Annotated in this window: 49 protein-coding genes and 1 pseudogene (2 of these 50 running past the window's edge); 29 read left to right on the forward strand and 21 right to left on the reverse strand. The window is 72.6% G+C overall.

The window, feature by feature from the left end; all coding sequences use genetic code 11:
- From ACY8FT_RS01090 to ACY8FT_RS01110, 5 genes are all read right to left on the reverse strand, one after another.
- Positions 1-800 carry the 5' portion of an ABC transporter ATP-binding protein gene (locus ACY8FT_RS01090; RefSeq protein WP_462417103.1) on the reverse strand. 331 nt of this gene lie to the left of the window's left edge, so the window shows 800 of its 1131 coding nt (coding positions 1-800); it begins with the start codon at positions 798-800; the stop codon falls past the left edge of the window.
- Positions 797-1840 carry an ABC transporter ATP-binding protein gene (locus ACY8FT_RS01095; protein ID WP_462417104.1) on the reverse strand — a complete coding sequence of 348 codons (1044 nt, stop codon included), beginning with the start codon at positions 1838-1840 and terminating at the stop codon, positions 797-799. The genes ACY8FT_RS01090 and ACY8FT_RS01095 overlap by 4 nt, the downstream gene beginning before the upstream one ends.
- A 5-nt stretch (positions 1841-1845) precedes the next feature.
- Positions 1846-2787: an ABC transporter permease gene (locus tag ACY8FT_RS01100; protein ID WP_462417105.1), complete on the reverse strand. Its 942-nt coding sequence runs from the start codon at positions 2785-2787 to the stop codon at positions 1846-1848.
- A 5-nt stretch (positions 2788-2792) separates the two neighbouring features.
- A complete protein-coding gene (locus tag ACY8FT_RS01105) occupies positions 2793-3803 on the reverse strand; it encodes an ABC transporter permease (RefSeq protein WP_462417106.1) in 1011 nt (336 codons plus the stop codon).
- Positions 3804-3920: 117 nt separating this feature from the next.
- Entirely contained in the window at positions 3921-5603 is a 1683-nt protein-coding gene (locus ACY8FT_RS01110; RefSeq protein WP_462417107.1) for an ABC transporter substrate-binding protein, read from the reverse strand.
- Between the two features lie 178 nt (positions 5604-5781).
- Between ACY8FT_RS01110 and typA the strand changes: the two genes are divergently transcribed.
- Positions 5782-7671, forward strand: coding sequence for a translational GTPase TypA (gene typA / locus ACY8FT_RS01115; protein ID WP_462417108.1), 1890 nt, complete (start codon positions 5782-5784; stop codon positions 7669-7671).
- Positions 7672-7748: 77 nt separating this feature from the next.
- On the opposite strand, the gene ACY8FT_RS01120 is transcribed toward typA, so the two are convergent.
- From ACY8FT_RS01120 to ppk2, 3 genes are all read right to left on the reverse strand, one after another.
- Positions 7749-8969, reverse strand: a complete 1221-nt coding sequence (locus ACY8FT_RS01120) for a dicarboxylate/amino acid:cation symporter (RefSeq protein WP_462417109.1) — start codon at positions 8967-8969, stop codon at positions 7749-7751.
- A gap of 38 nt (positions 8970-9007) precedes the next feature.
- Complete coding sequence (locus tag ACY8FT_RS01125; protein ID WP_462417110.1) at positions 9008-10294, reverse strand: amino acid permease; 1287 nt, start codon at positions 10292-10294, stop codon at positions 9008-9010.
- A 91-nt stretch (positions 10295-10385) separates the two neighbouring features.
- Positions 10386-11276: a polyphosphate kinase 2 gene (ppk2, locus tag ACY8FT_RS01130; protein WP_462417111.1), complete on the reverse strand. Its 891-nt coding sequence runs from the start codon at positions 11274-11276 to the stop codon at positions 10386-10388.
- Positions 11277-11362: 86 nt separating this feature from the next.
- Between ppk2 and ACY8FT_RS01135 the strand changes: the two genes are divergently transcribed.
- The 7 genes from ACY8FT_RS01135 to ACY8FT_RS01165 all read left to right on the forward strand — a co-directional run bounded on the left by ACY8FT_RS01135 (position 11363) and on the right by ACY8FT_RS01165 (position 18212).
- On the forward strand, positions 11363-12826 hold the full coding sequence (locus tag ACY8FT_RS01135; protein ID WP_462417112.1) for a flavin reductase: 1464 nt from the start codon (positions 11363-11365) through the stop codon (positions 12824-12826).
- Positions 12823-14754 (forward strand): VanW family protein, encoded by a 1932-nt coding sequence (locus ACY8FT_RS01140; protein WP_462417113.1) that lies wholly within the window; start codon positions 12823-12825, stop codon positions 14752-14754. Before ACY8FT_RS01135 ends, ACY8FT_RS01140 begins: the two co-directional genes overlap by 4 nt.
- Before the next feature lie 84 nt (positions 14755-14838).
- On the forward strand, positions 14839-15162 hold the full coding sequence (gene fdxA, locus ACY8FT_RS01145; protein ID WP_462417114.1) for a ferredoxin: 324 nt from the start codon (positions 14839-14841) through the stop codon (positions 15160-15162).
- Between the two features lie 80 nt (positions 15163-15242).
- The gene (locus tag ACY8FT_RS01150) at positions 15243-16529 is read left to right on the forward strand and encodes a citrate synthase (RefSeq protein ID WP_462417115.1); all 1287 of its coding nucleotides are present in this window, start codon (positions 15243-15245) and stop codon (positions 16527-16529) included.
- A gap of 74 nt (positions 16530-16603) precedes the next feature.
- On the forward strand, positions 16604-17359 hold the full coding sequence (locus tag ACY8FT_RS01155) for an LOG family protein (protein WP_462417116.1): 756 nt from the start codon (positions 16604-16606) through the stop codon (positions 17357-17359).
- A 34-nt stretch (positions 17360-17393) separates the two neighbouring features.
- Positions 17394-17690 carry a DivIVA domain-containing protein gene (locus ACY8FT_RS01160; RefSeq protein WP_462417117.1) on the forward strand — a complete coding sequence of 99 codons (297 nt, stop codon included), beginning with the start codon at positions 17394-17396 and terminating at the stop codon, positions 17688-17690.
- 87 nt (positions 17691-17777) lie between these two features.
- Entirely contained in the window at positions 17778-18212 is a 435-nt protein-coding gene (locus tag ACY8FT_RS01165) for an SRPBCC family protein (protein WP_462417118.1), read from the forward strand.
- Positions 18213-18286: 74 nt separating this feature from the next.
- Here ACY8FT_RS01165 and ACY8FT_RS01170 read toward each other — a convergent pair whose 3' ends face one another.
- The gene (locus ACY8FT_RS01170) at positions 18287-19084 is read right to left on the reverse strand and encodes an enoyl-CoA hydratase/isomerase family protein (RefSeq protein WP_462417119.1); all 798 of its coding nucleotides are present in this window, start codon (positions 19082-19084) and stop codon (positions 18287-18289) included.
- 225 nt (positions 19085-19309) lie between these two features.
- On the opposite strand from ACY8FT_RS01170, the gene ACY8FT_RS01175 reads away from it, so the two are divergent.
- From ACY8FT_RS01175 to ACY8FT_RS01185, 3 genes are all read left to right on the forward strand, one after another.
- Positions 19310-19480: a DUF3117 domain-containing protein gene (locus ACY8FT_RS01175; protein WP_462417120.1), complete on the forward strand. Its 171-nt coding sequence runs from the start codon at positions 19310-19312 to the stop codon at positions 19478-19480.
- 85 nt (positions 19481-19565) lie between these two features.
- Entirely contained in the window at positions 19566-20192 is a 627-nt protein-coding gene (locus ACY8FT_RS01180; RefSeq protein WP_462417121.1) for an O-methyltransferase, read from the forward strand.
- A gap of 100 nt (positions 20193-20292) precedes the next feature.
- Positions 20293-20760, forward strand: coding sequence for a twin-arginine translocase TatA/TatE family subunit (locus ACY8FT_RS01185; protein WP_462417122.1), 468 nt, complete (start codon positions 20293-20295; stop codon positions 20758-20760).
- 71 nt (positions 20761-20831) lie between these two features.
- On the opposite strand, the gene ACY8FT_RS01190 is transcribed toward ACY8FT_RS01185, so the two are convergent.
- Genes ACY8FT_RS01190 through ACY8FT_RS01200 form a run of 3 tightly spaced genes read right to left on the reverse strand, consistent with a single transcriptional unit; the run spans position 20832 to position 24043 of the window.
- Positions 20832-21965, reverse strand: a complete 1134-nt coding sequence (locus ACY8FT_RS01190; RefSeq protein ID WP_462417123.1) for an Mrp/NBP35 family ATP-binding protein — start codon at positions 21963-21965, stop codon at positions 20832-20834.
- Positions 21952-22731, reverse strand: coding sequence for a DUF1003 domain-containing protein (locus tag ACY8FT_RS01195; protein ID WP_462417124.1), 780 nt, complete (start codon positions 22729-22731; stop codon positions 21952-21954). Before ACY8FT_RS01195 ends, ACY8FT_RS01190 begins: the two co-directional genes overlap by 14 nt.
- Positions 22721-24043 (reverse strand): magnesium transporter MgtE N-terminal domain-containing protein, encoded by a 1323-nt coding sequence (locus ACY8FT_RS01200; RefSeq protein WP_462417125.1) that lies wholly within the window; start codon positions 24041-24043, stop codon positions 22721-22723. The genes ACY8FT_RS01195 and ACY8FT_RS01200 overlap by 11 nt, the downstream gene beginning before the upstream one ends.
- Before the next feature lie 96 nt (positions 24044-24139).
- On the opposite strand from ACY8FT_RS01200, the gene ACY8FT_RS01205 reads away from it, so the two are divergent.
- Positions 24140-24730, forward strand: a complete 591-nt coding sequence (locus ACY8FT_RS01205) for a YflT domain-containing protein (protein ID WP_462417126.1) — start codon at positions 24140-24142, stop codon at positions 24728-24730.
- Between the two features lie 42 nt (positions 24731-24772).
- Here the strand turns inward: ACY8FT_RS01205 and ACY8FT_RS01210 are convergent, their stop codons facing one another.
- Positions 24773-26170, reverse strand: a complete 1398-nt coding sequence (locus ACY8FT_RS01210; RefSeq protein ID WP_462417127.1) for an MFS transporter — start codon at positions 26168-26170, stop codon at positions 24773-24775.
- 291 nt (positions 26171-26461) lie between these two features.
- Between ACY8FT_RS01210 and ACY8FT_RS01215 the strand changes: the two genes are divergently transcribed.
- The 12 genes and pseudogenes from ACY8FT_RS01215 (at position 26462) to ACY8FT_RS01270 (ending at position 39149) form a co-directional block, all read left to right on the forward strand.
- Complete coding sequence (locus tag ACY8FT_RS01215; RefSeq protein WP_462417128.1) at positions 26462-27262, forward strand: helix-turn-helix transcriptional regulator; 801 nt, start codon at positions 26462-26464, stop codon at positions 27260-27262.
- A pseudogene (locus ACY8FT_RS01220) lies at positions 27259-30980 on the forward strand (nitrate reductase subunit alpha). The gene ACY8FT_RS01215 and the pseudogene ACY8FT_RS01220 overlap by 4 nt, the downstream one beginning before the upstream one ends.
- Before the next feature lie 28 nt (positions 30981-31008).
- Positions 31009-32673, forward strand: a complete 1665-nt coding sequence (gene narH / locus ACY8FT_RS01225; RefSeq protein WP_462417129.1) for a nitrate reductase subunit beta — start codon at positions 31009-31011, stop codon at positions 32671-32673.
- On the forward strand, positions 32673-33407 hold the full coding sequence (narJ, locus tag ACY8FT_RS01230) for a nitrate reductase molybdenum cofactor assembly chaperone (RefSeq protein ID WP_462417130.1): 735 nt from the start codon (positions 32673-32675) through the stop codon (positions 33405-33407). The genes narH and narJ overlap by 1 nt, the downstream gene beginning before the upstream one ends.
- Positions 33404-34135 carry a respiratory nitrate reductase subunit gamma gene (narI, locus tag ACY8FT_RS01235; protein WP_462417131.1) on the forward strand — a complete coding sequence of 244 codons (732 nt, stop codon included), beginning with the start codon at positions 33404-33406 and terminating at the stop codon, positions 34133-34135. The genes narJ and narI overlap by 4 nt, the downstream gene beginning before the upstream one ends.
- A complete protein-coding gene (locus ACY8FT_RS01240; protein ID WP_462417132.1) occupies positions 34132-35394 on the forward strand; it encodes a ThiF family adenylyltransferase in 1263 nt (420 codons plus the stop codon). Before narI ends, ACY8FT_RS01240 begins: the two co-directional genes overlap by 4 nt.
- A gap of 40 nt (positions 35395-35434) precedes the next feature.
- On the forward strand, positions 35435-36724 hold the full coding sequence (locus ACY8FT_RS01245; protein WP_462417133.1) for a molybdopterin molybdotransferase MoeA: 1290 nt from the start codon (positions 35435-35437) through the stop codon (positions 36722-36724).
- Positions 36721-37212, forward strand: coding sequence for a cyclic pyranopterin monophosphate synthase MoaC (moaC, locus tag ACY8FT_RS01250; RefSeq protein ID WP_462417134.1), 492 nt, complete (start codon positions 36721-36723; stop codon positions 37210-37212). The genes ACY8FT_RS01245 and moaC overlap by 4 nt, the downstream gene beginning before the upstream one ends.
- Complete coding sequence (gene mobA / locus ACY8FT_RS01255; protein ID WP_462417135.1) at positions 37209-37856, forward strand: molybdenum cofactor guanylyltransferase; 648 nt, start codon at positions 37209-37211, stop codon at positions 37854-37856. Before moaC ends, mobA begins: the two co-directional genes overlap by 4 nt.
- A complete protein-coding gene (locus ACY8FT_RS01260) occupies positions 37853-38197 on the forward strand; it encodes a DUF6457 domain-containing protein (protein ID WP_462417136.1) in 345 nt (114 codons plus the stop codon). Before mobA ends, ACY8FT_RS01260 begins: the two co-directional genes overlap by 4 nt.
- Complete coding sequence (locus ACY8FT_RS01265) at positions 38194-38436, forward strand: MoaD/ThiS family protein (protein WP_462417137.1); 243 nt, start codon at positions 38194-38196, stop codon at positions 38434-38436. The genes ACY8FT_RS01260 and ACY8FT_RS01265 overlap by 4 nt, the downstream gene beginning before the upstream one ends.
- Positions 38437-38495: 59 nt before the next feature.
- The gene (locus tag ACY8FT_RS01270) at positions 38496-39149 is read left to right on the forward strand and encodes a DUF421 domain-containing protein (protein WP_462417138.1); all 654 of its coding nucleotides are present in this window, start codon (positions 38496-38498) and stop codon (positions 39147-39149) included.
- An 18-nt stretch (positions 39150-39167) separates the two neighbouring features.
- On the opposite strand, the gene moaA is transcribed toward ACY8FT_RS01270, so the two are convergent.
- From moaA to ACY8FT_RS01290, 4 genes are read right to left on the reverse strand one after another with little or no spacing between them, the layout of a single operon-like run.
- A complete protein-coding gene (moaA, locus tag ACY8FT_RS01275) occupies positions 39168-40163 on the reverse strand; it encodes a GTP 3',8-cyclase MoaA (RefSeq protein ID WP_462417139.1) in 996 nt (331 codons plus the stop codon).
- Positions 40160-40645: a molybdenum cofactor biosynthesis protein MoaE gene (locus ACY8FT_RS01280; protein ID WP_462417140.1), complete on the reverse strand. Its 486-nt coding sequence runs from the start codon at positions 40643-40645 to the stop codon at positions 40160-40162. Before ACY8FT_RS01280 ends, moaA begins: the two co-directional genes overlap by 4 nt.
- On the reverse strand, positions 40645-41145 hold the full coding sequence (locus ACY8FT_RS01285) for a MogA/MoaB family molybdenum cofactor biosynthesis protein (RefSeq protein ID WP_462417141.1): 501 nt from the start codon (positions 41143-41145) through the stop codon (positions 40645-40647). Before ACY8FT_RS01285 ends, ACY8FT_RS01280 begins: the two co-directional genes overlap by 1 nt.
- 48 nt (positions 41146-41193) lie before the next feature.
- Positions 41194-42675, reverse strand: coding sequence for an aminopeptidase P family protein (locus ACY8FT_RS01290; RefSeq protein ID WP_462417142.1), 1482 nt, complete (start codon positions 42673-42675; stop codon positions 41194-41196).
- Positions 42676-42768: 93 nt separating this feature from the next.
- Between ACY8FT_RS01290 and ACY8FT_RS01295 the strand changes: the two genes are divergently transcribed.
- Positions 42769-44433, forward strand: a complete 1665-nt coding sequence (locus ACY8FT_RS01295; RefSeq protein WP_462417143.1) for a threonine/serine exporter family protein — start codon at positions 42769-42771, stop codon at positions 44431-44433.
- Positions 44430-45284, forward strand: a complete 855-nt coding sequence (locus tag ACY8FT_RS01300; protein ID WP_462417144.1) for a PHP domain-containing protein — start codon at positions 44430-44432, stop codon at positions 45282-45284. Before ACY8FT_RS01295 ends, ACY8FT_RS01300 begins: the two co-directional genes overlap by 4 nt.
- A gap of 21 nt (positions 45285-45305) precedes the next feature.
- Here ACY8FT_RS01300 and ACY8FT_RS01305 read toward each other — a convergent pair whose 3' ends face one another.
- Positions 45306-46724 carry a DEAD/DEAH box helicase gene (locus ACY8FT_RS01305; protein WP_462417145.1) on the reverse strand — a complete coding sequence of 473 codons (1419 nt, stop codon included), beginning with the start codon at positions 46722-46724 and terminating at the stop codon, positions 45306-45308.
- Between the two features lie 189 nt (positions 46725-46913).
- Entirely contained in the window at positions 46914-47141 is a 228-nt protein-coding gene (locus ACY8FT_RS01310; RefSeq protein WP_462417146.1) for a DUF3107 domain-containing protein, read from the reverse strand.
- 87 nt (positions 47142-47228) lie between these two features.
- On the opposite strand from ACY8FT_RS01310, the gene ACY8FT_RS01315 reads away from it, so the two are divergent.
- Genes ACY8FT_RS01315 through ACY8FT_RS01325 form a run of 3 tightly spaced genes read left to right on the forward strand, consistent with a single transcriptional unit; the run spans position 47229 to position 54999 of the window.
- A complete protein-coding gene (locus ACY8FT_RS01315) occupies positions 47229-48476 on the forward strand; it encodes a ThiF family adenylyltransferase (RefSeq protein WP_462417147.1) in 1248 nt (415 codons plus the stop codon).
- Positions 48477-48532: 56 nt separating this feature from the next.
- Entirely contained in the window at positions 48533-51706 is a 3174-nt protein-coding gene (locus tag ACY8FT_RS01320; protein ID WP_462417148.1) for a PD-(D/E)XK nuclease family protein, read from the forward strand.
- Positions 51703-54999 (forward strand): UvrD-helicase domain-containing protein, encoded by a 3297-nt coding sequence (locus ACY8FT_RS01325; RefSeq protein ID WP_462417149.1) that lies wholly within the window; start codon positions 51703-51705, stop codon positions 54997-54999. Before ACY8FT_RS01320 ends, ACY8FT_RS01325 begins: the two co-directional genes overlap by 4 nt.
- Before the next feature lie 9 nt (positions 55000-55008).
- Here ACY8FT_RS01325 and ACY8FT_RS01330 read toward each other — a convergent pair whose 3' ends face one another.
- Both ACY8FT_RS01330 and ACY8FT_RS01335 read right to left on the reverse strand, forming a co-directional pair.
- Positions 55009-55896, reverse strand: coding sequence for a phosphotransferase (locus ACY8FT_RS01330; protein WP_462417150.1), 888 nt, complete (start codon positions 55894-55896; stop codon positions 55009-55011).
- An 80-nt stretch (positions 55897-55976) separates the two neighbouring features.
- Positions 55977-57671: the 3' portion of a cation:proton antiporter gene (locus tag ACY8FT_RS01335; protein ID WP_462417151.1), read on the reverse strand. 219 nt of this gene lie beyond the right edge of the window; only the last 1695 of its 1914 coding nucleotides appear in the window; its start codon lies beyond the right edge, outside the window; its stop codon occupies positions 55977-55979.

Below are 57671 nucleotides of genomic sequence, written 5' to 3' on the forward strand. Positions count from 1 at the left end.
CCGAGGTACATCACCCCGACGGTGTCCGAGATGTGCCGCACCACCGCCAGGTCGTGGGCGATCACCAGGTAGGTCAGGCTGCGCTCGCGCTGCACCGAGCGCAGCAGGTTGACCACCTGCGCCTGCACGGACACGTCCAGGGCGGAGACCGGCTCGTCGGCGACGATCAGCTCCGGGTCCAGCGACAGGGCGCGCGCGATGCCGATGCGCTGCCGCTGCCCGCCGGAGAACTCGTGCGGGTACTTGTTCAGCGCACTGGCCGGCAGTCCCACCTCGTGCAGCAGGTCCTTCAGCCGCTGCCGGGCGGCCTCCTTGTCACGGGTCATGCCGTGGGCCGACATGCCCTCCCACAGCAGGGACTCCACCGTCTGCCGGGGGTCCAGCGAGCCCATCGGGTCCTGGAACACCATCTGCATGTGGCGGCGCTGCTTGCGCAGGGACTCCCCGCGGTACTCGGTGAGGTCCTTGCCGGCGAAGCGCACCGAGCCGTCGGTGACCGGTTCCAGCTGCAGCAGCGCCCGGCCGAAGGTGGACTTGCCGCAGCCGGACTCGCCGACCAGGCCGTAGGTCTCCCCGCGGCGGATGGTCAGGCTTATGCCGTCCACGGCCTTCACGTGGCCGACGGTGCGGTCGAACACGATGCCCCGCTTGATGGGGAAGTGGACCTTCAGGTCGTCGACCTCGACCAGGACGTCCCCGCGCTCGCGGCGTGGCCCGTCCACGGAGCCGGACCCGGTCGGCACCGGGGTGTCCTCGCCGGCGACCGCGCGGCCGTCGAACTCGTCGATGCTGGTGCTCATCGTGCCTCCTGGACGGGGTTGTGGCAGCGCAGTCGACGGTCGTCGGCGACCGCCGCGTCGGCCTCGAGCTCGGGGGCCTGCTGCGTGCACAGCCCGATCGGCTGGCTGCAGCGGGGCGCGAAGGCGCAGGCCGAGGACCACGGCAGGTTGTCGACCACCGAGCCGGGGATCGGGTCGAGCTCGGCGCCGCGGTCGCCGCGGAGGCTCGGGATCGAGCCCAGCAGCCCCGTCGTGTACGGGTGCCGGGGGTGGGCGAACAGCGGGTGCCGCTCACCGCGCTCCACGATGCGCCCGCCGTAGAGGACGTTCACCTCGTCGCACAGCCCGGCCACCACGCCGAGGTCGTGCGTGATCATGATCAGCGCGGTGCCGGAGTCGCGGACCAGGTCCTTCAGCAGCTGGAGGATCTGCGCCTGGATGGTCACGTCCAGGGCGGTGGTCGGCTCGTCGGCGATGAGCAGGCGGGGCTCGCAGGCCAGCGCCATGGCGATCAGCGCGCGCTGGCGCATGCCGCCGGAGAGCTGGTGCGGGTACTCCTTGAGGCGCCGGTCGGGGTCGGGGATGCCGACCTTGTCGAGCATCTCCCGGGCCCGGGCCATCGCGTCCCTGCGCTTCAGCCCGCGGTGCCGCTCGATGACCTCGCTGACCTGCAGGCCGATCGGGACCACCGGGTTCAGCGAGCTCAGCGGGTCCTGGAAGATCATGCCGAGGTCGCGTCCCCGGCGGTCGCGCATGGCGCGGTCGGACTCGGTGAGCAGGTCGGTGCCCTCGAAGAGCACCTGCCCGGAGACCTCCGAGCCGCGGCGGTCCAGCAGGCCCATGATGGCCAGCGAGGTGACCGACTTGCCGCAGCCGGACTCGCCGACCAGGCCGACGGTCTGCCCCGGGCGGACGTCGAAGGAGACGCCGTCGACCGCGGTGAAGGGGGTGCTCCCGCGGCTGCGGAACTCGATGGACAGGTCGCGGACCGAGAGCAGCGGCTCGGCCGATCCGGGACGGGACGGGTGCGTGTCGGACGCGAACGTGGCGGCGGTGGCCATGCGCGTCACCTCCGGGTCTTCGGGTCGAGGGCCTCCCGGAGCGCCTCACCCATCAGCGTGAACCCGAGGGCGACCACGATGATGCAGAGGGCCGGGTAGATGGCCAGGTGCGGGAAGGAGTCGATGTATTCCTGGGCCTCGCCCAGCATCTGGCCCCACTCGGGCTTGCGGGTGTCGGCGCTGCCGACGCCCAGGAAGCTCAGGGCCGCGGCGTCGACGATGGCGGTGGCCATGACCAGCGTGGACTGGACGATGACCGGGCCCAGGGCGTTCGGCAGCATGTGTCGGAACACGATGGGGCCGAACCTCACGCCGGCTGCCCGGGCGGCCAGGATGTGGTCGCCCTCGCGCTGGGCGAGCATCGAGCCGCGCAGCAGGCGGGCGAAGATCGGTACCTGCACGATCGCGATCGCGAGGATCACCGTCTGCAGGGTGGGCTCCTTGAAGAGGGCCGCGATCGAGAAGGCCATCAGCAGCGACGGGATGGAGAGCATCACGTCGACGATGCGCATGACCACCGCGTCCACCCAGCCGCCGAGGGCGCCGGCCAGGGTGCCGAGCACCAGGCCGCCGGCCAGACCGCCCAGGGTGGCCAGCACGCCGACCATGAGGGTCTGTTGGCTGCCGACGATCAGGCGGCTCAGGAGGTCGCGCCCGCTCTTGGCGTCACCGCCGAGCGGGTGACCGGGGCGCGGCTCGGGCACGGTGTTCGTGGCCGTCACGTACTTCTCGAGGACGCCTGCCGTGGGGTCGTGGGGCGCGATCCACGGGGCGAACAGCGCCAGCAGCACGAAGAGCACCACGATCGTCAGGCCGACGAGGAAGGCCGCGTTCGTGCGGAGGCGGCGCCAGGCGCCCATCCACAGCGACTCGCCCTTCGCGTCGTCGAGGGTTCCCGCCTCGGAGACGGACTGGTCGATCAGGACACTGGGGTTCGGTTGGGTCATGCCGGTCACCTCGTCCGGACGCGCGGGTCGACGACCGCGTAGAGGATGTCGACGATCAGGTTGACGACGACGTAGACGCCGGCGGCCACCATGATCAGCAGCTGCAGCATCGGGTAGTCGCGCTGCGTGAAGGACTGGGCCAGGGCGTCGCCGAGGCCCGGGATGGAGAACACCTTCTCGGTGAGGATGGCCCCGCCCAGCAGGGCGCCCACCTGGAGGCCGATGATGGTGATCACCGGGATCATCGCGTTGCGCAGCACGTGGCGGCCGCGGATGGTCCGCGCGGCCAGGCCCTTCGACTGCGCCGTGCGGACGTAGTCCTCGTCCACCACGTCGAGCACGGCTGCGCGCGTGATGCGGAAGATGACGGCGAAGGGGATCGAGGCCAGGGCCATGGCCGGCAGGATCAGGTGCTTGAGGGCGTCCCACGCGGCGTCCCACTCGCGGGTCATGAGGCCGTCGAGGATGAAGAAGTTCGTGATGTGCGTGGCGTCGATGCCGGCCTGCTGACGGCCCGAGACGGGCAACCAGCCGAGCTCGACGGCGAACAGCCAGCGGAGCATGTAGGCCAGGAAGAAGACGGGGACGGCGACGCCCACCAGCGAGCTGGCCACCGACAGGTTGTCGAAGATCCCGCCCCGGCGGCGTGCGGCGAGGTAACCCAGCGGGATGCCGGCCGCCGTCGCCAGCAGGATGGCCATCACCGCGAGCTCGATGGTGGCGGGTGCCCGCTCCACGAGGATCTGCGTGACGTCGGTGCCGGGCAGCAGCGCCGTGGAGACGCCGAAGTCGCCCTGCAGGCAGCGCTTCACGAAGGCGAGGTACTGCATGGGCAGGGGCTGGTCGAGTCCGAGCTGCTTCTCGAGCTCCGCGCGAGCCTCGGGCGTGCCGCGGTCGCCCAGCAGGGCGCCGACGGCGCCGCCGGGCAGTGAGCGGAGCCAGAAGAAGAGCAGCACGCTCAGCACGAGCAGGACGAGCACCATCTGGAGCAGACGGCGCACTATGAAGCGGATCACAGGGGCGCTCCTGTCAGGGGAGGTCCGGGTATGGGAATGCCCGGTGCATCGGGACGACGCACCGGGCGTCGGGGGCGGTCTGGAGGGGTGGGTGCACCGGTGGCGCACCCACCGGGGTCACTCGGAGATGGAGACCGTGTCGAACTGCTCCGCGGTCAGGGGTGAGGCGACCAGGCCCTGCACCTTCGGGCTGACGACGATGGCCGGTGGCGAGTGGGTCAGGGGGACGGCCGGCAGGTACTCCTCGGCCAGCTGCGCGTTGAGCTCCTCGTAGCGCTGCTCGCGCTTCTTGTCGTCCTGGATGGCGTCGGCCTGCTTGAGCTCCTTCGACAGCTTCTCGCCCCACGGGTACTCGCCGGTGGCGAAGCGGTTGTCGGTGGCGCCGAACAGGGTGCCGATGAAGTTGTCCGAGGAGTTGTAGTCGCCGGTCCAGCCGAGCAGGAAGGCCTGCGCCTGACCGGTGTCCACACCGTCCAGGTAGCCGCCGTTCCACGGCTTGGAGTTCGCCTTCACCTTGATGCCGGCGGCCTCCAGGTCGCTCTGCAGCGTCTCGAAGATCTTCTGCGGGTCCGGCATGTAGGGTCGGGTGACCTCGGCCGGCCACCAGACCTCCAGGGTCATGCCCTCGGCCCCGGCTTCCTTGAGCAGCTTCTTGGCCTGCTCGGGGTCGTGCGGGGTCGGCTCGACGCCGTCGTCGTACCCGGCGACGCTCTCGGGGACGAACTGCGTGGCCACGTCGGCCCCCTCGGGCATCTGGGTCCGCACCAGCTGCTCCTTGTCGATCGCCATGTTGATCGCCTGACGGACGCGCGGATCCTTGAGCTTCTCGTTCTGGGAGGGGTTCAGTCCCAGGTACAGGATGTTGAAGGGGTCGCGGATCATGACCTGGTTGCCCTCGTCCTCCAGCGACTTCCAGTCGATGGGATTGGGCAGGTCGTAGCCGTCGATCGAGCCGGCCTTCAGCTCCTGCTTGCGGGTCGCCTCGTCGGGGATCACCTTGAAGATCAGCTCCTCGAGCTTGGCCTTCTCCCCGTGGTAGTCCTCGTTGCGCTTGAGGGTGATGGTCTTGTTCGCGGTGTCGTAGTCCTCGAACGTGAACGGGCCGGTGCCGGTGGGGTGCTCGGTCGCGTACTCGGGGTACTCGAAGCCCTCACCCTGGGCCTTGACGTCGTTGGCCCTGTACTTCTCCATGGCGGTCGGCGACTGCATGGACAGCGCCGACAGGGTGAGCAGGGTGGGGAACTTGGAGGTCGCCTCGGTGATGGTGACGACGGCCTTGTTCTCCGCAGGGGCCTTGCAGTCCTTGTAGAGGGAGTCGACCTTGCCGTCGGCGAAGCCGCCCATCGTGTCCTGCCAGTAGGCGGAGACCGAGGGGCTGGCACCGGCACCGGTCTGGTTGTACATGCGCTCGAAGTTCTTGCACACGGCCTCGGCGTTGAACGGGGTGCCGTCGTGGAACTTCACCCCCTCCTTGAGGGTGAAGGTCCACTCGGTGCCCGCGTCGTTCGACTCCCACTTGGTGGCCAGACCGGGGGCGACGTCCGCGGTGCCCGGCTTGATCTCGAGCAGCCCCTCGAAGACCTGGCGGGTGATGCGGAAGGTCTCGCCGTCGGTGGCGTAGAAGGGGTCGAAGACCTTCGGCTCACCGGCGGCGCCGAAGGTCATGGTGTCGCCGGCTGCCTTCTCCTCGCCGCCCGAGCCGCCGTCGTCCTTGCCGCGCTGCGACTCGGCGCAGCCCGAGAGGGTGAGCGCTGCGGCGCAGATCCCGGCGACGACCGCTGCGGTGCGATGTGTGCTCACGAGTTCTCCTCACGTGTCCCGCGATTCGGCGGGGCCGGACCGCTTCCTGGGCCGCCGGGCGGCCGGTGTGCGGTAGACGCTAGGGGGAGGGGGGAGAGCGTTCCAGCCCCGCCGCGTGTGACGGAGGCGATTGACACCAATTCGTGACCTGCCGCCCGGCTGCGTGATACTGGACGTCATGACGCAGACCTCCCGCGCAGATCGGCGCAATGTCGCCATCGTTGCCCACGTCGACCACGGCAAGACGACGCTGGTCGACGCCATGCTCCACCAGTCGGGGGTGTTCGGCGAACACTCGCACGTCGACGAACGCGCCATGGACTCCGGCGACCTGGAGCGGGAGAAGGGCATCACCATCCTCGCCAAGAACACCGCGGTGCACTACCGCGGTCCGGCCGCCCGGGAGCTCGACGGCGTCGGTGACGACGGCGTCGTCATCAACATCATCGACACCCCCGGCCACGCCGACTTCGGTGGCGAGGTGGAGCGCGGCCTGTCGATGGTCGACGGCGTGGTGCTGCTGGTCGACGCCTCGGAGGGGCCGCTGCCGCAGACGCGCTTCGTGCTCCGCAAGGCCCTCGACGCGAAGATGCCGGTCATCCTGGTGATCAACAAGGTCGACCGGCCCGACGCCCGGTGCGCCGAGGTGATCGACGAGGTCTACGAGCTGTTCATGGACCTCGGTGCCGAGGAGGACCAGATCGACTTCCCGATCGTCTACGCCTCCGGCAAGGCGGGGCGGGCGGACCTCGAGGCCCCCGGCGACGGCGAGCTGCCGGAGAGCCCGAACCTGGAGCCGCTCTTCCGCACCATCCTGGACACCGTCCCGGCCCCGGTCTACGACGACGAGGCCCCGCTGCAGGCGCACGTCACCAACCTGGACTCCTCGAACTTCCTGGGCCGTCTGGCGCTGCTGCGCATCAAGAACGGCACCCTGCGCAAGGGGCAGACCGTCGCCTGGATGCAGCGCGACGGCAGCGTGCAGAACGTCCGCCTGTCCGAGCTGCTGGTCACCGAGGGCCTCGAGCGCCAGCCGGCCGAGTCCGCCGGCCCGGGCGACATCGTCGCCGTCGCCGGCATCGCCGAGGTGATGATCGGCGAGACCCTGGCCGACCCGGAGAACCCGGTGGCCCTGCCGCTGATCCACGTGGACGAGCCCGCCATCTCGATGACGATCGGCACCAACACCTCGCCGCTGGCCGGCCGGGTGAAGGGCAGCAAGGTCACCGCCCGCCTGGTGAAGGACCGGCTGGAGTCCGAGCTGATCGGCAACGTCTCCCTGCGCGTCCTGCCCACCGAGCGCCCCGACGCCTGGGAGGTGCAGGGCCGCGGTGAGCTCGCGCTGGCCATCCTGGTGGAGCAGATGCGCCGCGAGGGCTACGAGCTGACCGTCGGCAAGCCGCAGGTGGTCACCAAGGAGGTCGACGGCAAGGTCCACGAGCCCGTCGAGGCCCTCACGGTGGACGCGCCGGAGGAGTTCCTCGGCGCGATCACCCAGGTGATGGCAAATCGCAAGGGCCGCATGCTGGAGATGTCGAACCACGGCACCGGTTGGGTGCGCATGGAGTTCCGCGTGCCGAGCCGTGGCCTCATCGGCTTCCGCACCGAGTTCCTCACCGAGACCCGCGGCACCGGCATCGCCCACCACGTCTTCGACGGCTACGAGCCGTGGTTCGGCGACATCCGCACCCGCATCGCGGGCTCGCTCGTGGCCGACCGCGCGGGCGCGGCGACCTCCTACGCGATGTTCAACCTGCAGGAGCGCGGCACGCTCTTCATCGAGCCGACGACCGAGGTGTACGAGGGCATGATCGTCGGGGAGAACTCCCGCGCCGACGACATGGACGTGAACATCACCAAGGAGAAGAAGCTCACCAACGTGCGCTCCGCCGGCGCCGAGGTGCTCGAGCGCCTGGCCCCGCCGCGCGCGATGAGCCTGGAGCAGTCGCTGGAGTTCTGCCGCGAGGACGAGTGCGTGGAGGTGACCCCGGAGGCCATCCGCATCCGCAAGGTGGTGCTCGACCAGGTGACCCGCGGGCGGGAGGCCCGCCGGGCGAAGAACGCCTGACCGACCGACGCGCAGGAGCCCGGCACCCCGTGGGGTGCCGGGCTCCTGCGCGTCGGCGGGGTCGGTGGAGGCTGTGGTCAGGCCGTCACGGCGTCCTGCTCCTCGTGGCGCCGGAGCCCGCGGCGGCCGACCAGGCGGTCGACGATCTGCGCGATGGCGCCGTCGCCGGTCACGTTGGTGGCCGTGCCGAAGGAGTCGATGGCGATGTAGGTGGCGATCATGAGCCCCACCTGTCCCTCGTCGAAGCCGAGGTTGCTCTGCATGAGGGCGGTCGCCGCCATCACCGCGCCACCGGGCACTCCCGGGGCGGCGATCATCATGATGCCGAGCATCAGGATGAAGCCCAGCATCGTGCCGAACTGGACGTCCTGCCCGTCCAGCAGCATGACGGCGATGGAGAAGCAGGTGAGCTTCACCGTGGAGCCGCCCAGGTGGATGGTCGCGCACAGCGGCACCACGAACGACGCCACCGGCTCGGAGACGCCGTTGCGGATCGTCTGCCGCAGGGTGACCGGGATGGTCGCCGCCGAGGAGGAGGTGCCCAGCGCGGTGGCGTAGGCGGGCAGCATGGTGCGGAGCAGCACCAGCGGGTTGCGGCCGGACAGGGCGCCGGCCACCGAGAACTGCAGCAGCAGGAGCACGACCGTCAGCGCGAAGACCATGACGATGACGCCGGCGAAGGTCGTCAGGACCTTCATCGCCTCGCCCGCCGCGGCCATGTTCAGGAACACGCCGAAGACGTAGAGGGGCAGCAGCGGGATGATCACGCCGGTGATCACGGCGTTGACGATCTCGCGGAACTCCTCGAAGCCCCGCTGCAGGACGTCACCCTTGACGAGGGTGAGCCCCACGCCGACGGTGAAGGCCAGCAGCAGGGCCGTCATGACGCCGAAGGCCGGCTCCATCTCGATCTCGAACCAGGGCTTCAGCAGGGCGTCCTCGGGGTTGGCCACGTCGGGCGTCGACCGGCCCTCGAGCAGGCCGGGCAGCAGCGCCATGCTCACGCCGTAGCCGAGCAGTCCGGCGACCACCGTGGAGGCGTAGGCGATGAGGGCGGTCAGCGCGAGCCACTTGCCCGCGCCGCGTCCCAGCTCGCCGATGGCCGGGACGATGAGCCCCAGGATGATCAGCGGGATGGCGAACGCCAGGAAGTTGCCGAACAGGCCGTTGAAGGTGGCGACGGTCCGGGTCAGCCAGTCGGGGGAGACGAGCCCGACGAGGACACCCAGTACGAGGGCCAGGAGGACGCGGGGCAGCAGGCCGAAGGACCTGCGCCGGGCGGGAGGGTGCTCGCTCATGGGTCCGGAGGGTACCCCGGGGCGCCCTCAGGAGGAGTTCAGCCGACCAGTCCGTAGACCATGCCGGCGACCGCGAGCAGACCGATGACCAGCAGGAAGGCGTTCTGCCAGGACCCGCGGTAGCGCGCCAGGGACGGCACCGAGTACACGGCGGCCAGCGGCAGCAGGAAGATGATCATCGCCATCACGGGCCCGGAGAGCGTCTCGATGGTCTTCAGGATGCTCGGGTTGACCACGGCCGCACCCCAGGTGAGCAGGAACAGGACGATACCGGCGACGATCCGCGCGGGGCGGTCCCCGACGCGCTGCTCCCGGTCGACCAGAGCGCGGGTCAGGCCGATGAGGCCCTCGGAGGCGCCCAGGTAGTGGCCGAAGTACGAGGACACGATCGCGGCGATGGTCACCAGCGGGCCGAGGACGCTGAAGAACCAGTCGTCCCGCTCGTTGGCCAGGTAGGAGAGCACCGGCAGGTTGGCCTCGCGCGCCGCCGAGACGCCCTCGGGGCCGAGGGCCAGGACGCAGGACCACACGAAGCCCATCGTGAACAGCACCAACAGCGCCGCGGACTGGAAGAGCACGCGGGAGGCGCGGCGGGCGGCGTCGGCTCCGTGGGCCTTCTCCATGGCCATCGAGAAGGTGGAGACCGCGGCGGAGTGGTTGAACGCGAACACCAGCACCGGGACCATCAGCCAGATGTCCATGAGCAGGTCCTGCCAGGCCGGCCACTGCCCGGCGCCGCGGAGGGACCAGTCGGGCACGAGCACGACGGTGGCGACGGCCAACATCGCGATGAGGGGGTAGACCACCACCTGGGCGACCCACAGCATGACCCGCTGGCTGGCCATCACGACCGACATCAGCAGGCTCACCAGCACCAGGGAGAGGAGCCAGCGTGGGATGCCCTCCCAGCCGAGCTGGTTGGCCAGCAGGCTGTCCACCGCGTTCGTGACCGCCACCCCGTAGATCGGGAGGATCGGCACGAAGCACAGGGCGTAGAGGGCGGTGACCGCCACTCCCCAACCCTCGCCGAAGTGCTCCCGGGAGAGCTCGGTGATGTCCTTCTCCGGGTCCGGGTCGGCGGTGACGAAGCGGGAGAGCGCGCGGTGCCCCAGGAAGGTCATGGGGAAGACCAGCAGCGTGCCGATCAGGAGCGGCCAGATGCCACCGGCCCCGGCGTTGAGCGGGAGGAAGAGGATGCCCGCCCCCACCGCGGTGCCGAAGAGGGTGACGACCCACGCGAGGTCGCTGCCGGCGGGTTCACCGGCCTCGTCGGGGCGCAGCAGGGTCGAACCACGGGCTGCCGTCGGACGGGCCGGCACGGACATGTGAACCTCTCGCTGGGGGACGGAAAGCCCGTGCACCCTACGGGACCCACCTGCGCGCGCACCTCGGCCAGGGGGCGCCCCGGCGTGTGCGTCAGTCGCCGATGGTGTCCTTGGCCCGGCGCACGATCTGCGGGTCCGGCTCGCCGACGATGTCGTGGTCCTTGCCCTCGTAGTCGAACTGGCTGAGGAAGTAGCGCATCGCATTGATGCGGCCACGCTTCTTGTCGTTGGACTTGATGGTGATCCACGGGGCCCAGTCGGTGTCCGTCCGGGCGAACATGTCCTCCTTGGCCGCGGTGTAGGAGTCCCACTTGTCCAGTGAGGCGAGGTCCATGGGGGAGAGCTTCCAGCGGCGCACGGGGTCGATCTGGCGGATCGCGAAGCGGGTGCGCTGCTCGTGGGCCGTGACGGAGAACCAGAACTTGGTGAGCGTGGTGCCGGCGTCCGTGATCATCTTCTCGAGCTGCGGCGCCTGTTCCATGAACTGCTCGTAGTCCGGCTTGGTGGTGAAGTCCATGACCCGCTCCACGCCGGCGCGGTTGTACCAGGAGCGGTCGAAGAACACGATCTCCCCGGCGGTCGGGAAGTGGTTGATGTAGCGCTGGAAGTACCACTGGCCGCGCTCGCGGTCGCTGGGCTTGTTCAGCGCCACCACCCGGGCGAAGCGCGGGTTCAGGTGCTCCATGAAGCGCTTGATGGTGCCGCCCTTGCCTGCGGCGTCGCGGCCCTCGAAGACGAGGATGTGGCGGGAGCCGACCTTCTGCGTCCAGTTCTGGAACTTGATGAGCTCGACCTGCAGCAGGTACTTCTCGACGTCGTAGTCCTCGCGCGTCATGCGCTCGTCGTACGGGTAGTTCTCGCGCCAGGTCTCGACCGCCTTGCCACCGGGATCGATGAGGTCCGGGTCCGATCCCTGGTCGTCCCGCACCGTGTACCCCTCCGCGGAGAGGCGGTCGATGTACTCACGGAGCTCCATCTGCATGAACGCAAGATAACGACAGGACGTGACCGGCAGGTGAACGGCCGGGCCGTCGCGGCGCCGTGGGAGCCGCCCCCTACCGTTGGCCCATGCTGCAGGAGATCCCCGAGGACGTGCCGGTGCTGGCGGTGCACGCGCACCCGGACGACGAGACGCTTGCGACCGGTGTGGCGTTGGCGACCCTGGCCGAGCGCGGTCACCCGGTGCACGTGCTCACCTGCACGCTGGGGGACCACGGGGAGGTGCTGTCGGCCGCGCTGCAGCACCTGGAGGGGACGCCGGCGCTCGCCCCGCACCGTCGCGCGGAGCTGTCCGCGGCCTGCGCCGCCCTGGGCGTGCAGCACCGCGTCCTGGGCGAGGAGCCCGGTGTGCCGGACCCGACTGCCGTGGAGCTCCGCGACTCGGGCATGGCCGGGAGTCCGGAGGCCGAGCACCCGCGGGCGCTGGTGAACGCCCCGCGCGACGTGCTCGCCGACCAGGTGCGGCAGGAGATCCGCCGGGTGGGGGCGCGGATCGTGCTGACCTACGACGAGACCGGGGGCTACGGCCACCCGGACCACGTGGCCGTCCACCGTGCGGTGGTCGCTGCAGTGCGCGGGCTGCCGCCCGAGGAGCGTCCCGACCTGTTCGCGGCCGTCACCCCCCGGTCCTGGGAGGTCGAGGGCCGGCGGTGGGTGGCCGAGCACGTCGAGGCGCGCGAGCCCTCCGGGGAGTTCCGGGGGCGGCCCACCGAGGGCGTGGTGGTCCCCCGGCCGACCGGCCCTGTTGCCGGGGAGGAGCCGCGGGAGGCCGACCGCTTCGCCAGCGGCGTGCGGGCCGACGAGGACGTCACCCACGAGGTGCACGGCACCCCCACCAGCCTGGCCGCCGTCGCGGCCGCCCGTCGTGCGCACGCGACCCAGCTCGTCGACCACGGTGAGTGGTGGGCCATGACCAACCTGGTGGCCCACCGGGCCGCGGCGGCCGAGGGCTACTCGCGCATGGATCCCTCCTCGGGGCGCATCGTGACCGGTGACTCCGCGCTGCGGGCACCCCTGGCCGGGCCGATGGCCTCCCGCGACGACTTCCGCTCGGCGATGGGGCACCTCGCCACCGGTGTGACGGTCCTGACCACCCGGTTCGGCCAGGGCGTCCACGCCATGACCGCCAACGCGGTGCTCTCGGTCTCCCTGCACCCGGTCCTGCTGGCGATCAGCATCGACAACGCGGCCCGCTTCTGCGAGGCCGTGGAGGCCAGCGGGGTGTTCACGGTCAACGTCCTGCCGGCCTCCGCGCGTCGCCACGGCGACTGGCTCTCTACCCCCGGGCGGCCGCTGGCCGGTCAGCTCGACCGGGTGCCGACCACGCCGGGCCGGTGGACCGGTCTGCCGCTGCTGCAGGAGGCCCTGGCGACCGCGGAGTGCCGCGTCGTGCAGCGCACCGTCCTGGGGGACCACACCCTGTTCGTCGGACTCGTGGAGGGGGTCACCGAGGCGCCACCGGGCGACCTCGGGGACGGGACGGGCCCCACGCCGCTGGTCTTCCACCGGGGCAGCCTCCGGAGCGGCCTGTGAGCGGCACCGCCCGGCGGGGCGAGGGCTGGCAGGGGGTCGCGGCCACCCTCATCCTGCTGCTGGGGATCCTGGCGGTGGCCTACCTCGTGCTCGTGGTCGTCGTGGGCCGCACCACGCCCCAGCGCCTGAGCGTCGCGGGTCACGACCTCGGCAACCTCTCGCGCTCGGAGGCCGAGCGCACGCTCGGCCAGCACGCGGACCGCCGGATGGCCGAGCCGGTCGTGGTCGTCGTCGACGGGCGGTCCGTCGAGCTGCCGCCGGCGGAGCTGGGGCTCGGCCTGGACGTCGAGGAGAGCCTGGCGGGGACGACCGGCCGCACCTGGGATCCCCGTGCGCTGTGGGAGCGCAGCTCCCGCGAGGTCCAGCGGGACTGGGCCGTCACCGTCGACCGGGACCGCCTGCACGCGCGGCTCGAGGAGCTCGCGCAGGAGACCGACCGTCCCGCGACCTCCGCCCGGGTCCGCCTGGACGGCACCGACGTGGAGCTCACCGAGGGCAGCACCGGGAAGGCGATGGAGGTCCGCCCGACCGCCCGCCAGGTGGCCCGGGAGTGGCCCGGGGACGGTCGCGTGGAGGCGACCACCGAGCAGGTGCGGCCCGAGGTCGGCATCGACGACCTGCGCCCGTTCACCGAGCGCGTCCTGCGCCCCGCGCTCGCCGGGCCGATCACCCTGGTGGCGGCGCCCGACCGCGAGCCCGGGGGCGGCAGCTCGCCGTCCGCCTCGGGCGGTGGGGAGTCCTCCGGGGCGGCCTCGCCCTCCGCTGGGGAGGAGTCCCCGGCGCGTCGGGAGGTGAGGCTCACGGCGCAGGAGGTGGCGGCGATGCTCTCGGTCGGTGGCGACCGGGGCCGTCCGCGGCTGGAGGTCGACGCCTCCCGCTGGCGGGAGGACCTGCCGCAGGGCCACGCGCTGGCCGACCGCTCCCCGCGGGAGCCGCGGCTGCGTCTCGAGGGTGACGGGGCGGCGGTGACCCCGGGGGAGGACGGGCAGCAGGTGTCCATCGGCGACGTCGAACGGGCCGTCCGTGATGCCGTGCGCGCGCAGGACCGTCGGGCGGAGGTGCCCGTGCACGTGACCGCGCCCGAGGCGGACGGGGAGACCTGGCCCACCACCAGGTTGGCGCGCTTCACCACCGAGCTGCCCGACGGCGAGGACAACGCCGCGCGGACCCACAACATCCGCACCCTGGCGCGGGAGGTGAACGGCACCGTCGTCGAGCCCGGCGAGCAGTTCAGCCTGCTGGAGGTGATGGGCGAGCCGACCGAGGAGGCCGGCTACCGCGAGGCCCACGTGATCAGCGGGGGCACGCTCTCGAACGCCCTGGGCGGCGGCCTGTCGCAGGTGTCGACGGCGGTGTACAACGTCGCCTTCCTGGCCGGCGTGCAGCTGGACGAGCACAAGCCGCACAGCTACTACATCGCGCGCTATCCCGAGGGGAGGGAGGCCACCCTGTGGTACCCGGCCATCGACAACGTCTGGACGAACGACACCCCCACCCCGATGATCGTGCGGGCCACCCTGAGTGATCACGAGCTGACCCTCAGCCTCTACGGCACCAAGCAGTACGACGTGACCTCCGAGACGAGTCCTCGCCGCGAGGAGGTCGAGCACCGGCGCTATCGCAGCGGCGGCGAGGACTGCGTCAGCCAGGGCGGCGTCGACGGCTTCGAGGTGACGGTCGAGCGTCGGCTGCGCCCGGTGGAGGGGTTCGACGGCGAGGGGCGCACGCAGCGGATCACGACGCACTACGACCCTAGCGACGAGGTGTTCTGCACCAACCCCGACTCCCCGGAGTACTCGGGGGCGACCACCCCGCCGTCGGACGACTACCGGCCGCTGTCCGAGCGGGAGGAGGACCAGCGGCAGGACGAACGGTCCTCGGAGGAATCCGCGCCCGGTGGGGACGGGGCCCCGACGGCCACCCGGTAACAGGGGGCCGCCCGGATCTCGCCTAGGATGAACAGCCGGTGGTGGCTTCGTCCTCCGCCGAGCCGAGCTGCCAGGAGGAGAAGCGTGACCTACGTCATCGCCTTGCCGTGCGTGGACGTCAAGGACAAGGCCTGCATCGACGAGTGCCCTGTCGACTGCATCTACGAGGGTGAGCGTTCGCTGTACATCCACCCGGACGAGTGCGTGGACTGCGGCGCCTGCGAGCCGGTGTGCCCCGTCGAGGCGATCTACTACGAGGACGACGTGCCGGACGAGTGGTCCGACTACTACAAGGCGAACGTCGAGTTCTTCGACGACCTCGGGGCACCCGGTGGTGCTGCCAAGATGGGCATGATCCCGAAGGACCACCCGTTGATCTCGGCCCTGCCGCCCCAGGGTGACAGCTGAGTTCTCGTCGTCGGGCGTCGACGTGACGGCGCCACCTGTTCTGACCGCTGGCTCCGGGCCGGCCCGCTGAGAGGATGACCATGACCGCCGACAAGGCACCTGCCACCTTCACCCACGAGGGAACCACGCTGGAGTTCCCCTTCATCGAGTCCGTCGAGGGTGACAACGGCTACGACATCTCCACCCTCCGCAAGGAGACGGGCAACGTCACCCTGGACGTGGGCTTCGTGAACACGGCCTCCTGCTCCTCGGCCATCACCTTCATCAACGGCGACGAGGGCATCCTGCGCTACCGCGGGTACCCGATCGAGCAGCTGGCCGACAACTCCAACTTCATGGAGGTCAGCAAGCTGCTGATGGACGGTGAGCTGCCGTCCGGCGACGAGCTCGACGCGTTCCGCAAGGACGTGCGTGCCAAGGCCGAGATGCCCGAGGGCATGAAGGACTTCTTCAAGTCCTTCCCGACCGACGCCCACCCGATGCCGGTGCTCTCCTCGGCCATCTCGGCGCTGTGCACCTACGACACCGAGAACCTGGACCCGTTCGACCCCGAGCAGCTGGCGAACGCCTCCAACCGCCTCATGGGCCAGGTGCCCGTGCTGGCCGCCAACGCCTATCGCAACCGCCAGGGTCTGCCGCCGATGCAGGCGGACACCGACCTGACGGTCGTCGAGAACTTCCTGCGCATGACCTTCGCCGACGCCGAGGGCAACTACGAGCTCGACGAGCGCATGGTCCGCGCGCTGGACATGCTGTTCATCCTGCACGCCGACCACGAGCAGAATTGCTCCACCTCGACCGTGCGCCTGGTGGGATCGGCCAACACCAACCTCTACGGCTCGGTGTCCGCCGGCGTGCAGGCCCTCTGGGGTCCGCTGCACGGTGGCGCCAACCAGGCCGTGCTGGAGATGCTCGAGGGCATCCAGAAGTCCGACGGCGGCGTGGACGAGTTCGTCCAGAAGGTCAAGGACAAGGCCGACGGCGTCAAGCTCATGGGCTTCGGGCACCGGGTGTACAAGAACTACGACCCGCGCGCCGCGATCGTGAAGAAGACCGCCGACGAGATCCTCGAGCACCTCGGGGCCGGCGACGAGCAGCTCGAGATCGCGATGCAGCTGGAGAAGGTCGCCCTCGAGGACGACTACTTCGTGCAGCGCAAGCTCTACCCGAACGTCGACTTCTACACCGGCCTGATCTACCAGGCGATGGGCTTCCCGACCGACATGTTCACGGTCCTGTTCGCCATCGGCCGCCTGCCGGGCTGGATCGCCCAGTACCGCGAGATGATCAACGACAAGGCCACCAAGATCGGCCGCCCGCGCCAGATCTACGTCGGCTCCCCGCAGCGCGACTACCCGAGCGCCTGACGCGCCCGACGAGGACGCCCCCCGGTCACCGACCGGGGGGCGTCCTTGTACACCCGGACGGTTACCGTGACCCGGTGACGACAACGCGCGACTACTACAAGGGGCCCCTGCGCCTGCGAGGACGGCGAGTGCCCTCGGAGACCACCGACGAACGGCTGCTGCGCAACGACGGGCTGGGCGCCTTCGTCCACACCGACCCGTGGCGGGTGATGCGCATCCAGGCCGAGTTCGTCGAGGGCTTCGGTGCGTTGGCGGAGCTCGGCCCCGCCGTGAGCGTCTTCGGCTCGGCCCGGGCGGACGTCGACTCGCCCGCCTACGCCTACGGGTTGGAGGTGGGCCGGCTGCTCGTGGAGGAGGGCTACGCCGTGATCACCGGCGGTGGTCCGGGCACCATGGAGGCCGCCAACCGGGGGGCCAGCGAGGCCGGCGGCGACAGCGTCGGGCTGGGCATCGAGCTCCCCTTCGAGGCGGGTCTCAACGAGTACGTGGACCTGGGCGTCAACTTCCGCTACTTCTTCGTGCGCAAGACCATGTTCGTCAAGTACGCTCACGGCTTCGTGGTGCTCCCGGGCGGCTTCGGCACCCTCGACGAGCTGTTCGAGGCGCTCACCCTGGTGCAGACGGGCAAGGTCACGCACTTCCCGATCGCGCTCATCGGCAGCGACTACTGGGGTCCGCTGCTGGACTGGATCCGGGACGTGCTGGTGGAGCGCCGGATGGTCTCCCCGAAGGACGTCGACCTGCTGTACCTGACCGATGACCCCGCGGACGCGGTGCGACACATCGTGGAGAACCCCGGGGCCGCCCGACGGGGCCGTCCCGCCGAGTGACGACTAGCGCGCGGGCCGTGTCATGATCCCCGTCATGGTCGTCGTCGTCATCGCCCTGCTCCTCTGCGTCGTCGCGTGGGTGGCGGCCGTCGTCATCGGCCGGCTGCCGGCGGGGGAGGGCGCGCTCCCGCAGGAGCTGCCCGCGGACGCGGCCGTGCACCTGCCCGACGGCCCGCTGCGCGGCGAGGACCTGCGCGGCCTGCGGCTGCCGATCACCATCCGCGGCTACCGGATGGCCGAGGTCGACGACGCGCTGCGTCGCATGGCCGAGGAGCTGGAGGCCCGGGACCGTGCCCTCGAGGCGGCACGCCGAGGGGACCCCGTCGCGTGAGGTGCGCCGCCGGGATGACAAAGTGACATCCCACACACATGCGTGCGGAGGTGGTGGAGCCGTGCGCGCGACCAGAGAGGAACTCCCGTGAAGTCTTTCGAGATGGAGCGCTTCGCCAGTGCCCCCGTGGAGGCCGTCTGGCCGCTGCTCACCGCGTTCACGCCGCGCAGCGAGTACTGCCCCTACAAGGTGGTCTCCACCCCCGCCGGCCCGATCGAGGTCGGGTGGAGTTTCGAGACCCGCACACCGGTGGGCCTGGGGTCGGTGAAGGACGTCCTGAAGGTCACCCGGTGGACGCCGCCCTCGGGCGGGCCCGCAGCGTTCTCGCTCCGCCGTGTCGGCCCGAAGGTGTCGGGTTGGTGCGACGTGACGATGACCCCCCACCCCCGCGGCTGCCGCATCTCCTGGCGCGAGTCCGTGCGCCCCTCGGGCATGGGTGGCGACGGTGCCACCGAGCGGGCGGTGAACCGCGTGGTCCGGCGTGCGATCGACGCCGCCGAGGACGGTTCCCGCCGCCGCTGAGCCACTCCCGGCCGGCTCCGCCGAGCACGAGGACCCCGGCACCCCACGGGGTGCCGGGGTCCTCGTGCTCGGCGTCAGCGGCCCTCGAACACCGGCTGCTCCTTGGCCAGGAAGGCCTCGACGGCCGCGCGGTGGTCACGGCTGGAGCCGGTGCGCTGCATCTGCGTCGCCTCGAACTCCAGCGCCCCGGCGAGGTCCGTGGACTGGGCGTTGCGCAGCGAGGCCTTCATGGCGGCGTAGGCCACGGTCGGCCCCGCGGCCAGTCGCCCGGCCAGCTCGGCGACCGTGGCGTCGAGCTCCGCGGCCGGCACGACGGTGCCCACCAGCCCGGCCTCCTGCGCCTCGGCGGCGGACAGCTTGGCGCCCAGCATGAGCAGCTCCGTGGCCCGGGCCGGCCCCGCCAGGCGCGGCAGGTGCCAGCTGGTGCCCGAGTCGCAGGACAGGCCGATGCCGGAGAACGCGAAGGTCAGCTTGGCCTCCGCGGCCATGACCCGGAGGTCGCAGGCCATGGCGAACGCGGCACCGGCCCCTGCGCACGCGCCGTTGATGCGCGCCACCACGGGCTTGTCCATACCCGCCAGGAGCGAGACGACCGGGTTGTAGTGGTCGGTGACCGTCCGCCACGGCTCGTCGGTGTCCAGCAGGCCGATGTGCTCCTTGAGGTCCTGCCCGACGCAGAAGGCGCGGTTCCCGGCGCCGGTCAGCACCACCACCCGCACCTCGGGGTCGTCGGCCACCTGCTGCAGGGAGGCCAGCAGGGCCTCCTTGGTGGGCACGTCCAGGGCGTTCATGGCGTCGGGCCGGTTGAGGGTCACCGTCGCGATGCCGTCGGTGGTCTCGAGCAGGACGGGCTGGTTGTCGTGGTCGGTCACGGGAGGCTCCTGTCGGGTCGTTTCCTCCTCGCAGCCTGCCACCTCGACGGGGCCTGACGGGGCGGCGCACCGGCCTGCAGGCGTGTCCGGGCAGGGGGTCGTGGGGGTCTTCGCAGGGAGCATCGCCCCCGATGGGAGATAATGGGGGTGCGAGAAGCGGTTCTGCGGGTGCAGAACCACCCTGTGCCGGTTTGAGCGCTCGGCACGACGACGAAAGGTAGAGGCATGGCAGCCATGAAGCCCCGCACCGGCGACGGTCCCCTGGAGATGACCAAGGAGGGCCGCGGCATCGTCCTGCGCATGCCCCTGGAGGGTGGCGGCCGTCTGGTCGTCGAGATGACCCCTGACGAGGCCAAGGACCTGGGTGCGGTCATCAACGACTGCATGGGCGGCTGAACCCCGCCGGGAGCCCGACGGGCCCTCTCCCCACGCCGGGGGAGGGCCCGTCCGCATGCCGGTCGCGCGACATATTGTGGACCCCATGAACCGTGAGCAGGCCGCCCTGGCCGGATACGCCGACCGCTGGCCCACGCCGCCGGTCGGGGCGCAGGATGCCGCGGACCTCGCGCGCACCCAGGTCTCCGGGCGCGACGTGGCGCCCGAGGGTGCCGTGCTGCGCCTCCTGGCCCGCACCTCGCGCGCCCGGGCGGCGGTGACCGCGACGACCCTCGGGGGTGCCATGCCGCTCTGGATCCTGCAGGGGATGCCCACCGACGGTGCCCTGACCTGCGTCGACGACGAGGCGCGCGCCGCGCTCACGCGGCGGGCGACGACCTCGGCCGGCGTGCCGCAGCACCGCTGGCGGATCATGCCGGGCCGCCCCGGTGAGGTGATGAACCGGCTGCGCGACGCGGCCTACGACCTCGTCGTCGTGGACGCGACCGCTCCCGACCTGGCCGAGCAGGTGTCGCAGGCACAGCGCATCGTGCGCCCCGGCGGGCTGCTGGTCATGGTGGGGGTGGGGCTCGACGGTCGGTTGGCGGACCCCGCTGACCGCTCGGACGACACCGTCCTGGTGCGCACCGTGCTGGAGGAGTGGCGCGCGATGGACTCCGACGCGATGATCCTGCCGATGGGAGCCGGCGTGGCGGCAGCGGTGGTCCCGTGAGGGGCGGCTGGCACACTGTCCCGGGGTCCGTGGCAGGCTGCCCGGACGCCGGCGCACGCGACCGGGTCGAGCGACCCACCACGACGACAGGAGTTGGTACGTGAACATCTTCGGGATGTCGCAGTGGGAGCTGCTCGTCATCGGGGCCGTCGTGCTGCTGCTCATCGGGCCCGACCGCCTGCCCGGTGCCCTGGAGAACCTGCGCCGGTGGATCCGGCAGGTGCGCGACATGGCCAACCAGGCCAAGGGGGACCTGCGCGAGCAGGTGGGCGACGACGTCGACCTCGACTGGCGCAAGTGGGACCCGCGGCAGTACAACCCGCGCCGCATCGTGCGCGAGGCGCTCATGGAGGAGGTCACCCCCCTCAAGGAGGAGCTGGATCCGCTGCGCAAGGAGCTGAACCCGCTGGCCTCCGACGACGACTCGCCGGCCACGGCGCGCGCGGGTGTGGCGGAGTCCTCCGGTGGCTCGGCCGCCCCGGCTGCGGGGCGCCCCGCACGCCGACGCGCCGGTCCCCGCGAGTACGACCCGCTGGCGCCCACGCCCTTCGACGCCGACGCGACCTGAGGTCGAGGGCCGGGGCGCGCCGGGTGCGGTGCGTCGGGGCCTTCCTGCGTCTTCTCGTCGGTGGTCGCCCGTCAGACCGGGCTGATGCCGAGCTTGCGGCCCGACAGACCGCGCGAACGCTGGGCCAGCCCCGCGGCGATCTCGTTGAGCGCCGCACCGGCGGCGCTGTCGGGCTCGGCGAGCACGACCGGGGTGCCCGCGTCACCGCCCTCGCGAAGGCGGGTGTCCAGCGGCACCTGACCCAGCAGCGGCACCTCGCCGCCGATCGTGCGGCCCAGGGAGTCGGCCACGGTCTGGCCACCGCCTGAGCCGAAGATCTCCTGGCGCGTGCCGTCGGGCAGCTCCAACCAGGACATGTTCTCGATGACGCCGGCCACGCGCTGCTTGGTCTGCAGGGCGATGGCACCGGCGCGCTCCGCGACCTCCGCGGCGGCCTGCTGGGGAGTGGTCACCACCAGCAGCTCGGAGCCCGGCAGCATCTGGGCCACCGAGATCGCGATGTCACCGGTGCCCGGCGGGAGGTCCAGCAGGAGCACGTCCAGGTCGCCCCAGAAGACGTCGGAGAGGAACTGCTGCAGGGCGCGGTGCAGCATCGGGCCGCGCCAGACGACCGGTTGGTTGCCGGGCACGAACATGCCGATCGAGATGACCTTCACGTCGTGGGCGACCGGCGGCATGATCATCTCGTCCACCTGCGTCGGCTGGTGCTGCACGCCCAGCATGCGGGGGACCGAGAAGCCGTAGATGTCGGCGTCGACCACGCCCACCTTGAGGCCCTCGGCGGCCATCGAGGCCGCGAGGTTGACGGTGACCGAGGACTTGCCGACCCCGCCCTTGCCGGAGGCCACGGCGTAGATCCGGGTCATGTTGTCCGGGCGCTGGAAGGGGATCTCGCGCTCGGCCTGGCCGCCGCGCAGGGTCTGCTTGAGCTGGGCCCGCTGCTCCTCGTTCATGACGCCGAGCTCGACGTCCACCTGCTCGACGCCCTCGACCCCACCGACCGCGGTCTTCACCTCGCGCTCGATGGTGGACTTCATGGGGCAGCCGGCCACCGTGAGCAGCACGCGGACCAGGACGCGGCCCGGGTCCTCCTTGGCGACCAGCACCTCCTCGACCATCCCCAGCTCGGTGATGGGGCGACGGATCTCGGGGTCGTTGACCGTGCTCAGGGCACTCTGGATGGCTGCGGGATCAGGAGCGGGCATGTCCTCCATCGTACGTCCGGTGCCTCGTGGCGCCGGTACCCGAGGGGGTGGCCGGCGACCGGTGGTCCGGGCCCTCCTCACCGGTGGTGCCCGGCTCGTCGTCCGCCTCGCCCCGGGGGTCCCCTCGGCCGTCGCGCTCGTCGAGCTCCTCCAGCAGCTCCTCGAGCAGGTCGCGCAGCTCGGAGCGGACGAAGTCGCGGCTGGCCATCTCTCCCACCGTCAGCCGCAGCGAGGCGACCTCGCGGGTGATGAACTCGGTATCGGCCAGGTTCCGCTCGTCCCGGCTGCGGTCCTGCTCGATGCTGACGCGGTCGCGGTCGTCCTGCCGGTTCTGGGCCAGCAGGATGAGCGGCGCGGCGTAGGAGGCCTGCAGCGACAGGATGAGCGTGAGCAGCGTGTAGTTGAGCGCCCGCGGGTCGAACTGCGCGGACTCCGGCATGAAGGTGTTCCACCCGAGCCAGAGGCCGCAGAAGAGCGTCATGTAGAGCAGGAACTGCGGGGTGCCCATGAAGCGGGCGAAGGCCTCGCTGGCCCGGCCGAAGGCCTCGGAGTCCACCCCCGGGCGGGGCAGCCGACGGCGGGCGACCTGCGGCGTGGACAGGCTGGGCGTGGTGTCCGCCCGGTCGGTCTTCACCGGGCCGGTCTTGGCCGCCGACCGACGCCCGGTCCGGCCGCTGGTCGCCTCGACCTCCAGCCGCCGGGCCCGCCGCTCGCGCAGCTCCCGGAGGCGGGTCGCGCGCTCCTCGGGGTCGACCTCAGCGGCCATCGGCTGCCTCCTGCTCCTCGTGGTCCTCCAGCGCCACGGCGGGGTCGGGCGCCTCGTCGTCGCGGTCCTCGCGCCAGTCGTCCGGGAGGATGTGGTCCAGCACGTCGTCGACCGTGACCGCGCCCAGCAGGCGCCGCTGCTCGTCCACCACGGGCAGCGAGATCATGTTGTAGTTCGCCATCGTGCGGGTGACCTCGCCGAGGCTGGAGTCCACGTCCAGCGGGTCGATGTCGCTGTCGACGATGGCGCCGATCGCCTCGTGCGGGGGCTCGCGCAGCATGCGCTGCAGGTGCACCACGCCGAGCAGCTTGCCGGTCGGCACCTCCAGCGGGGAGCGGCAGACGTAGACCATCGCCGCCAGCGCGGGGTGCAGCTCCGAGCGGCGCACCACCGCCAGGCCCTCGGCGATCGACGCGTCCGCCCCCAGGATCACCGGCTCGGTGGTCATCATGCCGCCGGCGGTGTCCTCGTCGTAGGTCAGCAGGGTGCGCAGGGGCTCGGCCTCCTCCGGCTCCATCGCGCCCAGCAGGGTGTCGGCCGTGACCTCGGGCAGCTCACCGAGCAGGTCGGCCGCGTCGTCGGGCTGCATCGCCTCGAGCACGTCGGCTGCGCGGTCGGTCGCCAGGCCGGCGACGATCGCGACGCGGTCCTCCTCGGGCAGCTCCTCGAGCACGTCGGCGAGCTTCTCGTCGGGCAGCGCCTCGGCCACCTCGCGGCGCCGCTTCGGGGTGAGCTCCTGGAGCGCGTCGGCCACGTCGGCGGGCTTGAGCTCGTCGAAGGACTCGACCAGGCGGTCGGCCCCCTGGGCGGGGTCCTCGGTGTGCAGTCCGGTCACCGCGTCGGCGTCCACCACCAGCGTCTCACCCCGTCGGCGCAGGCTGAGGCGTCGCCGGGTGGTGGGGGAGGGCTTGCGCACGAACAGCTTGGTGACGTGCCAGTCGCGGTTGCGCTGCTGGCTGATGCCGATGTCCTCGACCGTGGCGTCGAAGGTGTCGTCGTCGAGGGACACCCGGACGCGCCGGTCGAAGAGCTCGGACTGGACGAGTACCTCGCGGGGACGCCGCTCGAAGCGTCGGATGTTGAGCAGCCCGGTGGTGATGACCTGGCCGGCGTCGATGGAGGTCACCCGCGTCATGGGCATGAAGACCCGGCGCCGTCCGGCCACCTCGACGACGATGCCGATGACCCGGGTCACCCGGCGCTGGGTCGAGTGCTGGACGACCACGTCGCGCACCTGCCCGACCCGGTCGCCGAGGGGGTCGAAGACACCGAGGCCGACGAGGCGGGAGACGAAGACGCGGGGTGCACTCACGCGCACAGGGTAGAGGGTGGGTTCCCCCGCACCCGGGAACCGTGACAGCTGGCTGCCCGAGGGGCGGTGGGTGGACGGCTGGGAGAGGATGGCCCCATGAGCACATCTTCTGGACTGGGTCAGCACGGTGGCCTGGGCGCGGGCCGCTCGCTGCTGGAGCTGGAGGACCCCCGCTCGGTGGCGACCTACACGGAGTACGACGAGGCACAGGCCGCGGTGGACCACCTGAGCGACCAGGGCTTCCCGGTGGACCAGCTGGCCATCGTCGGCAGCGACCTCAAGCAGGTCGAGCGCGTGACGGGTCGGCTGAGCTGGGGCCGGGTGCTGCTGGGCGGTCTGCTCAGCGGCCTGTGGCTGGGAGCCTTCGTCGGGCTCGTCATGTCCCTCTTCAGCGACGACCGGCTGGTGCCGGTGCTGGCGACCACACTGCTCGCCGGTGCGGTGTTCGGCCTGGTCTGGGCCGCCCTCGGCTATGCCATGACGCGGGGCCGGCGGGACTTCACGTCGGTGACCCAGGTGGTCGCGACGAGCTACGAGGTGCTGGCCGAGGCGCCGCAGGTTGGCCGGGCGCGTGACCTGCTCGGGCTGGGGCAGCCGGCTCCCGTGCACACCGGTCCGCTGCGCACCTACGGCGAGGCGATCGACGCCGCCGCGGACGCCGAGCGGCGTCGCCCCGAGCAGCCCTGAGGCAGCACGCCGCGGCGCCCCTCTCGTCGGGGTCCTGCGGGATCAGCCCGGTCGCGGGGCGCCGGGACGGGCGTAGCGCAGCCAGGTGATCGCGATGCACGCCACGGCCCAGGCGACACCGACCCAGTAGAAGGCGGTGGCGCCCATGAGGCCGATGCCCAGGGCGAACAGGAACGGGCCGAAGGCGGCGGTGGCGGCGGTCCAGCCGATGACACCGCCGGCCTGTCGCTTCTCGAAGATCATCGGCATCTGCTTGAAGGTGGAGGCGTTGCCGATGCCGGTGAAGAAGAAGATGGCGAGCATGCCCCAGAGGAACTGATTGAAGTCACCCTGCAGGGCGGCGGCCGAGCTCGTGTCCGGGTCGAGCGCCGGGATGGTGAAGATGATCGAGGCGACCAGGCCCACGCCGGAGATGAGCGTCCAGATGGCACCACCTGTGCGGTCGGTGAGCGGGGCGAAGAGCATTCGCGTCAGGGCGCCGATCAGCGGGCCCCAGAAGACGTAGGCGACCGGGTCGGGCGTGGTGTAGCCCTCGATGAGGGAGACCGCGTTGGCGCCCGTGCCCTCGACGATCGCGGTGTTGTTGGAGCCGTAGAGGTCCTGCATGAGCAGGCCGAACTGGGCCGACAGGCCGGCGAAGGTGCCGAAGGTCATGATGTAGATGGCCGTCATGTACCAGGTGTCGATGTTGCCGAAGATGTCGAACTGCTGGCGGACGTTGGCCGTGATCGGCACCGACTTCAGCACGGTCCAGGCCCAGACGGCGCCGATGAGCATGAGCGGGATCCACACGAACGCCGCGTTCTGGTACCAGACCTCGCTCTCCGGCTTGCCCGGGATCTGCAGGCGCTGCGAGCCGCCGAGGAAGCCGAGCATGCCGAAGCCGATCAGCCACGGGGTAAGCAGCTGCACCAGCGAGACGCCGAGGTTTCCGATGCCGGCTTGCAGGCCCAGCGCGGTGCCCTGCAGGCGCTTGGGGAAGAAGTAGGAGGTGCTGGGCATGAAGCCGGAGAAGGCGCCGCCGCCGATGCCGGACAGGAAGGCCAGCACCATGAGCTCCCAGTAGGGGGCGGTCGGCTCCTGGACGCGCACGCCCCAGCCCAGCATCGGGGCGATCAGCATGAGCGTGGTCAGCGTGACCATCTTGCGCGTGCCCATGATGGGCGGCAGGACCATCCAGACGATGCGCAGCAGTCCGGCGGCCAGACCCGGCATGGCCGACATCCAGTACAGCTCCTGCTTGCTGAAGCTGTAGCCGAGGGGGTTGAGCTTGGGGATGATCGCGCTGGGGAGGAACCACGCGACGAAGCACATGGTCAGCGTGAACGTGGTGATGACGAGGGTCTGGTTGGCCAGCCCCTTGTCCCACGTCGCCTCGTCCTCCGGGTTCCAGTCCTGCAACCACTCCCGCCCGCGACGGGCTTCCGCGACGCTCGACATCGTGTTCCTCTCAGGGGTCGGTCGTGCTCATGGGTGGAGATCCGGTGTGCGAGGAGGACACTCCTCTAAACTCCCGACCTCGGGGGCAGTCTATACGCGGCGGAGGGGGTCGTGGGGCTCCCTTTGGCGAGCCGTGCAGGTGTGTCCCGTCGGCGCAAGTGCACAGCATTTTCGCAACACATCCTGCGTGAAATTCCGCAGCGTCGAGCGCTGTTCCCGGCCGTTCCCTTCGGCTACGCTCGCCGGAGCAGTATTCCTTTAAACGTGAGTCGAGAGGTGCGGTGGTCGAGCATGGCGGCAGGAACGGCGCAGGCTGCGGGGGGTCGGGACACCGACCTGCTGCGGTCGCCCGTGCGCCGGACCATCGTCGACCTGCTCGCCGGGCTCTCCGAGGTCCCGGACCCCGACTCGGGTGTTTCGCCCCGGGAGCGCGGCCTCGTCGCCGCGGAGGTCGGGGCGGCCGCCGGGGTGCACGTCACCACCGCACGGTTCCACCTCGACCAGCTGCTCGAGGCGGGCATGGTGACTGCCTCCTTCCGGCAGGAGGGGGTGGGGCGCCCCCGCAAGCGCTACGCCCTCGTGGCGGGCGACCGCCCACTGGAGCTCACGCCCGGTCGCGGCTACGCCTTCCTGGCGGGGCTGCTGGCGCGGACGCTCGCCCGGTCGGCGGGCGGTGACCCCGTGACCCCGGAGCAGGCCGGCCGTGACTGGGCCGCCGAGCACGTGGGCGCACCCGCCGAGGCAGCCGGCACGGAGCCGGACGAGCTCTGGCGTGAGCGCGTCGCGGCCACCGGCGAGGTGCTGCGCGACTGGGGGTACGTCCCCGAGACCACCCACGGACCGGGCGCCCGGGAGGCGCACCTGGAGCTCCACGGCTGCCCCTTCGGGGACCTGGCCCGGGAGCAGCCGGACGTCGTGTGCGGCATCCACCGCGGCCTGATCTCCGGCACCCTGGAGACACTGGGCGAACGGGACGTGTCGACCGAGCTCGAGGTCTTCGTGACCCCCACCCTCTGCCGGGCCCGGGTGAGTGTCCCGGACCGGCCCCGAGAACCCATCAGTGATGTCACCTCTGAAGGAGAGCAGGCATGACCGGAGCGACCGCAGCAGGACGCGTCGACGACCGCACCGCCCCCGGCCCGGACGGGCCGATCAGCGAGGCGCTCGTCGGCACCCGCCGATTCTTCGGCAAGGCCAAGGTGTCGCAGGACGGCCGCGACGTCACGTACAAGGGCGGTCGGCAGGGCGACTCCTTCTACCGTGACCGCTGGAGCCACGACAAGGTCGTCCGCTCCACGCACGGGGTGAACTGCACGGGCTCCTGCTCGTGGAAGGTGTACGTCAAGGACGGCATCATCACCTGGGAGGCGCAGCAGACCGACTACCCCTCCACGGGTGCGGACAAGCCGGAGTACGAGCCCCGCGGCTGCCCCCGTGGTGCGGCCTTCTCCTGGTACACCTACTCGCCGACGCGCGTGCGCTATCCCTACGTCCGCGGTCGCCTGCTGAACATGTTCCGCGAGGCCAAGCAGCGCTACGGCGACCCGGTGGTCGCCTGGGCCTCCATCGTGCAGGACCCCGAGCAGGCGAGCGCCTACAAGGCCGCCCGCGGCAAGGGCGGGCTGGTGCGCGCGAACTGGGACGAGGTCACCGAGCTCGTCGCGGCCGCGTACGTCTACACGATCAAGCGCTACGGTCCCGACCGCATCGCCGGCTTCTCGCCCATCCCGGCCATGTCGCAGGTCAGCTACGTCTCCGGTGCCCGCTTCAACGAGCTCATCGGCGCCCCGATGCTGTCCTTCTACGACTGGTACGCGGACCTGCCGAATGCCTCGCCGCAGATGTTCGGCGACCAGACCGACGTGCCCGAGTCCGGTGACTGGTGGGACGCGGCCTACCTGATCATGTGGGGCTCGAACGTCCCGCTGACCCGCACCCCGGACGCCCACTGGATGACCGAGGCCCGCTACCGCGGCCAGAAGGTCCTGGCGGTGGCGCCCGACTACGCGGAGAACGTGAAGTTCGCCGACGAGTGGGTCGCGGCCGCCCCCGGCACCGACGCCGCTCTGGCCATGGCGATGGGGCACGTGGTGCTCAAGGAGTTCTTCGTGGACTCCGAGGCCGAGTTCTTCACCGAGTACAACCGCCAGTACACCGACCTGCCCTACCTCGTCTCGCTGGACCGTGCCGAGGACGGCACCCTGCGCCCGGGCAAGTTCCTCATGGCCGGCGACCTCGACGGCCACCCGCAGGCCGCCACCGAGAACGCGATGTGGAAGCCCACCGTCTACGACGAGGCCACCGACCGCATCGTGGCCCCGAACGGGTCGCTGGGCGACCGCTTCGGTGAGGAGGGCGCCGGGAAGTGGAATCTCGACCTGGGCGACATCCGCCCCCGGCTGAGCCTCTACGGCGTCACCGAGGAGTCGGCCGAGGTGCACCTGCCCCGCTTCGACGGGCCCGCCGGCGACATGGTCACCGAGGCCCGCGGCGTCCCGGTCGGACGCGTGGGTGACCACCTCGTCACCACCGTGCTCGACCTGATGCTCGCCCACTACGGTGTGTCCCGCCCTGGGCTGCCCGGCACTGGCCGACCGGCTACGAGGACCCGACCGGTCCCGCGACCCCGGCCTGGGCCGGCGAGATCACCAGCGTGCCCCCGGAGCAGATCACCCGTCTGGCCCGCGAGTGGGCGCAGAGCGCCATCGACTCCGGTGGCCGCGGCATGATCCTGATGGGTGCCGGCACCAACCACTGGTACCACTCCGACCAGATCTACCGCGCGATGCTCGTCCTGACGACGATCACCGGCTGCCAGGGCCGCAACGGCGGTGGCTGGGCCCACTACGTGGGTCAGGAGAAGGTGCGCCCGCTCATGGGCTTCCAGCACATGGCCTTCGCGCTGGACTGGGTGCGTCCGCCGCGCCACATGAACCAGACCTCGTACTGGTACGTGAACACCAGCCAGTACCGCTACGACACCTTCGACGCCGATGCCGCGAACGGTCACACCGGCGCCTTCGCGGGGCGCACGACGATGGACCTGTACGCGCAGGCCGCGCGCCTCGGCTGGGCCCCGTCGTACCCGCAGTTCGACCGGTCCTCGCTGCAGGTGGCCGACGAGGCCGCCGAGGCCGGGATGCCGGCCGGCGAGTACGTCGCCCAGCAGCTCATGTCCGGCGACCTGCGCTTCGCGGTGGAGGACCCCGAGCACGAGGACAACCACCCGCGCGTGCTGTCGCTGTGGCGGGCCAACCTGTTCGGCTCCTCGGCGAAGGGCAACGAGTACTTCCTGAAGCACCTGCTGGGCACGGACAACGCGGTGCAGGCCGAGGAGGCCGCGCCGGAGCACCGCCCGCAGGACGTCGTCTGGCGAGAGCGCGCCGGAGAGGGCAAGCTCGACCTGCTGCTCACGCTGGACTTCCGCATGACCAGCTCGACGCTGTTCTCGGACGTCGTGCTCCCGGCCGCCACCTGGTACGAGAAGTACGACATCAACACCACGGACATGCACCCCTTCATCCACTCGTTCAACCCGGCGATCGCCCCGCCGTGGCAGGCGAAGAACGACTGGGACACGTGGAAGGAGATCGCCAAGCGCTTCTCCGAGCTGGCGAAGGACCACCTGGGCACCCGCAAGGACGTGGTGACCAAGCCGCTGTGGCACGACACCCCCGAGGCGATGGCCACCGTCCACGGCCGGGTGCTGGACTGGAAGCACGGCGAGTGCGAGGCGGTGCCGGGCAAGACCCTGCCGGTGATCGCCGAGGTGGAGCGCGACTACACCGCGATCCACGAGAAGATGACCTCGATCGGCCCGCTGCTGGAGAACGTCGGCATGGTCACCAAGGGCGTCAAGTACGACGCCTCCCACGCGATGGACCAGCTGCGTCGCCGCAACGGGACCGTCCGCGGCGGGGCGGGCGCCGGCCAGCCCCGGCTGGAGACCGACGTCCAGGTGGCCGACGCCATCCTGCACCTGTCGGGCACGACCAACGGCCACATGGCCACCCAGGGGTTCAAGGACCTCGAGAAGCGGGTGGGCAAGCAGCTGCACGACCTGTCGGCCGAGCACGAGGGCAAGCTGATCACCTTCAGCGAAACCCAGGTGGCGCCGGTGCCGGTCATCACCTCCCCGGAGTGGTCCGGCTCGGAGTCCGGCGGTCGTCGCTACGCCCCGTTCACCATCAACATCGAGCGGGAGAAGCCCTTCCACACCCTCACCGGGCGCCAGCAGTTCTACGTCGACCACGACTGGATGCTGGGCATGGGCGAGGCGCTGCCCACCTACCGTCCGCCGCTGGACATGCACCGCCTGTTCGGCGAGACGCGACTGGGGGAGCAGAACGAGCTCGGCGTCTCGGTGCGCTACCTGACGCCGCACAACAAGTGGTCCATCCACTCGGAGTACCAGGACAACCTGTTCATGCTCAGCCTCTCCCGAGGCGGGCAGTCGGTCTGGATGTCCGACCGCGACGCCGAGAAGGTCGGCATCAAGGACAACGACTGGGTGGAGGCGGTCAACCGCAACGGTGTGGTGGCCTGCCGCGCGGTGGTCAGCCACCGCATGCCCGAGGGCACGGTGTACATGCACCACGCTCAGGACCGCCTGATCGACGTGCCGCTGACCGAGACCAACCAGCGTCGCGGTGGCATCCACAACAGCCTGACGCGCATCCTCATGAAGCCGAGCCACCTCATCGGCGGGTACGCGCAGTTCAGCTACTTCTTCAACTACATCGGCCCCACGGGCAACAACCGCGACGAGGTCACCATGATCCGCAAGCGGACCGCCCCGGTCGAGTACTGAGACCCACCCGAGAGCCAAGGAGAGACACATGCGCGTCATGGCCCAGATGGCGATGGTCATGAACCTGGACAAGTGCATCGGGTGCCACACCTGCTCGGTCACCTGCAAGCAGGCATGGACCAACCGCACCGGCACCGAGTACGTCTGGTTCAACAACGTCGAGACCCGCCCCGGGCTCGGCTACCCCCGGCGGTACGAGGACCAGGACGAGTGGCAGGGTGGTTGGGTCCGCAAGGCCAACGGCCGGCTCGCCCTGCGTGCCGGTGGCCGCCTGAAGAAGCTCGCGACGATCTTCTCGAACCCGAAGATGCCGAGCATCGACGACTACTACGAGCCGTGGACCTACGACTACGAGACGCTGCTCAACGCCCCGGAGCAGAAGAACTTCCCGGTGGCGCGGCCGCACTCGCTGATCTCCGGCAAGCAGATGAACGTCGAGTGGTCGGCCAACTGGGACGACGACCTGGGCGGCTCGCAGGAGCACGCGGCCCACGACGTGATGCTCAAGACCATCGCGGACAAGGTCCGGTTCGAGTTCGAGCAGACCTTCATGTTCTACCTGCCGCGCATCTGCGAGCACTGCCTCAACCCGAGCTGTGCGGCCTCCTGCCCGTCGGGCGCGATCTACAAGCGCGAGGAGGACGGCATCGTCCTGGTGGACCAGGACCGCTGCCGCGGCTGGCGCATGTGCATCACCGGCTGCCCCTACAAGAAGGTCTACTTCAACCACAAGACGGGCAAGGCCGAGAAATGCACCTTCTGCTACCCGCGTGTGGAGGTCGGCATCCCGACCGTGTGCGCGGAGACCTGCGTCGGTCGCCTGCGCTACATCGGCCTGATGCTGTACGACGCCGACAAGGTGGCCGCCGCCGCGGCGACCGAGGACGAGCACGGCCTCTACGAGGCCCAGCGCGACGTCTTCCTGGACCCGAACGACCCGGAGGTCCAGCGCGAGGCGGAGAGGGCCGGCATCCCCGGTGACTGGATCGAGGCCGCCAAGAAGTCCCCTGTGCGCCGCCTGATCCAGGACTACAAGGTGGCCCTGCCGCTGCACCCGGAGTACCGCACCATGCCGATGGTCTGGTACATCCCGCCGCTGTCGCCGGTGGTCGACGTCATCAAGGAGTCCGGCCAGGACGCCGAGGACCGGGGCAACCTGTTCGCGGCGATCGAGGCCCTGCGCATCCCGGTGGAGTACCTGGCCAACCTGTTCACGGCCGGCGACACCAAGCCGGTGGACGATGTGCTGCGCCGCCTGGCGGCCATGCGCTCGTTCATGCGCGACATCAACCTGGGCGGCGACCCGGACGAGTCCATCGCCGAGGCGGTGGGCATGGACGCCGAGTCGATGTACGAGATGTTCCGCCTGCTGGCGATCGCCAAGTACGACGAGCGCTACGTGATCCCCACGGCCCACGCCGAGGAGGCGCACGGGCTGGAGGAGACCGCCACCGACTGCCCGGTCTCCGGTTTCGACGACGAGATCTTCGAGACCTCCGGGCCGTTCGGCGAGGGCTCCGGCCGGGGCGGTGTCACGCCGGTCGCGGTGGAGAACTTCGAGATGCTGCGCGAGCGCCAGACGAGCGACGAGCTGGTCGGCGGCGGCAGCAAGACCGGCCGGGTGAACCTGCTCAACTGGGACGGCAAGGGCGTCCCCGAGGGTATGTTCCCCGAGCGGAGTGACCGCTCGTGATGGAGCTGCTGGCACGCCTGGCCCGGCTGAAGCGCACCGAGCCGACCCGGGACCCGCGCGAGCTGAGGGACACCTGGCAGGCGGCGTCGCTGCTGCTGGAGTACCCCACCCCGGAGCTGCTGGAGCGCCTGCCGATGCTGCGGCAGGTGGCCGGTGCCCTGGACCCCCAGCTGGGTGAGCCCCTGCTGCGCACGATCGACGCGCTGCAGGGGCAGGAGCTCGAGCCGCTGCGCATCCGGTACGTGGAGACCTTCGACCACACCCGGCGCTTCTGCCTGTACCTGAGCTACTTCGCCCACGGTGACACCCGCAAGCGGGGGGTGGCCCTGGTCCGGTTCAAGCAGGCCTTCCGCGACGCGGGGGTGGAGCTGCAGGCCGAGGAGCTGCCCGACCACCTGTGCGTGGTGCTCGAGTTCGGCGCCACCGTGGACGCCGAGGCCGCGTGGAAGCTGCTCAACGAGCACCGCGCCGGCATCGAGATGCTCAGGCTGGCCCTGGACCAGGTCGACTCGCCCTGGCACGGTGCCGTGGCGGCCCTGTGCGCGACCCTGCCGGAGCTCGGCGGGGACGACCGGGAGGCCGTTGCCCGCCTGGTGGCCGAGGGGCCGCCGAGCGAGGAGGTCGGCCTCGACACCCAGCCGTACGCCATCGACCCCCGCCTCAACCCCCATCCGCAGCAGGATCCCGAGCGGGTCGTGCTCGGGACCGACATCCCCGTAGGAGCCCCGAAGTGACCACCCTGCTCTGGGTCATCGTCCCCTACCTGTGCCTGGCCGTGTTCGTCGTTGGCCACATCTGGCGCTACCAGTACGACAAGTTCGGCTGGACCACCCGCAGCTCCCAGCTGTACGAGGACCGCCTGCTGCGCTGGGGCAGCCCGCTGTTCCACTTCGGCATGCTCGGCGTGCTCGTGGGGCACGTGATGGGTCTGCTCATCCCGCAGTCGTGGACCGACGCGATCGGGCTGAGCCGCCACGCCTACCACCTCATCGCGCTGATCGGCGGCATCCCCGCCGGCGTCGCCACGGTCGTCGGCCTGGTGATCCTGGTCTACCGCCGCCGCACGGTCGGTCCGGTGTTCTCCGCGACCACCGCGAACGACAAGATGATGTACCTGGTGCTCGGCGCGGTCATCCTGCTGGGCATCTGGAACACGATCGCCGGCTCGCTGCTGCAGTTCGGCGGCGAGTACAACTACCGCAGCGGCGTCTCCCCGTGGTTCCGCAGCGTGTTCGCCTTCCAGCCGGAGCCGGAGATGATGGCCGGCGCGCCGCTGGGCTTCAAGTTGCACGCGCTGCTGGCCTGCCTGCTGTTCGCGATGTGGCCGTTCACCCGCCTGGTGCACGTCTTCAGCGCGCCGGTCGGCTACCTGACCCGCCCCTACGTGGTGTACCGCTCGCGCGACTCCCGCCCGGGCGCCGGTGCGGGCACGCGCGCGCCGAAGCGTGGCTGGGAGAAGTGACGGTCCCGCACCCGGCCCACCGGCCCCGGCTCGCCCCCCTGGTCGAGCCGGGGCCGGCCCTGTCGCGGCAGGAGGTCGAGCGCTGGGCGCGCCACGTGCTGCTGCCGGAGCTCGGCCTGGAGGGGCAGCGGCGGCTGCGCAACGCCCGCGTCGCCGTGATCGGTGCCGGCGGGCTGGGCTGCCCGCTGATGCAGTACCTCGTGGCCGCGGGCGTGGGGCACTTGACGGTCTTCGACGACGACGTGGTCGAGACCAGCAACCTGCAGCGCCAGGTGCTGCACGGGCCGGACGACGTGGGCCGGCCGAAGGTCGAGAGCGCGGTGGAGTCCCTGTCCCGGCTGGGCGGGGCCACCACGCTGTCGGCGGTGCAGGAGCGGCTGGGGCCGGAGACGGCGGTCGACCTGCTGGCGGGGCACGACCTCGTGGTCGACGGCACGGACAACTTCCCGACCCGCTACACCCTCGATGCCGCCTGCCGGGAGCTCGGGGTGCCCCACGTGTGGGCGGCCCTCATGGCCACCCGTGCGCAGGTGAGCACCTTCTGGGCGGCGCCCCGCCCCGCCGACCCGGACGAGGGCGGAGCTGCGTCCGTCCCGGGCGTCACCCTGCGGGACGTCTTCCCCGTGGCCCCCGATCCCACGAGCGTGCCGGCCTGCGGTGACGCGGGGGTGCTCGGCGCCCTGTGCGGACTGGTCGGATCGGTGATGGCGCTCGAGGTGGTCAAGCTCGTGACCGGCACCGGCGAGCCGCTGCTGGGGCGCGTGCTCTTCGTCGACGCGGCCACGATGCGCACGCAGGAGATCCCGGTCGCGGCCCTGCCCGGTGGGGTGGGGAAGGACGACGCGCCCACGGGGGGCTCGCCGGTGGAGGAGCCGGGCACCGGGAGCCCGACTCCGGACGCGGCCCCCGAGCCCGACTGGCCGCTGGTCACCGCCTCCGAGCTCGCCTCCCGTCTGGGGGCCGAGGACGCCCCGCTGGTGGTGGACGTGCGCTCGGCCGGTGAGCTCGCCTTCGGGCAGGTGCCCGGTTCGGTGCACCTGGCGCTCACGGAGCTCGCCGACGAGCCCGGCCCCGCCGTCGAGCGGCTGCGCGCGGCCGGTGCCGGGCAGCGCCCCGTGGTGCTCGTCTGCAAGGCCGGCGTGCGGGCCCGGGCGGCGGCACGCCACCTGGCGGTCCACGGCATGGACGCCCCCGCCGTGCTGGAGGGTGGGATGATCGCGTGGTCCCGCGACGTGGACCCCGACCTGCCGCGCTACTGACGACGCACAGGGGGCCGACGACCGGACGTGAAGGAGGACCGTGACGACCACCCGCCGTGACCTGCTGACCCCGGAGGAGTATCGAGCCGAGGTGCTGGCCCTGCTGCCGGGCCCGACCGACACCGAGGAGCTGCCCGTGGACCAGGCGGCCGACCGGGTGCTCGCCGAGCCGGCCCGTTCCGCCGTGGCCGTCCCCGCGTTCGCGAACTCGGCCATGGACGGCTTCGCGGTGCGCTGGGAGGACATCGCCCCGTTGGCGGAGCCGTCCGGCGAGCAGACGGGCGCGGTCGACCCCGTCCGGCTGACCGTGGTGGCCGAGGTGCCCGCCGGGTCCGGTGACGACCCGGACATCGGCCCGGGCCAGTGCGTCCGCATCATGACCGGGGCGCCGGTGCCGAGCGCTGCGGACACGGTGGTGCCGGTCGAGCAGACCGAGGAGGCCGAGCGGGGGACGGTGCACGTCACCGGGCTGCCGCGCTCCGGGCAGGGCTCCCACGTGCGCGGTGCGGGGGAGGACCTCGCCGCCGGGGACGAGGTGCTGCCGTCCGGGGCCATCCTGACCGCCGGGGCACTCGGGGCGCTGGCCGGCGCCGGGGTCGGCACGGTGCGCGTGCACCGCCGCCCCGTGGTGGGCGTCGTGGCCACGGGGGACGAGCTGGTGCCGGCGGGGGAGCCGCTGGCGCGTGGGCAGATCCACGAGAGCAACGCCGTCCACCTCGCTGCCCTGGTACGGAGGGCGGGCGCCGAGGCGGTGACCGGTCCAGTGGTGCCTGACGACGCCGACGCCCTCGCCGCCCGCCTCGACGAGCTGGCCGAGCGGTGCGACCTGCTGCTGCTCTCCGGCGGGGTGAGTGTCGGCGAGCACGACGTCACCCGCATCGTGCTCGCCGACTCCGCTGGTGGCCCGGAGGGCCGTGGTGCCGGTGGCCGCTTCGTCCACGTGGGCATGCAGCCGGGCAAGCCGCAGGGGCACGCGGTCTGGTCCGGGACGCCGCTGGTGGCCGTCCCGGGCAACCCGCTGTCGGCGGCGGTGTCCTTCGAGATGTTCGTGCGGCCGGCCCTGCGCGCCCTGCTGGGGCTCCCGGAGCCGGAGCCCGCGACCGTGGTGGCCGGGACCGACTGGGACTGCCCGGCGGGACGCCGCCAGGTGCTGCCGGTGGTCACCTCCACCGACGCGGACGGGCGCCCGGTGGCCCATCCCGCGCACCGTCGCGGCTCGGCCTCGCACATGGTGAGCGCTCTGGCGGCCGCCGACGGGGTCGTCGAGGTGCCCGCCGGGCAGGACTACGTGTCGGCCGGTGACCTGTTGCCCCTGAGGAGGATCCGATGAGCAGTGACAGCCCCTTCACCCACATGGACGAGGCCGGGCAGGCCCGCATGGTGGACGTGACCGCCAAGCAGCCGACCGTCCGGGCCGCCACCGCCCGCGGGCGGGTGCGGTGCGCCCCGGAGGTCGTGCGCATGCTGCGTGACGGCACCGTCCCCAAGGGTGACGTGCTCGCAGTCGCGCGCATCGCCGGTATCGCGGCTGCCAAGCGGACCCCCGAGCTGCTGCCGCTGGCCCACGTCATCGGAGTGCACGGCGCGGTGGTGGACCTCGAGATCGTCGACGAGGGCGTGGAGGTCGAGGCCACGGTGCGCACCGCCGACCGCACCGGGGTGGAGATGGAGGCCCTCACCAGTGTGTCCGTCGCCGCGCTCGCGGTGATCGACATGGTCAAGGGCACCGACCGCTCGGCCCACCTGGCCGACGTGCGCCTGGTCCGCAAGGAGGGCGGGCGCAGCGGCACCTGGGTCCGCGAGGGCGAGGAGGCGTGAGCCCGGTCCACGACGCGATCGTGCTCGCCGGGGGCACGGGGCGGCGGCTCGGCGGGGTCTCCAAGGGTGACGTGGAGCTCGCCGGCCAGCGGATGCTGGACCGGGTGCTGGCCGCTGCCGCGGGGGCCCGGTGCACCGTCGTGGTCGGGGACCCGGAGGTGCCCGCCGGGGTGCTGCGGACCGTGGAGGACCCGCCGCGCTCCGGACCCGCGGCCGGCATCGCGGCGGGGTTGGGGGCCCTGGGCGAGGACGCCGGGGGCGACGATCCGTCCGACTGGGTGCTGGTGCTGGCCACCGACGCCCCCGGTCTGGTGCGTGTCGTGCCGGGTCTGCTGGCGGCGGCCGACCGGGCCGAGGCCGAGGAGTCCGCCGGTGAGGACGGGCCGCACGCGGGCGCCGACGGCTTCGCCCCGCAGGACGCGACGGGCCACCGGCAGTGGCTGGGGGCCGTCTACCGCCGCACTGCGCTGCTGCGTGCGCTGGACGAGCTCGGGGACCCCACCGACCGGCCGGTGAAGGCGCTGGTGGGCCGGTTGGACCTGCGCCGGGCGGACCCGGCCGACGAGCACGACGTCGAGGACGTCGACACCTGGGAGGACCACGCGCGCTGGACCGCGCGCCTGACCGCAGGAGGAGAGGCATGAGCACCGGACGGACCCACGACCTGCCCGAGGACCCCGCGCGCTGGGACGCCTGGGCGGCCCGCGCCCGCGAGGCGCTCGGGCTGCCGGAGACGTCCGTCGACGTCGCGACCCTGCATCGCCTGGCCAGCACCGTGGCCCACCAGGTGGAGCGGCCGCTGGTGCCGGTCTCCACCTTCCTGGTGGGGCAGGCGCTCGCGAGCCAGCCCGGGCTGACGCTCGAGGAGGCCGTCGACCGGGTGACGGAGCTGGCTCAAGAGGGTCCGCTGACGGACCACGGGGGCGTGGCGGAACATGGGGAGACGTCGGGGACGCACGGGACGTCCCGGGAGGAGGAGCGATGACCGCACGAGTGCGCTGGTTCGCCGCGGCCGGGGAGGCCGCGGGCCGTGCCGAGGGCGACTACGCCGGGGCGACGCTCGGGGAGCTGCTCGAGGGCGCCGTCGAGCAGCACGGGGAGCGGCTCGGGCGGGTGGCCGAGCGGTGCGCGATCCTGGTGGACGGGGTGCGGGTGGACGACCCGGCCACCCCCCTGCGAGAGGGCGCCCTGGTGGACGTGCTGCCGCCCTTCGCCGGCGGCTGAGCCCAGGGCCGGGAAACCCCGGCACGACGGACCGGGACGTGCCACCGACAATGGCGGGCATGCTCCCTCTGGACGGCACGCACGAGCTCTGGTTCCAGATCGGCATCAGCCACTGGGGTGCCGTGGGGGTGGTCATCTCGACGACCGTGCTCTACCTCGTCTACACGGTCGTCATGCAGGTGCTGGGGCCGCGGCTGATGTCCGCACCCTCCGTGCTGAGCTTCACGCTGGTGGCGCTGTTCGGCGCCATCGCGGCCCGGGCGATGCTGGGGAACTCGCCCACGCTGCTGGGCGCGCTCATCGCCATCGGCACCCTGCTGCTCCTGGAGGCGTTCCTCGGACGGGTGCAGCAGGGGGTGGGGCAGCTGCTGCACCTGCACGGACCTCAGCCGGCCGTGGTGATGGTGAACGGACACGTCATCCACCCCCACCTGCGACAGCGGCGCCTGAACCGCTCCCACCTGCTGGCCATGCTGCGGCGTGCCGGGATCCAGCGGGTGGAGGACGTCCAGCTGGTGATCCTGGAGAACCGGGGCAGCCTCACGGTGGTCCGCAAGGGCGAGAAGATCGACCGCGACCTCATCGCCGGGGTGGCCGGACGCCGCCTCGTGCCGGCCGCGCTGGTCGCGGGCCCGCCGCGGCCGCAGGGCAGGAGGCCGGTGCCCACGTGGCCCGGGCCCCGCGCCCGACGGCTGCCGTGGCGGCGCCGCTGACGACTGCGGGGCGTCCGCTCAGCCGCCGATGGCGCTCATCGGACGCGGCGGCTGCAGGAAGCCGGGGTCGTCGATGCCGTGACCCGGCTGCTTGCCCAGCGTCGCCTCGCGGAACAGGGCCGCGATCTCCTCGGTGCCGGCCCCGTCCCGGAGCGGTGCCCGCAGGTCCGTCTCCGAGCGGGCGAACAGGCAGGAGCGCAGTTGGCCGTCGGCGGTGAGGCGCAGTCGGTCGCACGCCCCGCAGAAGGGGGCCGTCACCGAGGCGATGACGCCCACGGTCGCCGGCCCGCCGTCCACCAGGAAGCGCTCGGCCGGTGCCGCGCCACGTCCCGGCACCTCGGTGAGCTCGAAGCGCTCGGACAGGGCGCGCACGATCTCCTCGCGGGTCACCATGCCCTCGCGGGTCCAGGTGTGCCCGGCGTCCAGCGGCATCTGCTCGATGAAGCGCAGCTCCACCCCGGTCTCCAGCGCCCAGGCCAGCAGGTCCGCGGCCTCGTGGTCGTTCTGGTCGCGCATCAGCACGGTGTTGATCTTCACCGGGCGCAGCTCGGCTGCCAGGGCGGCGTCGATGCCGGCGAGGACGGCGCCGTGCTGGCGGCGCCGCGCCATCCGGTGGAAGAGCTCGGGGTCCAGGGTGTCCAGGCTGATGTTCACCCGGGCCAGGCCGGCGTCCGCGAGCTCCTGCGCGCGGCGGTCCAGCCCGATGCCGTTGGTGGTCATCGAGAGCTCGATCGGCCCCTCGGGCCCCTCCAGCGCGGCCAGGTCGGCCACGAGCTCGGTGAGGTCCCGGCGCAGCAGCGGCTCGCCGCCGGTCAGCCGGATCTCGTTGATGCCGCAGTCCACGGCCACCCGGGCCACGGAGACGATCTCCTCCCGGGTCAGCAGCTCGTCCTTCGGCAGCCAGGGGACGCCCTCGGCGGGCAGGCAGTAGGTGCAGCGCAGGTTGCACTTGTCGATGAGCGAGATGCGCAGGTCGGTGTGGATCCGCCCGAAACGGTCGACCAGTCCGGTCACGTGGACCTCCCAGCGGTCGGGGTGGCGGCCTCGTCCAGGCCGAGGGCGGACCAGACGGCGCGGCCGTCGGCCTCGTGCTGGTGCTTCCAGATCGGCAGCCGGGCCTTCACCTGCTCCACCAGCTCGGAGCAGACGGTGAAGGTGATCGCCCGGTGCGCGGAGGCGACCGCCACCACGATGGCGAGGTCGCCCACCTCGAGGTGGCCGGTCCGGTGCGCCACGGCCACGCGGGTGCGTCCCTCGGGGTCGTGTGCGTCGAGCACCTCGGTGGTGATGCGCTGCAGGATCGCCGGGGCGTCCGGGTGGGCGCTGTAGTCCAGCGAGACCACCTCACCGGCGGCCTCCGGGTCGTGGTCCCGCACCCGGCCGACGAAACGCGTCACGGCCCCGTGCGAGGGCTGCAGCACGGCGGTCTCCAGGGCGTCGGCGTCCAGCGGCTCGTCGGTGACGGCCGCGTGGACGACGCGCGGGTCGGTGACCATCAGTGGTCGCCCCCGGCCAGCTGGTCCAGCACGTGGGGCACCACGGGCAGGAGCACCGCCAGGCCGTCACGCACGCCGCCGGTGCTGCCGGGCAGGTTGGCGACGACGGCCCCGGGGGAGTCCTCGCCGGCGTCGACGACACCGACGAGCCCCCGGGTGAGCAGGGCGTGCGGCCCCTTGTCGGCCCCGGCCGCGTGCAGGGCGGCGGCCACACCGGGCAGCTGCCGGTCGAGCAGGGGTGCCGTGCCCTCGGGGGTGCGGTCCCGAGGGGAGACGCCGGTGCCTCCGGTGGTCACGACCAAGCGTGCCCCGGAGCGCAGCGCGGTGCGGACGGCCTCGCGGACGGACTCCTCGCCGTCGGGCACCACCTGCAGCTCCACCGGACCGCCGAGCGCCTCGGTCACCAGGTCGCGCGCGAGCGGGCCCGAGCGGTCCTCACGGGCCCCCTGGGAGACCCGGTCCGAGACCGTGACGACGGTGCACGGGACGGCGTGGGACATGCGCTCGAGCCTACCCGCGAGGGGTTGGCCACCGGCGCTCCGGGGGCCTCAGCCACGCAGGCGCTTCATCCACGCCTCGACGTCGTCGGAGGTGCGGGGCATGAAGCCCGAGAGGTTCTCGCAGCCGTCCTGCGTGACCAGGACGTCGTCCTCGATGCGCACGCCGATGCCGCGGAACTCCTCGGGCACCTTGAGGTCGTCGGCCTTGAAGTACAGCCCGGGCTCCACCGTCAGGCACATGCCCGGCAGCAGCTCGGCACCCATGTACTCCTCGCGGCGGGCCAGCGCGCAGTCGTGCACGTCCAGGCCCAGGTGGTGGCTCGTGCCGTGCACCATCCAGCGGCGGTGGTACTGCGCCTCGGGCTTCAGGGTGTCCTCCACCGACACGCCCTCGGGCAGCAGCCCCCACGCGTGCAGGTGCTCGGCGATCACGCGGATGGCCGCGGCGTGCACGTCACCGAACTTGTTGCCCGGCTTCACCGCGGCGATGCCGGCCTCCTGCGCGGCGTACACCGCGTCGTAGACCTTGCGCTGGGCGTCGGTGAAGGTGCCGCCGATCGGCAGCGTGCGGGTCACGTCGGCGGTGAACAGCGAGTCGAGCTCCACCCCGGCGTCCAGGAGGAGCAGCTCGTTCGGGTCCAGGTCGCCGGTGTTGCGGATCCAGTGCAGCGTGTTCGCGTGGTCACCGGAGGCCACGATCGAGTCGTAGCCCACCCCGTTGCCGGCGTGGCGCGCGTGGAGGCCGAAGACGCCCTCGATCCACCGCTCGCCGCGGCCGCGGTCGACGGCCTCCTCGAGGTTCTCGATGACCGCGTCGAAGGCGCGACCGGTGGCCCGGACGGCCTCGCGCATCTGCTCGGCCTCCCACTCGTCCTTCACCAGGCGCAGCACGGAGCAGGCGTGGGCGAGCTCGTCGTCGGCGGTGGCCCCGGCGCCCTCATCGGGCGTCTCGTCCCCGCGGACGCGGCGCACCAGCGCGGTGACGTCACGGTCGGCGTCCGGCACCACGCGCAGGCGCTCGGCGTCGGCGGCCAGGTCGGCCTCCAGGCGGTCCACGTGGCGGGCGTCCAGGCCCAGCTCCCGGCGGATGTCCTCCTCCACCGGCCGGGGGCCGACCCAGAACTCGCCGTAGCGCGAGTCCGCGAAGAACTCCTCGGAGTCCCGGGCGGCCATCGGGCGGAAGTAGAAGACGGCCTCTGGGGCGGTCCCCTCCTCCCCGGAGCGGATCACCAGCACGGCGTCCGGCTCGCGGTCGGCGCCGAGGCCGGTCAGGTGGGCGAAGGTGGAGTGCGGGCGGAAGACGTAGTCGGTGTCGTTCGAGCGCACCTTGAGGCCGCCGGCGGGCACGACGAGGGTCTGTCCCGGGAAGCGGGAGGCCAGCTCCTCGCGGCGCGGCGCGGCGTACCGGGCGGACTCCAGGGGCTGCACGCCGGAGAGATCGCGCTCGGCCCAGTCGGCGGCGATGAACGCCCGGAAGTTCTCCGAGCTGGGGCGGCTGCGGTGGTCCTGCTTCTGCTGCTCTTCACTCACCGAGCCAGTGTGTCACGCCCCACGTCCGCCGGGGCCGGTGGTGGGGGCTCGCGGACTTGTGGAATGGCGCGGTGGGGAGCGACAGTATGCCGCGTGCCCCAGTCCCGTACACCGCGCTCGCTCGCCTCGGTCGCCCGTGGTGCCCGGACCGGTGAGACGCCGCGCACGGCAGCGGTCCCCACCGGGCAGTCCGCCCCCCAGCCGTCGACCGCCCGGGCGACGACCGATCCGGTGCCCACGCAACAGGTCTCGGCCCCCGCGAGCTCGTTGGCCACGGGGATCACCGAGGAGGTCGTGCTCGCGCCGGGCGTCCAGGACCAGCTGGCCCCCGGCACTGTCCAGGGCACGACCCGGCGGCGGGTCATTCGGCTGGCCGACGTGGTCCGTCCGACCTCCCGCCCGGCCGCCCCGCTCGTGCAGTCCGGTGAGCGCGGCCTCGACGAGCGCCGTGGTCGCCAGGTGATCGACCTGGCGCTGCGCACCGGCGAGGCGCTGCTGGCCGCCGGCACACCGGCCGCCGACGTGGTCGCCACACTGTTCCAGCTCACCAGCGCCTTCGGGGTGCACTCGGCGCACGTGGACATCACGTTCACCTCGATCACCGTCAGCATCCACCGGGGGATCGGGGAGGACCCGCTCTCGGTCATGCGCGTCGTGCGCGCGCGCACCTACGACTTCACCGTGGTGGAGCGCCTGCAGGCCTTCGTCGAGGAGCTCGTGGAGAACCCCGAGGAGATCGACACCGCGGCCTCGCGCCTGGAGGAGATCCTGCACTCGCCGCGTCCCTACCGCCCGTGGGTGGCCACCACTGCGCTGGCGATGATGGGTGCGGCGATCTCCGCGCTGCTGGGCGCCGACTGGGTCACCTGGATCCTCACCTTCTGCACCGTGCTGGCGATCGACAAGGTGCTCACGGTGCTCGGCCGCTGGGCGCTGCCTCCCTTCTTCGCGCAGATCGTCGCGGCGACGATCCCGGCGCTGGTCGCGGTCGGCATCTACCTGGTCGAGCTCCACCAGCCGTACCTGTGGGGCGTGCCGCTGGACCCGCCGGGCAACCAGGTGCACTCGCTCGTGGTGGCCAGCGGCATCATCGTGCTGCTGGCCGGTCTCGGCGTGGTCAGCACGGCGCAGGACGCGCTGGACGGCTACTACGTGACCGCCGGGGCGCGCGCCTTCGAGGTGGCCGTCATGACCACCGGTGTGGCCCTCGGCGTCGCGCTCGTGCTCTCCGCGGCCCACCGGGCCGGCCTGCAGCTGACCTTCCTGAATCGGCCCTACCTGTCGGACGACCTCCTCACGCTGGTCGTCTCCTCGTCGGTGTTCTGCTTCTTCTCGACGATCGCCACCTACGGATCGATGCGGGCTGCCTGGGTGGCGGCCGGGCTGGGCTCGACGGCGATGCTGGTCTACTGGCCGCTGAGCGCCCTCGGCTTCTCCTACGAGATGCGGGTCACCGCGGCGGTGGCCTCGGTGTCCTTCCTCGCCCACCACCTCGGCCGCTGGCTGAACGTCCCCTCGCTGGCGCTGAACACGGCCGTCATCGCCCCGTTCCTGCCCGGTGGCATGGTCTACCGCGGCATCTACCAGCTCATGGACAACGACCCCGCCACCTACCTCAGCGGTGTGCAGCAGATCCTCTCCGCGGTGGCCAGTGGGCTCGCGCTCGCCGCCGGTGTCAGCCTCGGCACCTGGGTGGCGCGCACCAGCACCGGCTTCTCGCGCTGGCAGCGCAAGGCCAGCCGGGTGGTGGAGACGTGAGCCACCGGCTGCGCGGGCAGATCGACCCGCACACTCACTCGACCGCCTCGGACGGCACGGAACCGCCCGGTGTGGTGGTGCGCCGCGCCGCCGAGCTCGGGCTGGAGGCGGTGGCCCTGACCGACCACGACACCACCGCGGGGTGGCAGGAGGCGCTGGCCGCCGGGGAGCGCCACGGCATCCGCACCCACGTCGGCATCGAGGTCAGCGCGGAGGTGCCGCGTCCGGACCGCGCCGTGCCGGTCCACCTGCTGGCGCACGGGGTGGCCGCGGACAGCCCGGAGGTCACGGCCCTGCTGCGGGCCACCGTCGAGGGGCGCCGCGTCCGCATGGACCGGATGGCGGCGCTCGTCGCCGAGGACACCGGGTGGACACCGGAGCAGGTCTGGGAGCACGTGCCCCCGGGCGCGACGCCGGGGCGCCCCCACATCGCCGACGCGCTGGTGGCCGCCGGGGTGGTGCCGGACCGCGATGCGGCCTTCGCCGGCCCGCTGCGCCGTGGCGGGCGCTACCACCTGCACCACCCGGTGCCCGAGGCGGCCGACGTGGTGCGGGCGGTGCGGCGGTCCGGGGGCGTCGTGGCGCTGGCCCACCCGCTCACCGGGGTGCGCGGGCGCAACGTGACCCGCGAGGAGGTCGAGGAGCTGGCCGACCTGGGGCTCGCCGGCATCGAGTTGCGCCACCGCGAGCACGACGCCGCCGAGCGGGACCGTTCGGCCCGCTGGGCCGCCGAGCTGGACCTCGTCCCGCTGGGCTCCAGCGACTACCACGGCAGCGGCAAGCCGAACCTGCTGGGGGAGAACACGACCCCTTTGGAGCTCTGGGAGGAGCTGCTGCGCCGCCGAGGGTGACCCCTCGGCGGCGCCACGGGCTCAGTCGCGCGAGCCGCCGCGGGTGCGCCGGCGCCGCGGCCGGCGCTCGCCACCCGAGGCCGAGCCGTTCGGCCGGCCCCCGGATCGCCGACCGCCGGGTCCGCGTCCGCCGCCGGACTCCGAGCCGCGGGGCGACTTCAGGTCGCCCGACTCGTCCAGGTGCTCGGCCTTCAGGCCGGCGCGGGTGCGCTGGGCCTTGGGGAGCTCCCCGGTGACGTCGGTGGGGATCTGCAGGTCGGCGTAGAAGTGCGGCGAGGTCGAGTAGGTCTCCGCGGGCTCCGGGGCGCCGAGGTCGAGCGCCCGGTTGATGAGGGCCCAGCGGTGCAGGTCGTCCCAGTCCACGAGGGTCACCGCGACGCCCGTCTTCCCTGCACGCCCGGTGCGGCCGATGCGGTGCAGGTAGGTCTTCTCGTCCTCGGGGCACTGGTAGTTCACGACGTGGGTGACGTCGTCGACGTCGATGCCACGGGCCGCGACGTCGGTGGCCACCAGCACGTCGACCTTGCCGGAGCGGAAGGCGCGCAGGGCCTGCTCGCGGGCGCCCTGGCCGAGGTCGCCGTGGATCGCCGCGGCCGCGAAGCCGCGCTCCACCAGCTGGTCGGCCACCTTGGCGGCGGTGCGCTTGGTGCGCGTGAACACGATGCTCAGGCCGCGGTCCTTCGACTGCAGCAGGCGGGCCAGCATCTCCACCTTGTCCATCGCGTGGGCGCGGTAGACGAACTGGTCGGTGAGCTCGACCGCGGCGCCGGCCCCGGGTGCCTCCTCCATCGCGCGGATGTGGGTGGGCTGGTTCATGTACCGGCGCGCCATCGCCACCACGGCGCCGGGCATGGTGGCCGAGAAGAGCATCGTCTGCCGACCGGCGGGGGTCAGGCTGAGCAGCTTCTCCACATCGGGCAGGAAGCCGAGGTCGAGCATCTCGTCGGCCTCGTCGAGCACGACGGTGCGGGCGTGGGCCAGGGTGAGGTGGCCGCGCTCGCACAGGTCGATGAGGCGCCCGGGGGTGCCGACGACGATCTCGACGCCCTTCTCCAGGGCCTCGATCTGCGGCTCGTAGGCGCGGCCGCCGTAGACCGTCAGCACGCGGATCCCGCGGTGGGCCGCGGCGCGCTCGAGGTCGCCGGCCACCTGCACCGCGAGCTCGCGGGTGGGGGCGACGGCCAGCGCCTGCGGGGCGCCGGGCTGCTCGAGCTCGGAGAAGTTCGAGTCGGTGGGGGAGACGACGTGGTGGACCATCGGCACGCCGAAGCCGAGCGTCTTGCCGGTACCGGTCTTGGCCTGGCCGATGATGTCCTGCCGGTCCAGGGCCACCGGGAGGGTCATCGCCTGGATGGGGAAGGGCTTCTCGATGCCGCCGTCGGCGAGGGCCGTCGCGATGTCGGGGTGGATGCCGTACTCGGCGAAGGTCTTGTCGGTCATGGGTCTCCTGATCGGGCGCGCGGGGCGCGGGAATCGGGCCGATCGGAGTTCTTCCAAGGCGCGTGCGAGCGCGCGGCCGCAGGTGCGGCGTGGGGGCGTCCCGCCCCGTTCACGGTGTGCCGACCGGGCACCGGGTGTCCTGTTCATACTACGGGCACCCGGCGACCGGTCGGCGCCGTGGTTGTGGGCTCAGGCGGTGCCGAAGCCCACCCGGCCGCGGTCCTCGGAGCCGAGGTCGACGTAGCCGATGTGGGCCGAGGGCACCAGCACCCGGCGGCCCTGGGAGTCCTCCAGGCGCAGCACGGCGGTCTCCCCTGCCAGGGCCGCGTTCACCAGGGCCTCGACCTCGTCGGCGCTCTGGCGGCTCTCGACGCTGAGCTCGCGGGCGACCTCGCGGATGCCGATGCGGATGTCCATCTTCTACCTCGTCCTTCGTCGGGGAAACGTGCTTTCCCCCCAGCCTAGGTTCTGCCCGGACCGGGCGGCTCGGCCTAGGGTGGGGGCATGTCCCACGACGATTCCGGCCATACCCCGCAGCAGGCCCAGCCCGAGCGGCGGATGGTCGGACCCGGCCAGCCGTTGAACGACATGGCCCCCGAGTTGGACCGCGCCACCGTGCAGCGGTACGCCCGGAACATCGCCACCCCGGGCATCGGCACGGCGGGGCAGCGCCGCTGGGGCGCGGCCCGGGTGGCCGTCGTGGGCCTCGGCGGTCTGGCCTCTCCGGTGCTTCAGTACCTGGCCGGTGCAGGTGTGGCGGAGGTCCTCGTCGTGGACGTCGACTCGGTCGAGCTGTCCAACCTGCAGCGCAAGCCGATCTTCGGCGCCGAGTGGGTGGGGCGGCCCAAGGTGGAGGCCGCCGCCGCCGGGGTGCACCGCATCAACGACCGGGTGCGGGTGCGCATGCTCGACGGCTACGTCACGCCGGAGAACGCTCTGGAGCTGCTGGAGCCCTACGACGTGATCGTCGACTGCACGGACTCCCCGGAGGCGCGCCGCGTGCTGGCCGGGGTCGCCGCGGAGCTCGCGGTGCCCCACGTGTGGGGTGCGGTGGAGCAGTTCCGCGGGCGGGTGGCCGTCTGGTGGGCGCCCCACGGCCCGTGCTCGGAGTGCACGAGCGACATCCAGCCGCCCGGCTCCGTCGACCTGCAGTTCACCGAGTCCGGCGTCTTCGGGCCGGTCACCGGGCAGGTCGGCATGGTGATGGCCACCGAGACGCTCAAGCTGCTGCTGGCCCTGGGGGACCCGCTGCTGGGCTGGATCCTGCAGGTGGACACGTTGACGCAGCAGTGGTCGGACGACCGTCGCGCCGCCGACCCGCAGTGCCCCGTGTGCCGCCCGGCGGCCTCCAGCGACCGCGCGTGGGCCCGCACCGGGACGATCAGCATCCCCGACGAGGTCGGCGGCGAGCAGTGGCAGCCGCCGGTCCTGGACGTGCTGACGCTGCAGCAGATGATGCAGAACCGCGAGGAGTTCGAGCCCTTCGTGCTGCTGGACGTGCGCGGTGAGCACGAGCGCGAGGTGGTCGCGCTCGACGGCTCCTTCCACCTGGAGCTCGACGACGTCCGGCAGGGGCGGGCGAAGGAGGTCTTCGGCCCGCACGACAACGTCGTCGTGTACTGCCGCAACGGGCGTCGCTCGGTCGAGGCCGCGCGGTTGCTGCACGCCCAGGGGTTCGCCGGGGTGTACCTGCTGCACGGGGGCCTGATGCAGTGGGCCCGCGAGGTGGACCCCGACCTCCCCATCTGGTGACGCCGCCGGCCGTCGACCGGGGGCAGGTTGTCGGTGGGGAGTGGTCGCATGGGGCCATGTCGACCTCGTCCCGCGCGCACCTCGTGCTCGGTGCCCCCGGCACCGGGAGGTCCACCCGGGTGGTGGACGAGGTGGTGGCGCACCTGGAGCGGGGCGGGGACCTCTCCCGGGTGCTCGTCCTGGCGCCCTCGCGCCTGACCGCGGCGGGGCTGCGCGAGCGGTTGGAGGCACGATGGCCGCACGCCAGCACCGGGGTGCCCGTCTACTCGCACCAGGCCTTCGGGTTCGCGGTGCTCACCCACCACGCACGGCTGACCGGCACCGAGCCGCCGACCCTGCTCACCGGTGCGGACCAGGACGCCGTCCTGGCGGACCTGCTCGCGGACGCGGCAGGGGACGACGCGGTGGCGGAGCGGGACGGCTGGCCGCAGGAGGTGCGGGCGGCGCTGGGCACGCAGGGCTTCCGCGACCAGGTGCGCGACCTGTTCATGCGGGCAGTCGAGCACGGGGTGACCGCCGGTGAGCTGGCGGAGCTCGATGCCAGCCAGGGGGCGTACGGCACGACCGGGCTGTGGCGAGCCGCCGCGCGGTTGATGCGGGAGTACGAGCAGGTGACCGCCCTGGCGGCGCGTTCCTCGGTGGACGCGGCCTGGGTGGTGGCCGCCGCGGCGGACCTGCTGACGGTGGACGACGAGCTCGCCGCCCACCTGGTGGAGTCCCTGCAGCTGGTGGTGGTGGACGACGCGCAGGAGCTGACGGCCGGTACCGGGGCGCTGCTGGAGGCGCTGGCGCTGCGGACCCCGGCGGCCCGCTGGGTGCTGGTGGGGGACCCGGACGCCGCGGTGCAGGGCTTCCGCGGCGCGCGACCGGAGTGGTTCGTCGAGTGGGCGGGCGACCCGGAGCCGGAGGTGCTGGAGCGCTCGCACCGTCAGGGGGCCGCGCTGCGGGCGGCGGCCGAGCGGGTCACCGAGCGCATCGGCGCCACGACCACGGCCCACCGGCGGCCGGAACCCGCGACGGCAGCGGACCGGGGACAGGTGGAGGCGCAGGTCTTCCCCAGCGGCCACGCGGAGCTCGCGCACGTCTCGACGGTGCTGCGGCGCGAGCACGTCATGGGCGGGGTGCCGTGGAGCCGGATGGCCGTCATGACCCGCGGTCGCGGGCGCACGGACCAGGTGCGCCGGGCGCTGGAGCGGGCCGGCGTGCCGGTGCAGGTCTCCGGCGGTGGCCAGCCGGTCTCCGGACAACCGGTCGTCGCCACGCTGCTGGACCTGGTCGAGGCCGCACTGGGTCTGGCCGGGCGGTCCGCGGCGGGCAACGGGGAGCCTGCGGACGCCCCCGGCGGCCCGGTGCACGGTGTCGACGAGGACCGGGTCACCCGGTGGCTCACCTCCCCGCTGGGTGGGCTCGACAGCTCCTCGGTGCGCCGGCTGCGCCGCGTGCTGCGGGCCGAGGCGGGACCGGAGGCCGGGAGCACCAGCGGCGAGCTGCTCGTGCAGGCGGTCTGCGACCCCGCGCACCCGTGGGAGCGGCGCGGCGCGGAGACCGGGGCCCTGCGCCGGCTGGCCACGGCCCTGCAGGCCGGTGCCGCGCTGGCCGCGCGGGGCAGGGAGGCGGACCGTGGGAGCACCGAGGTGGACGCCGAGACCGTCCTCTGGGCCGTCTGGGACGGGCTGGGCCTGGCCGGTGCGTGGCAGCGGCAGGCGCTGGCCGGCGGGGTGGCCGGTCAGCGGGCCGACCGGGAGCTCGACGCCGTGCTCGCGCTCTTCGCCGCCGCGGAGCAGTTCGTCGAGCGGCACCCGGGAGCCGCGCCGCAGGGCTTCGTCGAGCAGATGCGCTCCTCGCAGGTGGCCCGCGACTCGCTCGTCCTGGGCCGGGAGCGCGAGGCGGTGCAGGTGCTCACCCCGCAGGCGGCCGCGGGACGGGAGTGGGAGGTCGTGGCCGTCGTCGGCGTGCAGGCCGGGGTGTGGCCGGACCTGCGGTTGCGCGGTTCGCTGGTGGGCTCCTCGCGGCTCGTGGAGTGCATCGAGGGCCGGACCGGCGGCGTCGCCGAGGAGATCGCGGCCGTGCGGCAGGACGAGCTGCGCCAGTTCCTCGTCGCCTGCACGCGGGCGTCGCGGCGGCTGCTGGTCACGGCCGTGCGGGACACCGAGGAGACGCCCTCGCCCTTCCTGGACCTCGTCGAGCCGTTGCCCCCCGGGGTCGAGGAGCGCCCGTGGGCCCCCTGGTCGGCCCCGGTGGACCTGCGCCACCAGGTGGCCCTGGCCCGGCGTCGGGTGCTGGCGGCCGCCGGGGCGGGAGGTCCCGGGGACCCCTCGGACGGGAGCGTGGACACCGACCCCGCCGCGGTGCACGTCGACCCGGCGGCCCGTGCGGCGTGGGCGGCCGAGCTGGCATCCCTGGCCCGGGCCGACGTGCCGCGCGCCCACCCCGACCGCTGGTGGGCCCTGCGGCAGGTCTCCTCGTCCGAGCCGCCCTGGCCCGAGGGCACCGCACCGGTGGTGCGCCCCTCGGCTGTCGGCACCTGGCAGGACTGCGCGCTCAAGTGGTTCCTCACCACCCACGGGGGCAGCACCCCGCCCGGGCGCTCGCAGGAGCTGGGCATGTTGCTGCACGACCTGCTGGCGGAGCTGCCCGAGGCGCCGCTGGAGCAGCTGCGTGCCGAGGGGGAGCGGCGGTGGCAGGAGCTCGGCTCGCCGGAGGTGTGGTGGTCGCGGCGCGAGGCCGAGCGGCTCGCCCAGTGGCTGCAGCGCTACGAGGTGTACCGGCGCGAGTGCGGCCGTGAGCTCGTCGGCACCGAGCTGCCGCTGGCCGTCGAGGCCGCGGGAGTCGTGCTCACCGGGCGGGTGGACCGGCTGGAGCGGTACCCCTCCTCGGGGCGGCTCCACGTCGCGGACCTCAAGACCGGGCGCGTCGGCTCCCCCAAGGATCTCCCCGAGAACGCGCAGCTGGGCGCCTACCAGGTGGCCGTCGAGGCCGGTGCCTTCGAGCAGGGCGAGGAGTCCGGGGGCGCCTCGCTGGTGCAGCTGGACTCCGGCGCCAAGGTGGGCACCATCGACCGTCGACAGCCGGCGCTGGCCGAGGGTCCGGTGGACCACGCGGAGCGGGTGGCCGCCGCGGGCCACGGCATGGTGCAGGCCACCCACCTGGCCACCGTGGGGGACGCCTGCCGCACCTGCCCGGTGGCCTCGAGCTGCCCGGCCCAGGGGCGGGGCAAGGAGGTCTCGTGAGCGAGCCGGAGATGCGCTGGAGCGCGGCCGGGCTGGCCGACGTGCTCGGCCAGCACCGTCCCACGCCGGAGCAGGCCGCCGTCATCGAGTGTGGGCAGCCGGCCCAGCTCGTGGTCGCCGGTGCCGGCTCGGGCAAGACCGAGACCATGGCGGCCCGGGTCGTGTGGCTGGTCGCCAACCGGGTGGTGCGGCCCGACCAGGTGCTGGGGCTGACCTTCACCCGCAAGGCCGCCGCCGAGCTCACCGAACGGCTGGGTGCCCGGCTGGACGCCCTCGCCCGGGCGGGGGTGCTGGACGCCGAGGGGCTGCAGCCGCCGGTCGTGTCCACCTACAACGCCTGGAGCGGCGGCATCGTGGCCGAGCACGGGCTGCGCGTCGGGATCGAGCCGGGGGTGCGGGTGCTCTCGGCGGTCGAGGCCTGGCAGGGCGTCACGGACCTGGTGACCACGTGGCCCGGTGATCTGCCGGAGGGGCTCACCAGCATCGAGTCGGTCGTCCGCGGGGTGCTCACCCTGGCCGGGCAGATGGGCGACCACCTCGTCACCGGTGACCAGGTGCTCGCCGAGCTGGACCGGCTGGACCGTCAGCTGGAGGGTGTGGCGCCGAACCGGCAGGGCCGGGTCTACGCCGATGTGCAGGCCGCCCACCGCACGCTGGCGGCACGCCGTGCCCTGGTCCCGCTGGTGGAGCGTTGGCAGGAGCTCAAGGCCGAGCGGCAGGTCATCGAGTTCTCCGACCAGACCCGGTTCTCGGCGGTGCTCGCGGCCGAGCACCCCGCCGTCGGACGGGTGGAGCGGGCGCGCAGCCGGGCGGTGCTGCTGGACGAGTTCCAGGACACCACCGAGGCGCAGCTCTCGGTGGTGCGCGGCGTCTTCGCGGGGCACCCCGGGCTCAGCGTCACCGCGGTCGGCGACCCGCACCAGTCGATCTACGGGTTCCGGGGCGCCTCGGCGCGCACCATGGAGTCCTTCGTCGAGTCCTTCGGCGCGGTGCAGCGCTCGCTGTCCACCAGCTGGCGCAACTCGCGGGAGGTCCTGGAGGTCGCCAACACCATCGCCGCGCCGCTGCGTTCCTCCAGCACCCTGGACCTGCCGCAGCTGACCCCGCGGCCCGGTGCCGAGGACGGCCCCGCGGTGACCGCCGAGCGCCTGGAGACACCCGACGAGGAGGCCTTCGCCGGGGCGGCCTGGCTGGCCCGGCACTGGCGCCCCGGTGAGGTCGGCGCCGCGGTGCTCTGCCGCAAGCGCTCCCAGTTCGCCCCCGTCACCGAGGCACTGGAGGCCGCGGGTCTGCCGTACGAGGTCGTCGGCCTGGGAGGGCTGCTGCTCGTCCCGGAGGTCGCCGACGTCCGGGCCCTGCTCGGCGTCGTCGACGACCCCACCCGGGGAGACCACCTGATGCGACTGCTCACCGGGCCCGCGGCTCGTCTGGGTGCTGCCGACCTGGTGGGGCTGCACGCCTGGCGCCGCGAGCTCGAGCGCCGCTGGGACGCCCGTCCCGCCGAGGGGGAGGGGCCGGCCGGCCGTCGTGACCACGCCCAGCTCGCGGTCACGCTGCTGGACGCCGTCCTCACCCCGGTGGATCCCGGGTGGACCGGCCCGCGGGGCGAGGCCGTCGGGGAGCTCGCGCGGGCCCGGCTCGCGGACCTCGCCGAGGCGGTGACGCAGTGCCTGCACGCCCAGCACCGGGGCGTCGGGGAGCTTGCGCTGGTGGCCGAGCAGGCCCTCGGGGTGGACGTCGAGCTGGCCTCCCGGCCCGACGTGCCCCCGCAGCGCGCACGGGCCCACCTGGAGGCCTTCCACGAGCACGTGGCCACCTTCGCCGAGTCCCGCACCCGGGAGGCCAGCCTGACCGCCCTCATGGGCTGGCTGAGCGCGGCCGAGGAGCACGAGGGGGCGCTGGAGCCGGGGACGGTCGAGGTCGACCCGCACGCGGTGCAGGTGCTCACCGTGCACGCCTCCAAGGGGCTGGAGTGGGACGCCGTGTGGGTGCCCGGACTGGTCGCCGGCACCTTCCCGCAGGGCACCGGCCAGGTGCGCGCCGAGGGCGAGGAGTGGGTGCCCCGGCCGGCCACCGACAGCGCCTGGTGGGCGCCGGCGTCGGGGCAGCTGCCCTTCGGGCTGCGGGGCGACGCGCCGGCCCTGCCCGGGTGGTCCCTCCCGCCGGATGCCGAGAAGGCCGACTTCGATGCCGTCCAGCGAGACTTCGCGCTGGCCAACGGGCGACAGGCCCTGGCCGAGGAGCGGCGGCTGGCCTACGTCGCGGTCACCCGTGCCCGCCGGCTGCTGCACCTGACTTCCGCGGTGTGGGGGAGCACCACCAGCCCCACGCCCGCCAGCGACTTCATCACCGAGGCGCTGCCGCACTGCGAGGTGGGGCGGTGGGACGAGATGCCCCCGACCGACCCGGTCCCGGAGAACCCGGTGACGGCCACGGCGGTCACGGCGGTCTGGCCCCGCGAGCGGGCCGACGACCGGGTGCACCACGCCCACGCGACGGCGGCCGCCGAGGTCGGCACCGCGCTGGACACCCCACCGGGTGCGGAACCCGGGTGGGGAGCCCTGGACGAGGAGGCCCGCCGGGAGCTGCTCGCGTTCCGGGAGGACACGCGGCTGCTGCTGGCCGAGCGGGACCGCGCGGAGCTCGTCGACCGGCGAGCGCCGCAGCACGTGAGCACCAGCGCGCTGGTGGCCCTGGCCCGCGACGCGGGGGCGCGGCGCTTCCTGGCACGCCCGGTGCCCACCCCGCCGGCCCGGGCGGCCCGGCGGGGTACCGACTTCCACACCTGGGTGGAGGCCCAGTGGCGCCCCGGCCAGCTCTTCGACCCGCTGGAGGACGAGCCCACCCTCGTCGACGAACCGGTGCCCGCCGACGAGCCCGGCGCCGACGGGGCCGCCACCGGCGCCGATCGGCTGCGCGAGAGCTTCCGGGCCAGCGAGTGGGCCACCCGCACCCCGGCGTGGGTGGAGCTGCCGCTGCAGACGACCGTGGGCGGCACCACCGTGCGTGGACGGGCGGACGCGATCTTCCCCGCCACCCCGGCCGAGCAGGAGCAGGGGCTGGAGTGGGTCGTCGTGGACTGGAAGACCTCCAGCGCCCCCCGCGAGTCCGACGCGCGGGCCGCCGCGGTGCAGCTGGCCTGCTATCGGCGTGCCTTCGCCGCCTGGCGGGGCATCGAGGAGGCCGCGGTCGGCGGTGCCTTCTTCCACGCGGGCAACGGCGTCACCCTGCGTCCGGAGCTGCCAGCCGGTGCGGAGCTCGAGCGACTGGTCGACCTGCTGCGGGCCGACTGACGGCCCGGCTCACTCCCAGGAGTCGAGCTCCTCGGCCTCGGCCAGCAGCCGGGCGCGGTGCGACAGCTCGTCCTCGACCTCCTCGACCACGGCCCGGTCGCCCCGGCGGTGCGCCTCCACGAGCCGTGCCAGGTCGTGCATCTCGTCCACCAGGTGGGCTCGCTCCAGCAGCCGCTCGTCCTGCCGGCCGAGCTGCTCCTCGTACCGCGAGCGCACCGCCCCCACGACGTCCGGCGTGGCCGTCCGGCTGAGCACCGCGAAGTCCTCGGCCGGGTCACCCACGTGCACACCGCTCCAGCCCATCACCGCGGACAGCTCGTGGTCCGGGGTGGCCAGGACGTGCTCGTCCACCAGGCGTCCGTGGACGACGCTGGGGCGCACCTCCCACAGGTCGGTGTCCTCCAGGGACTCCTCCCACCGGGCCAGCAGGCGCGGGGGCACCAGCCCGGTGGCCGCGGCACGGTCCAGCAGGTCCAGTCGCTGCGCACGCAGGTCCTCGCTCGAGGGGGTCTCCCCGTCCGGGCCGGTCAGCTCCTCCACCGGGGTGCTGTGCAGGGTCGCGAGGAAGGTCGCGAAGTGGCCGGCGACCGCGTCGCCGGGGCGCACCATCACCCAGCGCAGGGGGCGGCCCTCGGCCCAGGGGCGCACGGTCACGGTGGACCCGTCCGCCAGCGTGGTGCGGCCAGCGGGCTCCGGTGGGGTGCCGGCCAGCGAGGAGGGGAGCCGGGCGGCGAGGCGCTCACCTGCGGGCGGCTCGCCCACGGTGCGGCGGACCGACCAGGTCCGGCCCTCGGTGTCGCGCACCTGCACCACCTCATGGTCGGTGCCGTCCGGGGCCACCCAGGCCACCTCCCGCGGGGTGATCGAGGGCACGGCCGCCACCGACCATGCCGCCATGCGCGCCCACGTGGGTCGAACCGACTTCATTCCCTGCACCTCCCGAGGATCAGCGACAACCCTCTCACGACGTCCGCTCCTCACCCGGCAGTCGGCTGGGTGCCCGTCGCCGCCCGCTCGGGCTCCGTCGCGCTCGCCTCGACCGGCAGCAGCGCGACGAGCACGTCGCCGGGCTCGCCCTGCTCCCGCTTGCCGCTGGCCACACGGGTGGCGTCGTCGTTGTGCACGAACAGCACCACCGCCTCGGGGTGCTCGGCCCAGAACTCGTCCGTGCCGTACTCGTCGGTCAGCGTGGTCGCTGTCACCTTGTGGCCGCTACGGGACCGCTGCAGCAGGTCGTCGTAGTCGGTCGGCGGGGAGAACGCCGTGTTCCCGACCAGGTGCCCGGCGGTTGCCTGCCGGGCGTGGTGCTCATTCTCGTGCCGGCGCAGCGTGAAGACGTTGGACCGCCCCAGCACGTGGCCGAACTCGGAGGCCGCGATGGCGTTGGAGTCGTCGTCGCGGGTGGCGCACACCATGGACCGGATGCCGGCCAGGTCCATGTCCTGCACCGCGTACTCGCTGATGATGGAGGCCGCCTCCGTACGCAGCCCGGACATGCGCGCCGAGCGGAGGTCGGCCCGCTCGCGGGCGACGATGAGGGAGGGGACCCCCAGTTCCCGCAGCCGCTTGGCGGCGGGCACCACCCACGGCGCCGTGCCGGAGAACAGGACACCGCGCGGGCTCGCGACCGCCAACCCCAGCCGCTCGGCCAGCCGGCCCACGCCCAGACCGTAGATCGCGACCGTGGCCACGATGACGAGGAAGACCAGGGGCACCAGCCGGTCGACCTCGGTGGCGAGCTGGTGCAGGTCGTCCCCACGGGCGAAGAGGTCCTGCGCCTGCTGGGTCTGGCCGTCGCGCCGGGCGGCCTCCCCGAGGCGGGTCGCCTGGTCGGCCGCGTGGGTGAACTCCAGGGCGAAGATCGAGGTGATGGCCGCGGCCACGATGCCGCGGGGCGCCATCGACATCATGAGGGTGAGCTCGTTGCGGGAGACGTCTGTGCCGCGCAGCCCCACCCCGACGGCGACCACCCGGATCACGATGAGCCCCAGCACGAAGACGAGGGCGACGGGCGCCACGTCGACGAGCAGGGCCGGCTCCACGCGCCCGGCGAGCATGACGAAGAGCGCACCGACGATGAGCACCTGCAGGTGCTCCTTGAACTCCAGGATGTGCTGGATGTGCAGGTCCGGCTGGTTGGCCAGCAGCATGCCCAGCAGGGTCACCGTGAGCAGGCCCGACTCGGCCTGCACCGCGTTGCTGGCCGTCATCGTGCCCAGGGCGGCGGCCAGGAAGGTGACGCCCTGGAGGAAGTCGGGGATCAGGTCGCGCTTCATCATCCAGGTGAGCAGCCACCCGGTGAGGGCCGCGAGGAGCACGGCCACGCCCATGGCGCGCACGAGGGTGAGTGCCGCGTCCAGGAAGGGGCCGGTGCGGCCGCTGGCGGTCACCACCTGCAGCACGAGCACGCCGAGGATGGCGCCGATCGCGTCGACGACGATGCCCTCCCAGCGGAGCAGCTGCGAAACCCGCCGGGTGGGGCGCAGGGTGCGCAGGATGGGGTTGATGACGGTGGGTCCGGTGACGGTGAGGATCGCCCCGACGAGGAGGGCGGCGCGCAGGTCGAAGCCCAGCCCCCAGGCCAGCAGGGTGACCAGCACCCAGGTGATGACCACCGTCCGGGTGCACAGGCGGAGGATGGGGACGCCGAGGTCCCGCACCTGCCGGAAGCG

It is taken from the genome of Kytococcus sp. Marseille-QA3725 (assembly GCF_054950055.1).

Coding starts and splice junctions, on each gene's coding strand:
- ACY8FT_RS01095 (WP_462417104.1), bottom strand. CDS start 1,840: ATGGCCACCGCCGCCACGTTCGCGTCCGACACGCACCCGTCCCGTCCC.
- ACY8FT_RS01100 (WP_462417105.1), bottom strand. CDS start 2,787: ATGACCCAACCGAACCCCAGTGTCCTGATCGACCAGTCCGTCTCCGAG.
- typA (WP_462417108.1), top strand. CDS start 5,782: ATGACGCAGACCTCCCGCGCAGATCGGCGCAATGTCGCCATCGTTGCC.
- ACY8FT_RS01120 (WP_462417109.1), bottom strand. CDS start 8,969: ATGAGCGAGCACCCTCCCGCCCGGCGCAGGTCCTTCGGCCTGCTGCCC.
- ACY8FT_RS01125 (WP_462417110.1), bottom strand. CDS start 10,294: ATGTCCGTGCCGGCCCGTCCGACGGCAGCCCGTGGTTCGACCCTGCTG.
- ppk2 (WP_462417111.1), bottom strand. CDS start 11,276: ATGCAGATGGAGCTCCGTGAGTACATCGACCGCCTCTCCGCGGAGGGG.
- ACY8FT_RS01135 (WP_462417112.1), top strand. CDS start 11,363: ATGCTGCAGGAGATCCCCGAGGACGTGCCGGTGCTGGCGGTGCACGCG.
- ACY8FT_RS01150 (WP_462417115.1), top strand. CDS start 15,243: ATGACCGCCGACAAGGCACCTGCCACCTTCACCCACGAGGGAACCACG.
- ACY8FT_RS01160 (WP_462417117.1), top strand. CDS start 17,394: ATGGTCGTCGTCGTCATCGCCCTGCTCCTCTGCGTCGTCGCGTGGGTG.
- ACY8FT_RS01175 (WP_462417120.1), top strand. CDS start 19,310: ATGGCAGCCATGAAGCCCCGCACCGGCGACGGTCCCCTGGAGATGACC.
- ACY8FT_RS01180 (WP_462417121.1), top strand. CDS start 19,566: ATGAACCGTGAGCAGGCCGCCCTGGCCGGATACGCCGACCGCTGGCCC.
- ACY8FT_RS01190 (WP_462417123.1), bottom strand. CDS start 21,965: ATGCCCGCTCCTGATCCCGCAGCCATCCAGAGTGCCCTGAGCACGGTC.
- ACY8FT_RS01195 (WP_462417124.1), bottom strand. CDS start 22,731: ATGGCCGCTGAGGTCGACCCCGAGGAGCGCGCGACCCGCCTCCGGGAG.
- ACY8FT_RS01205 (WP_462417126.1), top strand. CDS start 24,140: ATGAGCACATCTTCTGGACTGGGTCAGCACGGTGGCCTGGGCGCGGGC.
- ACY8FT_RS01210 (WP_462417127.1), bottom strand. CDS start 26,170: ATGTCGAGCGTCGCGGAAGCCCGTCGCGGGCGGGAGTGGTTGCAGGAC.
- ACY8FT_RS01215 (WP_462417128.1), top strand. CDS start 26,462: ATGGCGGCAGGAACGGCGCAGGCTGCGGGGGGTCGGGACACCGACCTG.
- narH (WP_462417129.1), top strand. CDS start 31,009: ATGCGCGTCATGGCCCAGATGGCGATGGTCATGAACCTGGACAAGTGC.
- narJ (WP_462417130.1), top strand. CDS start 32,673: ATGGAGCTGCTGGCACGCCTGGCCCGGCTGAAGCGCACCGAGCCGACC.
- moaC (WP_462417134.1), top strand. CDS start 36,721: ATGAGCAGTGACAGCCCCTTCACCCACATGGACGAGGCCGGGCAGGCC.
- ACY8FT_RS01260 (WP_462417136.1), top strand. CDS start 37,853: ATGAGCACCGGACGGACCCACGACCTGCCCGAGGACCCCGCGCGCTGG.
- ACY8FT_RS01265 (WP_462417137.1), top strand. CDS start 38,194: ATGACCGCACGAGTGCGCTGGTTCGCCGCGGCCGGGGAGGCCGCGGGC.
- ACY8FT_RS01270 (WP_462417138.1), top strand. CDS start 38,496: ATGCTCCCTCTGGACGGCACGCACGAGCTCTGGTTCCAGATCGGCATC.
- ACY8FT_RS01280 (WP_462417140.1), bottom strand. CDS start 40,645: ATGGTCACCGACCCGCGCGTCGTCCACGCGGCCGTCACCGACGAGCCG.
- ACY8FT_RS01285 (WP_462417141.1), bottom strand. CDS start 41,145: ATGTCCCACGCCGTCCCGTGCACCGTCGTCACGGTCTCGGACCGGGTC.
- ACY8FT_RS01305 (WP_462417145.1), bottom strand. CDS start 46,724: ATGACCGACAAGACCTTCGCCGAGTACGGCATCCACCCCGACATCGCG.
- ACY8FT_RS01310 (WP_462417146.1), bottom strand. CDS start 47,141: ATGGACATCCGCATCGGCATCCGCGAGGTCGCCCGCGAGCTCAGCGTC.
- ACY8FT_RS01315 (WP_462417147.1), top strand. CDS start 47,229: ATGTCCCACGACGATTCCGGCCATACCCCGCAGCAGGCCCAGCCCGAG.
- ACY8FT_RS01320 (WP_462417148.1), top strand. CDS start 48,533: ATGTCGACCTCGTCCCGCGCGCACCTCGTGCTCGGTGCCCCCGGCACC.
- ACY8FT_RS01330 (WP_462417150.1), bottom strand. CDS start 55,896: ATGGCGGCATGGTCGGTGGCGGCCGTGCCCTCGATCACCCCGCGGGAG.